This is a genomic window from Methylosinus sp. shoA, from assembly GCF_059718125.1.
The window spans coordinates 4,452,195-4,507,628 of the sequence record NZ_AP046091.1; the positions used below are offsets into that span (position 1 = coordinate 4,452,195).

Annotated in this window: 52 protein-coding genes, 1 tRNA gene and 1 pseudogene (2 of these 54 running past the window's edge); 27 read left to right on the forward strand and 27 right to left on the reverse strand. The window is 67.1% G+C overall.

Annotated elements, in window-relative coordinates:
• Together AC6IW9_RS20950 and AC6IW9_RS20955 are read right to left on the reverse strand one after the other, a co-directional pair.
• A protein-coding gene (locus AC6IW9_RS20950) for a polyhydroxyalkanoate depolymerase (protein ID WP_497766916.1) crosses the window boundary here: on the reverse strand, nt 1-518 show its 5' portion. The gene continues 745 nt to the left of window position 1, outside the view; 518 of the gene's 1,263 nt are visible here — the first part of the coding sequence; the start codon lies at nt 516-518; its stop codon lies off the left edge, out of view.
• Between the two features lie 376 nt (nt 519-894).
• Entirely contained in the window at nt 895-1,440 is a 546-nt protein-coding gene (locus AC6IW9_RS20955) for a YbhB/YbcL family Raf kinase inhibitor-like protein (protein WP_497766918.1), read from the reverse strand.
• 175 nt (nt 1,441-1,615) lie between these two features.
• Here AC6IW9_RS20955 and AC6IW9_RS20960 point away from each other — a divergent pair, with 175 nt between their 5' ends.
• Together AC6IW9_RS20960 and AC6IW9_RS20965 are read left to right on the forward strand one after the other, a co-directional pair.
• Nucleotides 1,616-3,040 carry an MFS transporter gene (locus AC6IW9_RS20960; RefSeq protein WP_497766920.1) on the forward strand — a complete coding sequence of 475 codons (1,425 nt, stop codon included), beginning with the start codon at nt 1,616-1,618 and terminating at the stop codon, nt 3,038-3,040.
• A gap of 74 nt (nt 3,041-3,114) precedes the next feature.
• Nucleotides 3,115-4,509: a M48 family metalloprotease gene (locus AC6IW9_RS20965; protein ID WP_497766923.1), complete on the forward strand. Its 1,395-nt coding sequence runs from the start codon at nt 3,115-3,117 to the stop codon at nt 4,507-4,509.
• Between the two features lie 9 nt (nt 4,510-4,518).
• Here AC6IW9_RS20965 and AC6IW9_RS20970 read toward each other — a convergent pair whose 3' ends face one another.
• The 6 genes from AC6IW9_RS20970 to AC6IW9_RS20995 form a co-directional block, all read right to left on the reverse strand.
• Nucleotides 4,519-4,878: a hypothetical protein gene (locus tag AC6IW9_RS20970; RefSeq protein ID WP_497766925.1), complete on the reverse strand. Its 360-nt coding sequence runs from the start codon at nt 4,876-4,878 to the stop codon at nt 4,519-4,521.
• A gap of 120 nt (nt 4,879-4,998) precedes the next feature.
• Nucleotides 4,999-5,787 carry a succinate dehydrogenase iron-sulfur subunit gene (locus tag AC6IW9_RS20975; RefSeq protein WP_497766927.1) on the reverse strand — a complete coding sequence of 263 codons (789 nt, stop codon included), beginning with the start codon at nt 5,785-5,787 and terminating at the stop codon, nt 4,999-5,001.
• Nucleotides 5,788-6,069: 282 nt separating this feature from the next.
• Complete coding sequence (gene sdhA, locus AC6IW9_RS20980) at nt 6,070-7,902, reverse strand: succinate dehydrogenase flavoprotein subunit (protein ID WP_497766929.1); 1,833 nt, start codon at nt 7,900-7,902, stop codon at nt 6,070-6,072.
• A 32-nt stretch (nt 7,903-7,934) separates the two neighbouring features.
• Nucleotides 7,935-8,315, reverse strand: a complete 381-nt coding sequence (gene sdhD / locus AC6IW9_RS20985) for a succinate dehydrogenase, hydrophobic membrane anchor protein (protein ID WP_497766932.1) — start codon at nt 8,313-8,315, stop codon at nt 7,935-7,937.
• Nucleotides 8,316-8,378: 63 nt separating this feature from the next.
• Nucleotides 8,379-8,789, reverse strand: a complete 411-nt coding sequence (gene sdhC / locus AC6IW9_RS20990) for a succinate dehydrogenase, cytochrome b556 subunit (RefSeq protein ID WP_497766935.1) — start codon at nt 8,787-8,789, stop codon at nt 8,379-8,381.
• A 39-nt stretch (nt 8,790-8,828) separates the two neighbouring features.
• Entirely contained in the window at nt 8,829-8,981 is a 153-nt protein-coding gene (locus AC6IW9_RS20995) for a hypothetical protein (protein ID WP_497766938.1), read from the reverse strand.
• 225 nt (nt 8,982-9,206) lie between these two features.
• Between AC6IW9_RS20995 and AC6IW9_RS21000 the strand changes: the two genes are divergently transcribed.
• The gene (locus tag AC6IW9_RS21000; protein ID WP_497766941.1) at nt 9,207-9,884 is read left to right on the forward strand and encodes a response regulator transcription factor; all 678 of its coding nucleotides are present in this window, start codon (nt 9,207-9,209) and stop codon (nt 9,882-9,884) included.
• Between the two features lie 142 nt (nt 9,885-10,026).
• The gene (gene alr / locus AC6IW9_RS21005; RefSeq protein WP_497766944.1) at nt 10,027-11,136 is read left to right on the forward strand and encodes an alanine racemase; all 1,110 of its coding nucleotides are present in this window, start codon (nt 10,027-10,029) and stop codon (nt 11,134-11,136) included.
• 7 nt (nt 11,137-11,143) lie between these two features.
• On the opposite strand, the gene AC6IW9_RS21010 is transcribed toward alr, so the two are convergent.
• The 4 genes from AC6IW9_RS21010 to infA form a co-directional block, all read right to left on the reverse strand.
• A complete protein-coding gene (locus AC6IW9_RS21010) occupies nt 11,144-11,389 on the reverse strand; it encodes a hypothetical protein (RefSeq protein ID WP_497766945.1) in 246 nt (81 codons plus the stop codon).
• Complete coding sequence (locus AC6IW9_RS21015) at nt 11,376-11,795, reverse strand: cold shock domain-containing protein (protein WP_497766948.1); 420 nt, start codon at nt 11,793-11,795, stop codon at nt 11,376-11,378. Before AC6IW9_RS21015 ends, AC6IW9_RS21010 begins: the two co-directional genes overlap by 14 nt.
• A 61-nt stretch (nt 11,796-11,856) precedes the next feature.
• Nucleotides 11,857-12,495: a Maf family nucleotide pyrophosphatase gene (locus AC6IW9_RS21020; protein WP_497766950.1), complete on the reverse strand. Its 639-nt coding sequence runs from the start codon at nt 12,493-12,495 to the stop codon at nt 11,857-11,859.
• Nucleotides 12,496-12,523: 28 nt separating this feature from the next.
• On the reverse strand, nt 12,524-12,742 hold the full coding sequence (gene infA, locus AC6IW9_RS21025) for a translation initiation factor IF-1 (protein WP_497766953.1): 219 nt from the start codon (nt 12,740-12,742) through the stop codon (nt 12,524-12,526).
• 294 nt (nt 12,743-13,036) lie between these two features.
• Here infA and AC6IW9_RS21030 point away from each other — a divergent pair, with 294 nt between their 5' ends.
• Nucleotides 13,037-15,088, forward strand: a complete 2,052-nt coding sequence (locus tag AC6IW9_RS21030; RefSeq protein WP_497766956.1) for an acyltransferase family protein — start codon at nt 13,037-13,039, stop codon at nt 15,086-15,088.
• 10 nt (nt 15,089-15,098) lie between these two features.
• Here AC6IW9_RS21030 and AC6IW9_RS21035 read toward each other — a convergent pair whose 3' ends face one another.
• The 4 genes from AC6IW9_RS21035 to AC6IW9_RS21050 form a co-directional block, all read right to left on the reverse strand.
• The gene (locus AC6IW9_RS21035) at nt 15,099-15,884 is read right to left on the reverse strand and encodes a sulfite exporter TauE/SafE family protein (RefSeq protein ID WP_497766958.1); all 786 of its coding nucleotides are present in this window, start codon (nt 15,882-15,884) and stop codon (nt 15,099-15,101) included.
• Nucleotides 15,885-15,894: 10 nt separating this feature from the next.
• The gene (locus AC6IW9_RS21040) at nt 15,895-17,559 is read right to left on the reverse strand and encodes a bifunctional protein tyrosine phosphatase family protein/NAD(P)/FAD-dependent oxidoreductase (protein ID WP_497766961.1); all 1,665 of its coding nucleotides are present in this window, start codon (nt 17,557-17,559) and stop codon (nt 15,895-15,897) included.
• 33 nt (nt 17,560-17,592) lie between these two features.
• Nucleotides 17,593-17,796, reverse strand: coding sequence for a YgaP family membrane protein (locus AC6IW9_RS21045; RefSeq protein ID WP_497766964.1), 204 nt, complete (start codon nt 17,794-17,796; stop codon nt 17,593-17,595).
• Between the two features lie 180 nt (nt 17,797-17,976).
• Nucleotides 17,977-18,897 (reverse strand): MBL fold metallo-hydrolase, encoded by a 921-nt coding sequence (locus AC6IW9_RS21050; RefSeq protein ID WP_497766967.1) that lies wholly within the window; start codon nt 18,895-18,897, stop codon nt 17,977-17,979.
• Between the two features lie 89 nt (nt 18,898-18,986).
• On the opposite strand from AC6IW9_RS21050, the gene AC6IW9_RS21055 reads away from it, so the two are divergent.
• The 4 genes from AC6IW9_RS21055 (at nt 18,987) to lysA (ending at nt 21,737) form a co-directional block, all read left to right on the forward strand.
• Nucleotides 18,987-19,640, forward strand: a complete 654-nt coding sequence (locus tag AC6IW9_RS21055) for a peroxiredoxin (RefSeq protein ID WP_497766969.1) — start codon at nt 18,987-18,989, stop codon at nt 19,638-19,640.
• Nucleotides 19,637-20,035 carry an ArsR/SmtB family transcription factor gene (locus AC6IW9_RS21060; protein WP_497766971.1) on the forward strand — a complete coding sequence of 133 codons (399 nt, stop codon included), beginning with the start codon at nt 19,637-19,639 and terminating at the stop codon, nt 20,033-20,035. Before AC6IW9_RS21055 ends, AC6IW9_RS21060 begins: the two co-directional genes overlap by 4 nt.
• A 64-nt stretch (nt 20,036-20,099) precedes the next feature.
• Entirely contained in the window at nt 20,100-20,375 is a 276-nt protein-coding gene (gene lptM, locus AC6IW9_RS21065; protein WP_497766974.1) for an LPS translocon maturation chaperone LptM, read from the forward strand.
• A gap of 72 nt (nt 20,376-20,447) precedes the next feature.
• Nucleotides 20,448-21,737, forward strand: coding sequence for a diaminopimelate decarboxylase (lysA, locus tag AC6IW9_RS21070; protein ID WP_497766977.1), 1,290 nt, complete (start codon nt 20,448-20,450; stop codon nt 21,735-21,737).
• Between the two features lie 138 nt (nt 21,738-21,875).
• Here the strand turns inward: lysA and AC6IW9_RS21075 are convergent, their stop codons facing one another.
• Nucleotides 21,876-22,361, reverse strand: a complete 486-nt coding sequence (locus AC6IW9_RS21075) for a Dps family protein (protein WP_497766980.1) — start codon at nt 22,359-22,361, stop codon at nt 21,876-21,878.
• A gap of 145 nt (nt 22,362-22,506) precedes the next feature.
• On the opposite strand from AC6IW9_RS21075, the gene AC6IW9_RS21080 reads away from it, so the two are divergent.
• Complete coding sequence (locus tag AC6IW9_RS21080) at nt 22,507-22,905, forward strand: carboxymuconolactone decarboxylase family protein (RefSeq protein WP_497766982.1); 399 nt, start codon at nt 22,507-22,509, stop codon at nt 22,903-22,905.
• A gap of 21 nt (nt 22,906-22,926) precedes the next feature.
• Nucleotides 22,927-23,295: a VOC family protein gene (locus AC6IW9_RS21085; RefSeq protein WP_497766985.1), complete on the forward strand. Its 369-nt coding sequence runs from the start codon at nt 22,927-22,929 to the stop codon at nt 23,293-23,295.
• A gap of 23 nt (nt 23,296-23,318) precedes the next feature.
• On the opposite strand, the gene AC6IW9_RS21090 is transcribed toward AC6IW9_RS21085, so the two are convergent.
• Entirely contained in the window at nt 23,319-24,308 is a 990-nt protein-coding gene (locus tag AC6IW9_RS21090; protein WP_497766988.1) for an NAD-dependent epimerase/dehydratase family protein, read from the reverse strand.
• 191 nt (nt 24,309-24,499) lie between these two features.
• On the opposite strand from AC6IW9_RS21090, the gene msrP reads away from it, so the two are divergent.
• The 7 genes from msrP to AC6IW9_RS21125 all read left to right on the forward strand — a co-directional run bounded on the left by msrP (nt 24,500) and on the right by AC6IW9_RS21125 (nt 35,853).
• Nucleotides 24,500-25,441, forward strand: coding sequence for a protein-methionine-sulfoxide reductase catalytic subunit MsrP (gene msrP / locus AC6IW9_RS21095; RefSeq protein ID WP_497766991.1), 942 nt, complete (start codon nt 24,500-24,502; stop codon nt 25,439-25,441).
• Nucleotides 25,441-26,046, forward strand: coding sequence for a protein-methionine-sulfoxide reductase heme-binding subunit MsrQ (gene msrQ / locus AC6IW9_RS21100; protein WP_497766993.1), 606 nt, complete (start codon nt 25,441-25,443; stop codon nt 26,044-26,046). Before msrP ends, msrQ begins: the two co-directional genes overlap by 1 nt.
• A 277-nt stretch (nt 26,047-26,323) precedes the next feature.
• Nucleotides 26,324-26,593 carry a hypothetical protein gene (locus AC6IW9_RS21105; protein ID WP_497766996.1) on the forward strand — a complete coding sequence of 90 codons (270 nt, stop codon included), beginning with the start codon at nt 26,324-26,326 and terminating at the stop codon, nt 26,591-26,593.
• A 97-nt stretch (nt 26,594-26,690) separates the two neighbouring features.
• Nucleotides 26,691-30,779 (forward strand): Pls/PosA family non-ribosomal peptide synthetase, encoded by a 4,089-nt coding sequence (locus AC6IW9_RS21110; protein ID WP_497767000.1) that lies wholly within the window; start codon nt 26,691-26,693, stop codon nt 30,777-30,779.
• 192 nt (nt 30,780-30,971) lie between these two features.
• Nucleotides 30,972-31,601, forward strand: coding sequence for an OmpA family protein (locus AC6IW9_RS21115; protein WP_497767002.1), 630 nt, complete (start codon nt 30,972-30,974; stop codon nt 31,599-31,601).
• Between the two features lie 5 nt (nt 31,602-31,606).
• On the forward strand, nt 31,607-32,653 hold the full coding sequence (locus tag AC6IW9_RS21120) for an efflux RND transporter periplasmic adaptor subunit (protein ID WP_497767005.1): 1,047 nt from the start codon (nt 31,607-31,609) through the stop codon (nt 32,651-32,653).
• Nucleotides 32,654-32,760: 107 nt separating this feature from the next.
• Nucleotides 32,761-35,853 (forward strand): efflux RND transporter permease subunit, encoded by a 3,093-nt coding sequence (locus tag AC6IW9_RS21125; RefSeq protein ID WP_497767008.1) that lies wholly within the window; start codon nt 32,761-32,763, stop codon nt 35,851-35,853.
• Between the two features lie 45 nt (nt 35,854-35,898).
• On the opposite strand, the gene AC6IW9_RS21130 is transcribed toward AC6IW9_RS21125, so the two are convergent.
• Entirely contained in the window at nt 35,899-37,014 is a 1,116-nt protein-coding gene (locus tag AC6IW9_RS21130) for an ISAs1 family transposase (RefSeq protein ID WP_497767011.1), read from the reverse strand.
• 162 nt (nt 37,015-37,176) lie between these two features.
• Here AC6IW9_RS21130 and AC6IW9_RS21135 point away from each other — a divergent pair.
• From AC6IW9_RS21135 to AC6IW9_RS21160, 6 genes and pseudogenes are all read left to right on the forward strand, one after another.
• Nucleotides 37,177-37,252, forward strand: a tRNA-Thr gene (locus AC6IW9_RS21135).
• 187 nt (nt 37,253-37,439) lie between these two features.
• A pseudogene (locus tag AC6IW9_RS21140) lies at nt 37,440-37,964 on the forward strand (tyrosine-type recombinase/integrase); the annotation flags it as partial.
• Between the two features lie 254 nt (nt 37,965-38,218).
• On the forward strand, nt 38,219-38,494 hold the full coding sequence (locus AC6IW9_RS21145; protein ID WP_497772599.1) for a hypothetical protein: 276 nt from the start codon (nt 38,219-38,221) through the stop codon (nt 38,492-38,494).
• Between the two features lie 1,178 nt (nt 38,495-39,672).
• Complete coding sequence (locus tag AC6IW9_RS21150; RefSeq protein ID WP_497767013.1) at nt 39,673-40,251, forward strand: sigma-70 family RNA polymerase sigma factor; 579 nt, start codon at nt 39,673-39,675, stop codon at nt 40,249-40,251.
• Nucleotides 40,252-40,266: 15 nt separating this feature from the next.
• The gene (locus AC6IW9_RS21155; RefSeq protein ID WP_497767016.1) at nt 40,267-41,235 is read left to right on the forward strand and encodes a FecR family protein; all 969 of its coding nucleotides are present in this window, start codon (nt 40,267-40,269) and stop codon (nt 41,233-41,235) included.
• Between the two features lie 122 nt (nt 41,236-41,357).
• Nucleotides 41,358-43,841 (forward strand): TonB-dependent siderophore receptor, encoded by a 2,484-nt coding sequence (locus AC6IW9_RS21160; RefSeq protein WP_497767018.1) that lies wholly within the window; start codon nt 41,358-41,360, stop codon nt 43,839-43,841.
• Between the two features lie 63 nt (nt 43,842-43,904).
• On the opposite strand, the gene AC6IW9_RS21165 is transcribed toward AC6IW9_RS21160, so the two are convergent.
• Nucleotides 43,905-45,503: a L,D-transpeptidase family protein gene (locus tag AC6IW9_RS21165; protein ID WP_497767021.1), complete on the reverse strand. Its 1,599-nt coding sequence runs from the start codon at nt 45,501-45,503 to the stop codon at nt 43,905-43,907.
• A gap of 269 nt (nt 45,504-45,772) precedes the next feature.
• Here AC6IW9_RS21165 and AC6IW9_RS21170 point away from each other — a divergent pair, with 269 nt between their 5' ends.
• Nucleotides 45,773-48,220 carry a TIGR02302 family protein gene (locus tag AC6IW9_RS21170; RefSeq protein ID WP_497767024.1) on the forward strand — a complete coding sequence of 816 codons (2,448 nt, stop codon included), beginning with the start codon at nt 45,773-45,775 and terminating at the stop codon, nt 48,218-48,220.
• A 7-nt stretch (nt 48,221-48,227) separates the two neighbouring features.
• Here the strand turns inward: AC6IW9_RS21170 and fmt are convergent, their stop codons facing one another.
• Both fmt and def read right to left on the reverse strand, forming a co-directional pair.
• Nucleotides 48,228-49,154, reverse strand: coding sequence for a methionyl-tRNA formyltransferase (fmt, locus tag AC6IW9_RS21175; protein ID WP_497767026.1), 927 nt, complete (start codon nt 49,152-49,154; stop codon nt 48,228-48,230).
• A gap of 8 nt (nt 49,155-49,162) precedes the next feature.
• On the reverse strand, nt 49,163-49,708 hold the full coding sequence (def, locus tag AC6IW9_RS21180) for a peptide deformylase (RefSeq protein WP_497767029.1): 546 nt from the start codon (nt 49,706-49,708) through the stop codon (nt 49,163-49,165).
• 343 nt (nt 49,709-50,051) lie between these two features.
• On the opposite strand from def, the gene AC6IW9_RS21185 reads away from it, so the two are divergent.
• Together AC6IW9_RS21185 and rlmB are read left to right on the forward strand one after the other, a co-directional pair.
• Nucleotides 50,052-50,921, forward strand: a complete 870-nt coding sequence (locus tag AC6IW9_RS21185) for a 4-(cytidine 5'-diphospho)-2-C-methyl-D-erythritol kinase (RefSeq protein WP_497767032.1) — start codon at nt 50,052-50,054, stop codon at nt 50,919-50,921.
• Nucleotides 50,918-51,724 carry a 23S rRNA (guanosine(2251)-2'-O)-methyltransferase RlmB gene (gene rlmB / locus AC6IW9_RS21190; RefSeq protein WP_497767035.1) on the forward strand — a complete coding sequence of 269 codons (807 nt, stop codon included), beginning with the start codon at nt 50,918-50,920 and terminating at the stop codon, nt 51,722-51,724. Before AC6IW9_RS21185 ends, rlmB begins: the two co-directional genes overlap by 4 nt.
• A 201-nt stretch (nt 51,725-51,925) precedes the next feature.
• Here rlmB and AC6IW9_RS21195 read toward each other — a convergent pair whose 3' ends face one another.
• The 5 genes in view from AC6IW9_RS21195 to AC6IW9_RS21215 are tightly spaced (at most 3 nt apart) and all read right to left on the reverse strand, a layout consistent with a single transcriptional unit that may run on beyond the window.
• The gene (locus AC6IW9_RS21195) at nt 51,926-52,423 is read right to left on the reverse strand and encodes a hydrogenase maturation protease (RefSeq protein WP_497767038.1); all 498 of its coding nucleotides are present in this window, start codon (nt 52,421-52,423) and stop codon (nt 51,926-51,928) included.
• Complete coding sequence (locus AC6IW9_RS21200; RefSeq protein WP_497767041.1) at nt 52,420-53,709, reverse strand: hypothetical protein; 1,290 nt, start codon at nt 53,707-53,709, stop codon at nt 52,420-52,422. Before AC6IW9_RS21200 ends, AC6IW9_RS21195 begins: the two co-directional genes overlap by 4 nt.
• On the reverse strand, nt 53,706-54,356 hold the full coding sequence (locus AC6IW9_RS21205) for a DUF6084 family protein (protein ID WP_497767044.1): 651 nt from the start codon (nt 54,354-54,356) through the stop codon (nt 53,706-53,708). Before AC6IW9_RS21205 ends, AC6IW9_RS21200 begins: the two co-directional genes overlap by 4 nt.
• Nucleotides 54,349-54,960 (reverse strand): DUF5947 family protein, encoded by a 612-nt coding sequence (locus AC6IW9_RS21210; protein ID WP_497767047.1) that lies wholly within the window; start codon nt 54,958-54,960, stop codon nt 54,349-54,351. Before AC6IW9_RS21210 ends, AC6IW9_RS21205 begins: the two co-directional genes overlap by 8 nt.
• Nucleotides 54,961-54,963: 3 nt before the next feature.
• A protein-coding gene (locus tag AC6IW9_RS21215) for a NifU-related iron-sulfur-binding protein (RefSeq protein WP_497767050.1) crosses the window boundary here: on the reverse strand, nt 54,964-55,434 show its 3' portion. The gene runs 21 nt beyond the window's last position; only the last 471 of its 492 coding nucleotides appear in the window; the start codon falls outside the window, past its right edge; its stop codon occupies nt 54,964-54,966.

Sequence of the window (55,434 nt, forward strand, 5' to 3'; positions counted from 1 at the left end):
CGCTTCGACAGGAAACGCATCATCTCCAGGAGATAATCGACATAGTCGTCGAGCCCGAAGGAGCCGCGCTCGGTCGGAACGACGCGGGCGTTGCACCAATCGGTGATGTAGACGTCGTGGCTCGGCAGGAAGGCTTCGACCGTGCCGCGCAGCAGCGTCGCATAATGGCCGGACATCGGCGCGACGATCAGCAGCTTGGACTGGCGCGGCGCACCCGCCGCGCACTGGCGCCGGAAATGCGTAAGCCTGCAGAACGGGCGCTCCCACAGCACTTCCTCGACGACCGGGACGACGAGTCCGCCGACCGTCGTCTCCTTCAGTCCGAAGGCGGGCTTGCTGTAGCGGCGCGTCATCCGCTCGAACAATTCCGCCGCGGCGGCGACGCTGCGGCCGACGGAGGTATGCGCGAAAGGATTGAACGGGTTGGTGAAGGTCGTGAATGTCGCGTCCGACACCGCGCGCGCCGGCGCGAAGGCCAGATGCATCATCTCATAGAGCTGGTAAGACAGCCGATCCATTGTTCCCCAGACTCCAGCTCTCGCGCCGCGCCGCTCGAGAGAGCGACGTCGCGTCGACCGAAGACGAACTTCTACCATAGCTCAGTTTAGGCGAAATGAAAACTGCCGTCTATTTGTTCCGACCGCATAAGAATCTTCTTTGCTCCGCCTAGAAAGCAGGCAGTGGTGGTGGTCGGGGCGAGACGCGTATCCGGGCGCGATAGGCGGCGACCGCGACGGGCGGCGTCGAGAGAGGGAGGAGTTCGTCCCCCCGGCCTTTGCCCGAAGGGACGCGGAGCGGCTCATGATCCCGAAACCTTCCGCCATCGGCCGAATGGCCTCGCGTCTATATGGCGCCGCTGGAAAGGCTTAACAAGATCCGAACGTTTCCGGCGCCTCACCGTCCATAGAGGCCGGTGAGGCTCGCCTTGGCGAGGACGTTCTGATTGACGAGGAAGCCGACGAGCGAGGCCGTCGCGCCCTCCGGCGCCTCGATCTTCTCGGCGCCGAGCGCATAGAGGGTGAAGACATAGTGATGCGGCGGGTCGCCCACCGGCGGACAGGGTCCGCCCCAGGCGGCGAAGCCGTAATCGGTGCGGATCTGCTTCGCGCCCGCCGGCAGGCCGGCGCCGTCCGGCGTTCCCGCGCCCTGCGGCAGCGCGCGCGCGGAAGCCGGAATATCGACGACGAGCCAATGCCAGAAGCCGGCGCCGCCCGTCGGCGCGTCCGGATCGTGGCAGAAGAGGGCGAAGCTCGCCGTTCCCGCCGGCGGCTCGCTCCAGGCGAAGCCGGGCGAGACATTGCCGCCGCCCCCGCCGAATCCGTCGAAGGCGAATTTCAGATCGATGACGGCGCCGTCCGCGATATCGGGGCTCGTCAGGACGAAGCCGCCGCCTGCGGGCTCGGCGGCGGCGAAGGCGGCGAAGGGAAGACGATTGCGCATGGCTGCGGCCTCCAGTGCGGCTGTGGCGAAGGGGCGCTCCGCCCGGCCCTTTCTCTAGACGATGGCGAGAGCCCTGTCGCCCCTCGCGAAACGAGGGCGCCTTTCCGCTTAACCCGGCGGCCGTCGGGCGGCTATTGTGCGCGCGCCGGATCACGCAGAAAAGGGAAGAGACCGAGTGAACAAGCCGCCGATGGAGCTCGCGCGAAACGCGCCGACGAAGAGCGAGCTGATCCAGATCATGATCGGCCTCGGCCTCGCCATGCTGCTCTCGGCGCTGGACCAGAGCATCGTCGCCACCGCAATGCCCACCATCGGCGCAGATCTCGGCGATTTCGCCCATCTGCCCTGGATCGTCACCGCCTATCTCGTCGCCTCCACGGCGGTGACGCCGCTCTACGGCAAGCTCGCCGACATCCACGGGGCGCGCGCCATGCTGCTGATCGGCGTCGCCACTTTCGTCGCCGGCTCCATCTTCTGCGCCCTCGCGCCGAGCATGGGCCTGCTCGCGCTCGCCCGCGGCGTGCAGGGCATGGGCGGCGGCGGGCTCATCGCTCTGGCCCAGACGGTCATCGCCGATCTCGTGACTCCGCGCGAGCGCGGCCGGGTCATTACCTATTTCTCGGTCGTCTTCATCGCCGCCAGCGTCGGCGGGCCGGCGCTCGGCGGCGTCTTCTCCGAATATCTGCATTGGTCGCTGATCTTCTGGATCAACGTCCCGCTCGGCGTTCTCGCCTTCTGCATGAGCTGGTTTCATCTCGGCCGCCTGCCGGAGCGGCGCCATCCGCACCGGCTCGACATCGCCGGCGCGCTGCTGCTCGTCATCGGCTCGAGCGCGACACAGTTCGCGCTCTCCTGGGGCGGCGAGCGCTATGCCTGGAACTCGGCCCCGACCCTCGCTTTGCTGGCGGCGGCGGGCGCGGCCTGGGCGCTGTTCGCCTGGCGCACCCGCGCGGCCGAGGAGCCGCTGATCCCGCTCGCCGTGCTCGGCGACGCCGTGGTGCGCGACGCGACGCTCTCGGGCGCCTTCGGGCTCGGGACCTTCATCGCGCTGACCATGTTCCTGCCCATTTATTTCGAGGGCGCGCTCGGGCTCGGCGCCGACCAATCCGGCGTCGCGCTCATTCCGCTCACCGTGGCGACGGTGACGGGAGCGACGATCTCCGGCCGTTTGATGAGCCGCTTCCGCCATTACAAGGCTGCGCCGCTCGTCGGCCTCTCGGCCGCGACCGTCGCCATGGCCGCGATGTGGCTCTCGCTCGGCGCCCTGCCTCTGCCCGCGCTCCTCGCGCTGCTCGCGGTGGTCGGGCTCGGCGTCGGGGCCATGCTGCCGGTGACGACCGTATCGGTGCAGAACGCGGTTCCGGCGCACAACCTCGGCACGGCGACGGCGGTGACGCAATTCTCGCGTCAGCTCGGCGGCGTGTTCATCGTGGCGATTTTCGGCGCCATCGTCATCGGCGGCCCCTCCTCCGCCCCCGCCGAGCCGGAGGCGCTGCGCGCCGCCTTCCGCACGGCGCTCGGCGTCGGCGCGCTGTTCATGCTGGCGAGCTTTCTGTTCATCGCGCGGATGGAGGAGAGGAATTTGCGTGGAGAGGGGTAATCGAGGGGGCTCCAGCGAGCGGGGAATTTGAAGCCCCATTTGCATTCCGCCCCTAATTCCCCCACTCTCCCCGCATGCGCAACCGCAGCCGTCTCCGCGCCTTTCTCTCCGGCCTCCTCGCCACCGCGCTCGCGGCGCCCGCCCACGCCGAGGACAGCGGCCCACGCGTGTCGATCATCCGCGACGCCGAGATCGAGCAATTGCTGCGCGATTATACCGCGCCCGTCTTCAAGGCCGCCGGAATCCATACAGGCGCCGCAAAAATCATCCTCGTCGGCGACCGCTCCTTCAACGCCTTCGTCGCCGACGGGCAGAAGATCTTCGTCAATGTCGGCGCGCTCATCGAGGCGAAAACCCCCAACGAGATCATCGGCGTGCTCGCCCATGAGAGCGGCCATATCGCCGGCGGCCATCTCGCCCGCGGCCGCCAGGAGCTCGCCCGCGCCGCCATTCTCTCCGTCGCCGGAATGCTGGCGAGCGCCGGCGCCCTCTACGCCGCCCGCGGCTCCTTCTCCCGCTATAACGGCTCCGTCGGCATGGATTCGGCCGGCGCCGCCGGCATTCTGATGGGCCCGCAGGAGGCGGTGAAACGCTCGCTGCTCGCCTATCAGCGCGGCGAGGAACAGGCCGCCGACCGCATGGCGGTGCGCTTCCTCACCGCGACACGCCAGTCGGCCAAGGGCATGCTGGAAGTCTTCGACCGCTTCGCCAGCGAAACCCTGTTCAAATCGACGACGATCGATCCCTATCTGCAGTCGCATCCCCTCCCCAACGAGCGCATCTCCAATCTGCGCCAAGCGGCGGAGCAATCGCCCTACTTCGAAACGCCCGATCCGCCGGCGCTGCAGGCGCGGCACGATCTGATGCGCGCCAAGCTCATCGGCTTCACCGGCGATGTGGGCGAGGTGGGGCGGCGCTATCCCGTCTCTGACCTGTCGCTGCCGGCGCGCTATGCGCGGGTCATCGCCGACAGTCGCTTCGGCCGGCTCGAGGAGGCGCTCGCCGGCGCCGACGCGCTCGTCGGCTCCCAGCCCAAGAACCCCTATTTTTGGGAGCTGAAGGGGCAGATTTTGCTGGAGGCGGGCCGAGCGACACAGGCGATCGCCCCTCTGCGCAAGGCCGCCGCGCTCGGAGGGCCCAAGGCCACGCCGATCCGCGTGCTGCTCGGCCATGCGCTGGTCGCCTCGGAAAACCCCGCCTTCACCGACGAGGCGATCAAAGTGCTCGCCAACGCCACTCAGGCCGACGAGGATTCGTCCGAGGCCTGGGAGTTTCTCTCCATGGCCTATTTCCGCAAGGGCGATTCCGCCAAGGCGCAGCTCGCCGCGGCCGAAGGGCTGTTCGTCGCCGGCAAATATGTCGAGGCGCGCACTCAGGCGTCGCGCGCCCAGGCGCAATTCAAGGAAGGCTCGCCCGGCTGGCTGAAGGCGGACGATATTCTGACATATCGCCCGGCGGGGTCCGAATGAGCGCGCCCCTCAGAAGGGCATGCCGACTCCCATTCCGCCGCTGGAGTTCATATTGACGGGCGCGCGCCCGTAGCGGGGCGCATCGTCGTCCTTTTCCTTCTTCTTCGGCGGGGATTTTCCGGGCGACCAGCCCTCGAGCTCGCCGAACTGGCGGTTCTCCCCCTTTCCGTTCGCGGCGTCCTTCTCGGGCTTCGCGGCGACATCCGGATTTGCGACGACGCGTCGCGGCTTCGCCTTCTTGACCTTGGCGGGAGCCGAAGAAGCGCCGCGCGCCCCGGTGTCGAGCGTCCACTCCTGCGCCCCCGCGCCGCCGGCGACGGTTGCCAGGGCGAGCACGGCGGCGATCGTGAGATGCGGGCGCAATCGCATGATGGCTTACTCCACGAGCATGTCCACTGGCGAGAGGATGCCCCCTCGAACGCGGAAACACAAGCGGCGCCCGCCCGCGATCGTCTCCGGACCGCTTCGCGAGCGCGACGGCAATGCGGCTCACTCTTTCTTCGTGTTCTGCGCAATGGCGAGATTCTTCAGCTCGGCGATCGCCGTGCCGGGCCGCAGGCCCTTGGGGCAGGCGTTCGAGCAATTGAGAATGGTGTGGCAGCGATAGAGGCGGAAGGCGTCGTCGACATAGGCGACGCGAGTCTCCGTCGCCTCGTCGCGCGAGTCGGCCACCCAGCGCTGCGCCTGCAGCAGCGCCGCCGGGCCGAGGAAACGGTCGGAGTTCCACCAATAGCTGGGACAGGAGGTGGAGCAGCAGGCGCACAGAATACATTCATAGAGCCCGTCGAGCGCGTGGCGCTGTTCCGGCGACTGCAGCCGCTCCTTTTCCGGATCGGGGCTCGCCGCCTGCAGCCAGGGCTCGATGGCCGCGTGCTGGGCGTAGAAATCGCCGAGATCGGGCACGAGATCCTTCACCACCGGCAGATGCGGCAGCGGATAGATTTTGATCACGCCCTCGATCTCGTCCATGCCCTTGGTGCAGGCGAGCGTGTTGAGCCCGTCGATGTTCATCGAGCAGGAGCCGCAGATGCCCTCGCGGCAGGAGCGGCGGAAGGTCAGCGTCGGGTCGACCTTGTTCTTGATCCAGAGAATCGCGTCGAGCACCATCGGCCCGCAATCGTCGAGATCGACGAAATAAGTGTCTATGCGCGGATTCTCGGCGCTGTCCGGGTCGAAGCGGTAGATGCGGAATTCGCGGAGCCGCGTCGCGCCCTCGGGCGCGGGCCAGGTCTTGCCCTCGACGGGACGGGAGTTCTTGGGAAGGACGAATTCGACCATTTCTTCCTCAACGCTTGCGGTCGCGCGCGGAGCGACCCGCCTCATAGCCGAGAAAGTCCATTAATGCGTCCTCCTCGGTGATCTGCAACATTCGGATATCGCGAACCGAGGGCTTGAACCAAGGGAAAAGCGCGTCGTCCGACGATGGAGCGCCGCGAGCTCCTCGATCCGCGCGATCGCCTCGGCGCTCAGGGTTCGGATGGCGATCGCGTTCATGGCGCACCTATTCCTGATTTCGAACGAGGTGGTTGCTTCTCGGCGACGCCGTGCTCGAGACAATGCTCAATACACACGCGCCTTCGGCTCTATATAAGCCACCTCGTTGGACAGCGTGTAGCTGTGCACCGGGCGATAGTCGAGCGCTGCCGTCTTGCCCGCGTCGTCGATCGACGCGAGCGTATGCTTCATCCAATCGGCGTCGTCGCGGTTCGGGAAATCCTCGCGGGCGTGAGCGCCGCGGGATTCGGTGCGGTTCTTCGCCGAATCCATCGTCACCACCGCCTGGGCGATCAGATTGTCGAACTCCAATGTCTCGATGAGGTCGGTGTTCCAGATCAGCGAGCGGTCGGTGATCCTCAGATCGGCGCTCTCGCGCCAGACGGCGTGGATCGCCTGCGAACCTTCCTCCAGCACCTCGCCGGCGCGATAGACGGCGCAATGCGACTGCATCACGCGCTGCATCTTCAGCCGCAGCTCGGCGGTCGGCGTTCCGCCGGAGGCGTAGCGGAATTTGTCGAGCCGCGACAGCGCGAGATCGGCGGAATCGGCCGGCAGTTCCGGCTGCGTCTGCCCCGGCTTCACCACCTCGGCGGCGCGCAGGCCCGCGGCGCGGCCGAAGACGACGAGATCGACGAGCGAATTGGAGCCGAGGCGATTTGCGCCATGCACCGAGACGCAAGCCGCCTCGCCGATCGCCATGAGGCCCGGCACCACGACATCCGGATCGTCGCCCGTCTTGCGCAGGACCTCGCCGTGAAAATTGGTCGGTATGCCGCCCATGTTGTAGTGCACAGTCGGCAACACCGGAATCGGCTCGCGCGTCACGTCGACGCCGGCGAAAATCTTGGCGCTCTCGGAAATGCCCGGCAGGCGCTCGTGCAGGATCGCCGGATCCAGATGCTCGAGATGCAGATGGATGTGGTCGTTGAGCTTGCCGACGCCGCGCCCTTCGCGAATTTCCACCGTCATCGCGCGCGACACCATGTCGCGCGGCGCGAGATCCTTCACCGACGGCGCATAGCGCTCCATGAAGCGCTCGCCTTCGCTGTTCGTCAGATAGCCGCCCTCGCCGCGCGCGCCCTCGGTGATGAGGCAGCCCGCGCCATAAATGCCGGTCGGATGGAATTGCACGAACTCCATGTCCTGCAGGGGCAGGCCGGCGCGCAGCGCCATGCCGCCGCCGTCGCCCGTGCAAGTGTGGGCGGAGGTCGCTGAGAGATAGGCGCGGCCATAGCCGCCGGTGGCGAGAATGGTGAGCGCGGCCCGGAAGCGATGGATGGTCCCGTCGTCGAGTTTGACGCATACGACGCCGCGCGCGGCGCCCGATCGATCCATGATGAGATCGATGGCGAAATATTCGACGAAGAAGCGCGCGTCATAGCGCAGCGCCTGGCCATAGAGCGTGTGCAGCATGGCGTGGCCGGTGCGATCGGCGGCGGCGCAGGTGCGCTGCGCGGGCGGCCCCTTGCCGAAATCCGTGGTCATGCCGCCGAAGGGGCGCTGATAGATGCGCCCGTCCTCGGTGCGCGAGAAGGGCACGCCCCAATGCTCGAGCTCGTAGACCGCCTCCGGCGCGTTGCGGCACAAATATTCGATCGCGTCCTGGTCTCCGAGCCAGTCGGAGCCCTTGACCGTGTCGTACATGTGCCATTTCCAATCGTCCGGCCCCATATTGCCGAGCGCGGCGGCGACGCCGCCCTGCGCCGCGACCGTGTGCGAGCGGGTGGGGAACACCTTGGTGACGCAGGCGACGCTGAGGCCCGCCTTCACGCAGCCGACGACCGCGCGCAGCCCTGCGCCGCCCGCGCCGACCACCACCACATCGAAACTGTGGTCGATGATCGGATAGGCTCTGCCGCCGATATTGGCCGTCGTCGTGTCGCCGTTTGCAGACATCTCGATCCTCGTCGAAAGAAAAGCGCGTCCGCTCAGCGCGGCGCGGCGATGATCATGATCGACAGCGTCCACGTAGCGGCGATGGCGATCGTCAGCCATTTGTTGATGAGCAGAGCCCTTTCCTTCACCGCTTCGTCATGGACGTAATCCTCGACGATGGTCTCCATGCCGAGGCGGGCGTGATAGGCCGCGACGCAGATGAAGACGATCAGCGTGATGGCCGGGAAGGGTCGGCCGAGCTCCGCGCGCGCCACCTCGAACGGCTTGCCGGAAAGTTGGGCGATGAACCAGATCGACAGCAGGCCGAGCGGCGCCAGCGCTTTCGCGCTGTGACGCATGGCGAGCGCATGCAGCGAGCCGGAATGGTCGGACGTGAAGGCGGCTCCTTTGCCGCTGCGCCCGCTGTCGAACATGGCCTTTCCTCCGGTAGGGACCGCGCATAACGGATTTGGAAAATGGGACGAGGACGCGGCTCGTCAGCCGAAGAGGGCGACGCCGCTCCACAGGACGATGGTGAGCGCCACGCTTCCGCCGAGCGTCGCCTTGGCGAGGAGCTCCCGGCCGGGGCCGTCCAGATAGAGGCCGCGATCCCAGATCGCATGGCGCACGCCGCCGAGCAGATGATGAAACAGAGCCCAGCTGAACAGGAAGACGAAAGCGCGGCCGATGACGGAGTCCACGATCCAGGACACGGCCGAGAAGGCCGACGGGCCGAGCGCGAGCCCGAGCAGATAGAGCGCGAGAAGGATCGCCCCCGCATAGAGCGCTCCGCCGCTGATGCGATGGGCGATCGACATCACCATCGTGAAGATGGGCTTGTAGACGGAGAGATGTGGTGAAAGCGGCCGCGCTGCGGCGAGCCTCTCGCTCGAATCGGCTTCGGCCATGCTCGTCCTCTCTTTCCCAAGTCCCCGCTGAGAGATAATTCAATCGCGCTGCGGCTGCAACAACGCATTCGCGAAGGGCGCAAAGGCTTCGTTCAAATGACGTATCTCGTACGTCGGGTCTCCGTTCGCATCGATTTTTTTGCGGCGCCGCATCGCTCTTTGGCCACGCATCGCGCCAAAATGCGTTCCCATTGCCGCTCGATCTGTTAACATGCCAGAGCCGACGTCGCGTAGAGGCCAGCAGGCGCGGTCATTCGGTCGACCCTCGTCGAGATTTTTCGGCGCGTCGATCGCTGTGTGCGAGTTGCGTTTCCGTATTTGTCGAAATGCGTCGGACCGCCGGGCAATTTCTCCCGGCGGAGGGTGGCCTGCCGGTCTCATCATTACTTTTTGGTCCACACATCTCGAGAGCGATCTATGAATTACGGTGAAACCATCCATATCTGCGGCATCGATCCGATCATTCGGACGTCCTTGAAAGCCATATTGGACAAGACCGATTATCGCGTCCGGCTGCACGATGACGCCGGGCGCTTCTTCGAAGCCGTCGAGCCGGAAAGCCGCGGCTGCGTCCTCGCTTATATCGACATGCCCGATCTGATCGGTCTCGACTTCCTCGAGACCGCGAAGACACATCGGATCGAACTGCCCGTTATCGTCATTACCGCGCAGGCGAATGTGCGCGGCGCAATCCAGGTGATGAAGGAAGGCGCCTATGATCTGCTCGAGCTGCCGCTGAACGAGGACAAGCTGCTCGCCGCAATTCAACAGGCGATGACGCAGCGCGTCGACTTCCGCGCCTATCGGGGACGTCCGCGGATGACGCCGGGTCGTCTCAGCACGCTCACCAGCCGCGAGAACGACGTGCTCGCCGGCCTGGTCGAGGGCAAGCTCAACAAGGTCATCGCGCATGAGCTCGGCATCAGCGCGCGGACCGTCGAGACACATCGTTCGCACATCATGACGAAGATGCGGGTGAAGAGCGTCGCCGACCTGGTGCGCATCTCGCTCGGCGCCCCGCGGCACGATCCGAGTCGGATCATGCCGCCGGCCTCGCGCCAGATGACGGCGGAGGCCCCCGACAGCCGCCGCTGATCGCGGCGCCCCGATCGCGAGACGAGGAGGCTCCGGGGCGTGGCCCGCGCAACCGCATGACGCGTGCGATGCGGCCATGCGGACGCCACGCTCCGGCGCTAGAATATCATCTATGCGAATCGATCGATCGGCCCGAGCGCCCATGAACGAGACCGTCCCGGCGCAGGCCGCGACGCTCTGGGTGGATCTCACGGCGCTCGTCGCCAATTGGCGTCTGCTGGCCGCGCAAGCGCCGGGCGCCGATTGCGCGGCCGTGATCAAGGCGGACGCCTACGGGATCGGCGTCGAGCAGGCGGCTCGCGCGCTCGGCGCCGGGGGCTGCCGCACATTCTTCGTCGCCACCGCTGAGGAGGGCGAGCGCGTTCGGGCGGTCGCGCCCCGCGCCATCGTCTATGTGCTCGAGGGCCTGCCCAGAGACGGCGCCTTCATGCTCGCCGCGGCGCGCCTGCGCCCGGTGCTCGCCTCGCTCGAGGAGATCGGCGAATGGGCCGCCTTCGGTCGCTCGATCGGCCGGCGCCTGCCCGCCGCCCTCCAATTCGACACCGGCATGAACCGTCTCGGCCTCGCCTTGCGGGAGGCGGCCGCGGCGGCGGCGGCGGCGCAGGATGTGGATCTGACGCTGGTGATGAGCCATTTCGTCTGCGCGCAATGGGCGGACGATCCGCGCAACGCCCGGCAGATCGCGGATTTCCAGGAGGCTCTGCGGTTTTTCCCGGGGGCGCCGGCCTCGCTGTGCAATTCATCGGGGATTTTTCTCGGGGCGAAGCCGCATTTCGATCTGCTCCGTCCCGGCTATGCGCTCTATGGCGGCAACCCGACCCCTTCGGCGCAAAATCCGATGCGGCCGGTCGTGCGGCTCGAGGCGAGCGTCCTGGCCGTGCGGGAGATCGAGGCCGGCGAGAGCGTCGGCTATGACGGCGTCTGGACGGCGACCCGCCCGACGCGCCTTGCGACGCTCGGGCTCGGCTATGGTGACGGCCTTCCGGCGAGCGCCTCCTCCGGCCCGGGGCGCTCGGGCGCGGAGGCGATCGTCGCCGGCCGTCGCTGCCCGCTGGTCGGCCGCGTGTCGATGGATTTCGTGATGCTCGACGTGACCGACATCCCCGAATCCTCGGTCCATCGCGGCGCGACCGCCGAAATTCTCGGCGCGACGATCGGCGTCGACGAACTGGCCCAGCGCAGCGGGACGATCGGCTATGAGATATTGACCCGGCTCGGCCGGAGATATGAGCGCCGTTATATCGGCGTCTGACGGTCGGTCACCGTCGGTCGCCGGGCGAGGTCGTGTCGCGTCCGAGGATGAGCGGAACACTCGCGTCGATCTGCGTCGGGCGGTGGGCGCTCTTTTCCATCACGGCGACCTCGATCGCCAGATCCTCGATCCTCTGATTCAGCCCGCCTTGCACGGAATTGACGATATTCTGAAGAGATTTGATGTTCTCTATGACTTGCAGGTGCTCGGCGAGCTCTTTCGCCGCCTGTGCGATCTTGTCACGTCCGAGCATCTTTCAGCAGAACTCCGGCTACGGCGCGGCCGATGTAATCGAGATGCGCCTGTGGAGAATCGAGCAGTTCGGCGCATACCAGAGCAAGCGCTCGGGTTTTTATCAGTTCATATTCGGCGCCGGCGAATTCCTCCTCTTCGGAGACGGTCGGCGCCTCGGTGCGAGGCGCAGGCGCATGGGTCGTGAAACAGAAGAACGCATCCTTTCCCTGCTCGCTCGACTGCACGAAGCCGAAGCCCCTGCCCTCGTCGAACCATTTCACCGTTTCGGAGGTCGCTCTCTTCGAGGCGCGGCCTCCCGCGAGGCGCGCAAGAGCCGTCTTGACGACGAACGACATCAGCCCTTCGCCCGCCCGAGACGCCCCGCGGTCATCCTCCTCCTGGTCGGCGACTTTTCCTGTCGACATAAGCTACTCGTCGAAACGGAAATATCCACCGGTTTCGTGAATCGCGCGTTCGGCCCCGCTCTCACGCCCGCTCGAACCAGGGCGTCAGCACCGGATAGCCTTCGCCCCCCAGCAGGGCTGCGGTTTCATAGAGCGGCAGGCCGACCACGGCCGAATAGGAGCCGATGAGCCGCACGGCGAAAGCGCCGGCGAGGCCCTGAATGGCGTAGCCGCCCGCCTTGCCGCGCCATTCGCCGGAGGCGAGATAGGCGTCGATCTCGGTCGAGGACAAGCGCTTGAAGCGCAGCCTCGTCTCGACGAGGCGGCGGCGCTCGGCGCGGCGCGGCGTGAGCAGGGTGACCCCGGTGAACACCCGGTGCTGGCGGCCGGAGAGCAGCCGCAGACAGTCCTCGGCCTGCTCCACATCCTCGCATTTGGGCAGGATGCGGCGGCCGACGGCGACCACGGTGTCGGCGGCCAATATATAGCACCCTTCGAGCTCTGGGCGGTAAGCGATCAGTTTGACGGCGGCGGCGGCCTTCTCGCCGGAAAGACGCTGCGCGAGGCTGCGCGGCAGCTCGTTGCGCTGCGGAGTCTCGTCTATGGCGGTCGGCAGCAAGGCGTCGGCGTCGAGGCCGATCTGCTGCAGAAGCGCGAGCCGCCGCGGCGAGGCGGAAGCGAGGGCCAGAAGCGGCCGCGCGGCGGTCTGAGGGGACGTCACGGCGAACGGCTCCGCGCCCTTGTGGCAATCATTTGAAACGATAGGTGATCCGCCCTTTGGTCAGATCATAGGGCGTCATCGCGACCAGCACCTTGTCGCCGGTGAGCACACGGATGCGATTCTTGCGCATCTTGCCGGCGGTATGGGCGATGATCTCGTGATCGTTCTCGAGCTTGACCCGAAACGTCGCGCTCGGCAGCAGCTCGGTGACGATTCCGGGAAATTCCAGCAGTTCTTCCTTGGCCATGTGGTTCCTTCTTGCCGGGCTCGCGCGCGTCGCGCGGCCCTCCATAGCGAAAGGCCCGCTGATCGCGGGCGCAGCTCGAATATGGGATCGGAATCGGGACGCGCAAATCCGCGCCGGACCCTAGCCGAGAACGGATGACTTGTGAACCGGGGCGCGAATTCGCCGGGACGGAATCCGGCCGCCGGCGCGCGCGGCCGCACTCTCGCCACGCCCCTGCTGTCGGTATAAGGAGAGCCGCAGGGCGCCTTCGACGCGCGCCATGGCGTCGTGAAGAGAAAAGGAAGGCCCTTCCGCGTGAAAAAGGAAGAATATCGCTACATCGCCGGATTGCGCGCCGTTTCGATCGTCGCCGTCGTCGCTTTCCACCTCGCGCCGCAGACGATGCCGAGCGGCTATGCCGGCGTGGACGCCTTCTTCGTGATATCCGGTTTCATCGTCTCGGGGTCCTTGCACAAATACAGCTTCGCGAGCGTTCGCGAGTTCCTCCAGTTCTTCTACGCGCGCCGCTTTCGGCGCATCGTCCCCGCCCTGGCCGTCATGCTGCTGACGACCTTCTTCCTGGCGGTCCTGTTCATTCCGAACATGATCTTCGGCAGCAATATGCGCGAGGTCGCGACTGCCGCCTGCTTCGGCTTTTCGAACATCGTGCTCGGCCGGGGAACCGACTATTTCGGGACGGACGGCGCCTTCAACGCCTTCACCCACACGTGGTCGCTCGGCGTGGAGGAACAGTTCTATCTGATCTTCCCGGCGCTTTTCTTCCTGATGCGATGGCGCGCCGACGCCTCGCGCCTGCTGCTCGCTCTCGTCCTCTTGTCGCTCGCCTCCGGCTTCGACTGGCGCAAAGGGACCTTCGACGCCGGGTTCTACTCCAGCCTCGCGCGCTTCTGGGAGATCGGCGCGGGCGTCCTCGCCTATCGAATGCTGGCGAAGAGAGGTCTCTTCGAGCCCGACGCCGACGCCGGCAGGGAACTGACGCCGCTCACCCTGGCGGGGACCGCGCTGCTGGCCTTCGCCTTCTTCTTCTCGAAGGCGGAAACCTTCCCGACGCCGGGCGCGCTGGCTCCGGTTCTGGGAGCGCTCTGCCTCATCGGCGCGCTCCATGCCCGCCGGCCGACGAGCCTCATCGGCAAGACGCTCGTCTGTGGTCCCGCCATGTGGCTCGGCGCGCTCTCCTATTCGCTCTATCTCTGGCACTGGCCCATCATCGTCCTGTTCAAATGGACGATCGGCATACAGACGCCCGTATTGAAGGCCGCGGCCCTCGCCGTGAGCGTCGCCGCGGCGCTCGCCTCCTATGAATTCATCGAGAAACCTTATCGCTACGGGCCGTGGCTGCGTTCCCAGAGGCGCGCCATCGCCGTGTCGCTCGCGGCGCTGGTCGCGACCTGGGGCGGCATTACTCTGCTGCGTGCGCTGGCGCCGCAGCTGTCGGCGAGCGTCGTGGTGCACAATGCGCCGGACTGGCTTCCGCATCTCAATCCGATCACCTCGGAAGGGGCGTGCACGGTGACGACCGAGAGACAGGTCGAAAGACAGGTCGACGGAGAGGAGATCGCCGAACGCATGACCCGCGTCGGATGCGGGCAGACGGGCGCGCGGACGCTCCATATGGCGGGGGACAGCCACGTCTGGGCCTATCGGACATTCGCCCAGCTCTATGCATTGCGTACGGGAACGCGCGTTTCGGTGCGCTATTTCCCCGGCTGCGCCATGCTCCATACGCTTCCCGTCTCCACGGAATGCGTCCAGCGTCTGCGGCGCTGGACCGCCGAGATCGCCGCCGAGATCGCGCCGGGAGACGCGATCTTCCTGCCCGGGCTGCGCACGATCCGATACAGAAACAGCTATGTCGACCAGCTCGAGCCGCTGACGCCGGATCTTTCGAGCCGCATGCGCGAGGCGAACGCGCTCGAAGACGCACGCGCGATTTTGCGCGCGCTCGACAAGCCCGGCGTTCATATTCTGGTCGAAGCGCCGAAGCCGATGTACAAGACCGCGCTCTTCAGATGCGTCGACTGGTTCGACCGGAACAATCCGGTCTGCGCCGAAGGCGATCGCCGGCCGCGTGCCGAGGAGGAGGAGCATCGCCGGCCGGTGATGGAGATGCTCGCGACGCTGAAGGCCGAATTCCCGCGGATCGAAATCTTCGATCCGCTGCCCTTCCTCTGCGGCCCCGAAGAATGCTCGGCCTATCTGGACGGCAAGCCGCTCTATCTCGACAGCGATCACGTTTCCGGCTTCGCCAATCACGTGATGCTGCCGCCGATCGCCGAGGCGCTCGCGCGCTTCGGATTTCCCCGGCCGACCGTCGCCGATGCCCGCGAAAGCGACGCTTCGCGATGAAGGACGAACGTCAGCCGAAGGGGAACCGCGATTTTGCCAGCATATAGGCCGCGACGGCGAAGACGACGATGGCGAAGGCGATGGTGAGCCGTCCCGTCTTCTTCGACAGGCGTCGCGCCGCGGCGACGCCGAACATTGTTCCAACGGCGCCGCTGCCGATGAGCACCGCCGCGAGCAGCCAATCGACGAGATCCGAAACGGAATAATTGAAGGCCGTCGTCAGGCCGAAGACGGCGACGGCGACGAGCGACGTGCCGACGGCGTTGATCAGCGGCATTCCGGTGGAGCCGACGAGGCCCGGCACGACCAAGACGCCGCCGCCGATGCCGAAGAAGCCCGAGAACAGGCCGGTCACGAAGCCATAGGCGCCGACCTTCGGCGCGCGATCGAACGTGCATTCGACCGCGGCGTCCCCCGATCTGCCGCGGCCGCGCAGCATCAGCACGCCGGTCATGATCATCACGAAGGCGAAGAGCAACAAGAGTTTTTGGCCATTGAAGCTCTTGCCGAGCGTCGAGCCGACCGCCGCGCCGACAGTTCCCGCCGCCGCATATATGCCGCCGCAGCGCCATTTCACCGAGCCGGCGCGCGCGTGATTGAACAGGCTGAAAGCGGCGTTGACGGCGACCGCGAAGGCGCTCGTCCCGATCGCGACGTGCGGATCCTCGACGCCGACCACATAGACGAGCAGCGGCGCCGCCAGCACCGAGCCGCCGCCGCCGATGAGGCCCAGCGTGAAGCCGACGCCGACGCCGCAGGCGGCGGCGATCACATATTGGACGAGCTCCAGGGCCACGCTTCCCTCGTCATTCGGCGGGTTGCGCGGATATCTCGATCATATGCGGCTCGCACAGCCATTCCTGGCCCTCGAGCATCATGTTCCAATAGATCGGCGGCAGCAGCCGCTCCTTGAGGAACCACGCGACGCGCGACGGCCTCGTCCCGTCGATCAGCCATTTCGGAAAGCTCGGCAGCAGCTTGCCGCCATAGCCGAACTCGGCGAGCACGATCTTGCCGCGCTCCACGGTGAGCGGGCAGGAGCCATAGCCGTCATAGCCGACATGCGGCTGCTTCTCGTCGAGAACCGACAGCACGTTGACGGCGACCACCGGCGCCTGCTTGCGCGCCGCCGCCGCGGTTTTCGCATTGGTCGTGGCGATTGCGTCGCCGAGCGCGAAAACGTTTCCGTAGCGCGTGTGGCGCAAGGTCTGGGGATCGACGGCGATGAATCCCGTCTCGCCGGCGAGCGGACTCGTCGCGACGAAATGGGGCGCTTTCTGCGGCGGCACGGCGTGCAGCATGGCGAATTCGCGCTCGACGCGAACGATATTTCCGCCGACGTCCTTTTCCTCGAAGGTCGCGGCATTCGAAGCGCCGTCGACGGCGACGAGCTTCGATTCGAAGCACAGATGAATGCCGTAGCGCTCCACATATGCCATCAGCGCCGGCACATAGGCGGGCACGCCGAAGAGGATCGCGCCGGCGTTGTGGAACTCGACCTCCATTTCTTTCAGCACGCCCGCGCGGCGCCACGCATCGCAGGAGAGATACATGGCCTTCTGCGGCGCGCCGGCGCATTTGATCGGCAGGGGCGGCTGCGTGAACAGCGCGCGGCCCTTGCGCAGCGAACTCGCCAGCCGATGCGTGTAGGGCGCGAGATCGGCGCGGTAATTGGAGGTGACGCCATTCTCGCCGAGCGTCTCCACGAGGCCCGGGATCGCGTCCCAATCGAGCTCGAGACCCGGCGAAGCGACGAGCGCGCGATAGCGCAGGCGCGAGCCGTCGTCGAGAACGACCTCGTTCGACTCCGGCGCGAATTCGGCGACGGCCTGCCTGATCCATTCGGCCTCGTCCGGAATCACAGAGGCCATCGGCCGCTTCGTCGTCTCCGGCGAGAACACGCCGGCGCCGACGAGCGTGAAGCCGGGTTGATAATAATGCACGTCCGCCGGCTCGACGATCGCGATCGAGAGCGAAGAACGGCGCTTCAGCAGGCTCGCAGCCGCCGCTATGCCGCCGCTGCCGCCGCCGACGATCACGACGTCATAGTCTTTGCGCCCACGATCGCCGCGCGCGAGGATGCCCGTCTTCGGCGGCTCGATATCCACGCCGGCGCCTTTCGCCGCAGAGGCGCCGGACGTCTTCGCTCGGGAGAGCGCCCAGAGCGCGCTCGCACGGCGGCCCGACTTGCAATAGCCGAGAACTCTTCCATCCGCCTTCGCCAGCGCTGCGTCGAATTTTTCGATCGCGTCATCGTCGAGATCGGCCATCGTCACCGGAACATGCGCCGCCGCGAGGCCATGCGCGGCGGCCCAGCCGGCGACATCGGCGAAGCTCGGCTGGCCTTGCTCCTCATTGTCGGGCCGACAATCGACGATCAGTCGAAATCCGTCGCGCGCGGCGCGAGCGACATCGTCCTGCGAGAGTTGCGGCGAAATGGAAAAATCGGGAGTGAGAGCGACGAAGCTCATGATGATGTCACCTTCTCGGATCGCGGCGATGCGTCAGCGACGCGCGCAGGTGGAGACGCCCAGCAGCCCATAGGCGGGACAGAAGGAGAAGAGACTGGTGAGAAGCGTGGCGAGCGCGACGGCGCCGAGCACGATGGCGATCGTTCCGCTCAGATGGCCGAGCCCATAGGCGACGGCGATGGCGGCGACGACGAGCAGTCGAAGGAGGCGATCGACCATTCCGACATTCTTGGACATGATGTCACTCTTTCCGTTGGACGAGGTTTCGGCGACTGCGAATGCGTTGCAGAAACATTCCGAGCGTCATTGCGGCGACGAAGGGCGCGGGACGGGGCGAGGGCGAGATCGGCGAGCGCAGGTCGGATCGAATGCGCCGAACAGATCGCGAAAGCCGCAAGACGAACGGCGCGAGCGGCGTCAGAACACGTCCAGAGGCAGCTTCAGGTAGCGGGTTCCGTTGTCCTCGGCCGGCGGCAGCCGTCCGCCGCGCACATTCACCTGCACCGAGGGCAGGATCAGATGCGGCAGGTCGAGCGTCTTGTCGCGCGCGGTTCGCATCGAGACGAAGGCGTCTTCCTCGATCCCGTCATGGACATGGACATTCTTCGTCCGCTCGTCGCCGACCGTCGTCTCCCAGAGGAAATGATCGCGGCCGGGCGCCTTGTAGTCGTGGCAGAGGAAGAGGCGCGTATCGGCCGGCAGCGACAGCAGGCGTCGGATGGAGCGATAGAGCGCGCGGGCGTCGCCGCCGGGGAAATCGGCGCGCGCCGTGCCATAGTCCGGCATGAACAGAGTGTCGCCGATGAAGGCGACGTCGCCGATCACGAAGGCGACGTCGGCCGGCGTGTGGCCGGGCGCATGCAGCGCGATCGCCGGAATTTCGCCGACCGCGAATGTGTCGCCGTCGCCGAACAGCCGGTCGAACTGCGAGCCGTCACGGGCGAACTCGGTTCCGAAGTTGAACAGCTTGCCGAAGACGTTCTGGACGATGGCGATCTCGCGGCCGATGGCGAGTTTTCCGCCGAGCTTCTGCTGGAGATAGGGCGCGGCGGAGAGGTGATCGGCATGGGCGTGGGTCTCGAGCAGCCAGTCGATTTTCAATCTTTCATGATTTACGTAATCGATGACCTCATCCGCGCCCTTGGTGGAGGTGCGGCCGGAGGCGGCGTCGAAATTCAGGACGCTGTCGACAATGGCGCCGCGACGCGTCGCGGGGTCGAAGGCGACATGCGTAGCGGTAAAGGTCGGCTCGTCGAAGAAGGTGACGACCTGGATCGAAGGTCGCGTCCCGGCGGCGAGGACCTGCTCGGTGGCGCGCCGCAGCGCTGCGTCGGTCATTGGCGAATCCTCTTAATATTCATTATTACATTAATTATGTAATCGTATAAGAGGTTGTGTCAAGCGCCGAAAGGGGGCACAGAGAACCCATGGAAAAAGAACCGATTCCAGCTCCGGCGGGGGGCTGCGGGGGGTTGCGCATCGGCGATGCCGCGCCGGTCTTCCGCGCGCGCTCGACCAAGGGCGAGGTGCGACTCGACCAGTTCCGCGGCCGCTGGCTGATTTTTTTCTCGCATCCGGCGGATTTCACCCCGGTCTGCACCAGCGAATTCGTCGCCCTCGCCCGCGCCGCGCCGCGCTTCGAGGCGATCGGCTGCGCCCTTCTCGGCCTGTCGGTCGACAGCCTCTATTCGCATCTCGCCTGGGTGCGGGCGATCCGCGACATCTTCGGCGTGGTCGTGCCGTTTCCGATCGTCGAGGACCCGTCCATGGCGATCGGCCGCGCCTATGGGATGCTGGACGAAACCGCCCAGGATTCTTCGGCGATGCGAGCCACTTATTACATCGACCCGCTCGGGATCGTGCGGGCGCTGACCTGGTATCCGCTCACCGTCGGACGCTCGGTCGAGGAGATGGCGCGATTGGCGACGGCTTTGCAGAGGACCGCTTCGGGCGAGGTGATGACGCCGGAGGGGTGGACGCCCGGCGGCGATCTGCTGCTGCCGCCCGCGACCGGCGTCGCCGAAGCGCTCGCGCCAGGCGCGCCCGATGATTGGTTCTACCGGACCTGCAAAGACAAATGACCGCGATCCACCAGTCCCGCGAGCGCGCCAACGAGGCGGCCGAACGGCTGAAAATCTACGCTCAGCCGCAGCGGCTGATGATTCTCTCCTTTCTGCTCGCCGGCGAGCGCACGGTCGGCGAGATCGAGGCGGCGACCACGATCGTCCAGCCTGCGCTGAGCCAGCAGCTCGCCGAGCTGCGCCGCGCCGCTCTGGTCGAGACGCGGCGCGCGGCCAAGCAGGTCTATTACAAGCTGGCGGATGCGCGCGTCGCGCTCTGCGTCCGCTGCGTCGAGGCCATATTCGAGGGGGCCGATCCCGAGGGCGCATTGGCCGAGGCGCTGCGGAGCCCGAGCCCGCAGAGGGAGGCGCACAGCCACGCCGGCGCCGCGGGCTTCGCCGAGATCATTCCGTGACGCTCGTCATCTCCCCGCTTTCGTCTATAGTGCCGCGCAAATCGCATCCGAAGGACGCTCGTCCATGCTTCATCTCGCTCGGCCGCGCAGCAGGGCGGCGCTGATTCTCGCGCTCGCGCTCGCCGGCCTCTCCGGCTGCGGGCGGCGCGGCGCGCTCGACCTTCCGCCGGAGGTTGCGGCGCGGCCGAGGGAGGCGGTTGTGCAGAAGACCACGGTCACGCCCGAAGGATCCGAGAAGCCGGTGGCGGAAGACGTGAAGGCGGTGGAGTATATCCCCGGCACGACCGGCTTCCGGCCGCCCGAGCGCTATCCCTTCATCCTCGATCCGCTGCTCGACTAGGGACGCGCGTCGGTCTATCGGAAGCACAAAGGCCGCCTCCCGGCGTTCGGCGCAGGCGGGTAGGATCCATCGATGCATCATTTCGACTATCGCGCCGGCGTCCTCCACGCCGAGGACGTGGCGCTGCCCGAGATCGCCGAGACGGTCGGCTCGCCTTTCTATTGCTACTCCGCGGCGACGATTCGGCGGCATTTCACCGTCTTTTCCGCCGCTTTCGCGGGGCTGGACGCGCTCGTCTGCTATGCGGTGAAGGCCAATTCCAACCAGGCCGTCCTCACTCTGCTCGCCGGCCTCGGCGCCGGCATGGACGTCGTCTCGGGCGGCGAGTTGCGCCGCGCCCGCGCCGCCGGCGTCCCTGGCGGGAAGATCACTTTCTCCGGCGTCGGCAAGACGGCGCAGGAGATTGCGCTCGCCATCGACGAAGACATTTTCTGCTTCAATGTCGAATCGGAGCCCGAGCTCGCGGCGATCTCGCAGATCGCCGCCGTGAAGGGCGCTCGCGCGCGCATTTCCCTGCGCGTCAATCCGGACGTCGACGCCAAGACCCACGCCAAGATTTCCACTGGGCTCGCCGAGAACAAATTCGGCGCGCCATTGTCGCGCGCGCGCGACATCTATGCGCAGGCGGCGCGCCTGCCCGGCCTCGAGGTCGTCGGCGTCGACATGCATATCGGCTCGCAGATCACCGATCTGCGTCCCTTCGACGAAGCCTTCTTACTGCTCGCCGAGCTCGTCGTCGCCCTGCGCGCCGACGGACATGCGATCTCCCATGTCGATCTCGGCGGCGGACTCGGCATTCCCTATCACGCGGGCGAGGACCCGGCGTCCTATCATCCCGACCGCTACGCCGAGATCGTGCGCCGCCATATGGGGGCGCTCGGCTGCAAGCTCGTGTTCGAGCCGGGGCGGCTCGTCGTCGGCAATTCCGGCGTGCTCGTGACGCGCGTCCTCTATGTGAAGCAGGGCGAGGCCAAGACCTTCGTCATCGTGGACGCGGGCATGAACGATCTGGTGCGTCCGACGCTCTATGACGCCTGGCACGAGATCATCCCCGTGGCGCAGCCCGCGCCGCATGGACGCGAAATCCTCGCCGACATCGTGGGCCCGGTCTGCGAGACGGGCGATTACATCGCGCTCGGCCGCGCCATTCCGGAACCCGCGCCGGGCGATCTGCTCGCCGTCCTCACGGCCGGCGCCTATGGCGCCGTGCAGGCGGGAACCTATAATACGCGCCCGCTGGTTCCGGAAGTTCTGGTCGACGGCGCGCGCTGGGCGATCGTGCGCGAGCGGCAGAGCGTCGAAGATCTGATCGCGCTCGATTCGGTTCCCCGTTGGCTGCGCGATCCGTCGAAGGGGCCGTGAGCGAGCCTCGAGGCCGCGCCGCGACGATCGAACCGCCGTCGCTCCATCGTCGTCGCGAGCGAGGCGAAGCGATCCAGAGTCGTCGGGCGGCCTCTGGATTGCTTCGTCGCTTCGCTCCTCCAATGACGGCCCGCCGGATCAGTCCTCGAGGAGGCTGCGCAGCATCCAGGCGGTCTTCTCATGGACATTGAGCCGCTGCGTCAGCAGATCGGCGGTCGGCTGATCATTGGCTTCCTCGATCAGCGGAAAGAGACCGCGCGCCGTACGGGCGGCGGCCTCCTGGGCGCCGACGAGCAGGCGGACCATCTCCAGCGCCTTGGGCGCGCCGTCGACCTCCTCGATGGAGGAGAGCTTCGCATAGGCCCGATAGGAGCCGGGCGCCGGAAAGCCCAGCGAGCGGATGCGCTCGGCGATGAGGTCGAGCGCGGCCCATTGCTCGGTGTATTGCTGCATGAACATCAGATGCAGCGTATTGAACATCGGACCGGTCACGTTCCAGTGGAAATTATGCGTCATCAGGTACAGTGTGTAGGAGTCGGCGAGGAAGCACGACAGGCCGTCGGCGATCCTCGCCCGCGTCTCTACAGGAATGCCGATATCGATCGGAGTTGAATTCTGCCCCATGTGATTGCCTCCGCAATTTTCGGACGCGTCGCGCGCCTTGGCCGCGACGGCCGAGCGTCTGCTCGATGTGGGCGCGGCGCCGAGGAATTGGAAGAGGTCGCAGAGCTTTCCGAAAGTTTTCCGCCGAATGGGAGGGAGATACGACATGTCGACTGTCGGACTATTGCGCGACGACGAGCTCTCGGAGGAGGCGAGCGCCGTCTTCGCGGACATTCGCGCGACGCGAAAGAGCGATTTCGTCAATAATTTCTGGCGCGCGCTCGCGCATGATCCGCCCACGCTGAGGCGCACATGGGAGAGCCTGAAGGAGGTGATGGGTCCGGGCGTCCTGGACCCGAAGGTCAAGGAGATGATCTATATCGCCGTCTCGGTCGCCCATGGCTGTCCCTATTGCATCCATTCGCATACGGCGAGCGCGCGCGCCAAAGGCATGACCGAGGACGAATATCGGGAACTGCTGGCGATCATCGGCATGGCGTCGGAAACCAATCGGCTGGTGACCGCTCTCGGCGTGCCGATCGACGACGCCTATGACGTTCGCTGAAGACATCCGGGGAGACTAAGCATGACGATCCGGATGGTGTCGATCGCGCTCACGACCGTGGATATTTCTCGATCGGTGAGCTTTTATGTCGAGCAGCTCGGCTTCACATGCGTGGTTCGGTCGGAAGGCTTCGCCCGGGTGAGGTCGGGCGAAGCCGACATCATGCTCGCTCTGCCCAATGCGCATGAAGCCTGGTCGGGACCGCGCTTTACCGGGGCGGTCTATCTCGACGTCGACAATGTCGACGAGCTCTGGGAACGTCTGAAAGACCGCGCCCGCGTCGTCTACCCGATCGAAACTATGGAATACGGCCTGCGCGAATTCGGTCTGCTGGACGACAACGGCTATCAGCTATCCTTTGGCCAGTGCGGCGGCGGCGGCGGCGCATGAGGCCGGCGGCTGGAACAGTCTCGTCACCCGTAATAGCTTCGATGCCATTCGACCAGCGCCGCGACGCCCTCCGCGACGGAGGTCTGCGGGCGATAGCCCGTCAGCCGCTCGAGCAGCGCCGAATCGGCATAGGTCCGCCGCATGTCGCCTTGCTGCATGTCGAGATAGTTGCGGATCGCCGTCTTGCCCGTCGCGCGCTCGATCGCCGCGATGAAATCCATCAGATTGATCGGCTCTCCGCGCCCGATGTTGACGACGCGCCAGGGCGCGGCCGGCGACACGGAGGGATCGTCGGCGTCGATGCGCGGTACGCAGTCGACGAGCCGCACGATCGCCTCCACGAGGTCGTCGACATAAGTGAAGTCCCGCTCCATGTCTCCGTGATTATAGACGTCGATCGGCTTGCCCTTCTCGATCGCCTCGACGAATTTATGGGGCGCCATGTCCGGCCTGCCCCAGGGCCCGTAGATGGTGAAGAAGCGAAACAGGGTCGTCGGGATCGACCAGAGATGCGCATAGGAATGCGCCATCGCCTCATTGGCCTTCTTCGTCGCCGCATAGAGCGACAGCGGATGGTCGGCGCGCTCGCTCTCGAGGAAAGGCACATGCGCGTTCGCGCCATAGACGGAGCTCGTCGAAGCCATCAGCAGATGACGCGGCTTCGCGATGCGCGCGAGCTCCAGAATGTCGAAGGAGCCCACGATATTGGAATCGACATAGGCGCGCGGATCCTCGATGCTGTAGCGTACGCCCGCTTGCGCGGCGAGATGGACGATGATGTCCGGCTCGGCGGCTTCGGCCGCGCGCGTCAGACTCTTCATGTCCTCGAGCTGCGCGACCGAAGCGTGAAAATGCTCGCTGCGCCTCAGGATCGCGTGGCGCGCCTCTTTCAGCCGCACGTCGTAATAGCTCGTCATGCCGTCATAGCCCGCGACCCGATGGCCGAGCTCGAGCAGGCGCCGCGCGAGATGAAAACCGATGAAGCCGGCAGTGCCGGTCACGAAGAAACGCATGAGCCCGATCCGATCGCGAGGCGCGGCGGCCTCGCGTTCGCTGTCGCGGAAAAGGCGGGGGCTGTCAACTCGGGGAGGCTGCGCCGGTTCGGGCGGGCGCCGGCGGCGACAATCGCCCTTCGCGACGCGAATTCGGCAGAGCGAGCGCCGCCCGGCGCTCGTCGCAGGTTCCCGAAGACGAGGCTTCCGCTATGCTGATCGCCCGTTCGCCGAAGATTCCCGCTTCCGAGATCACGCCGCGCTCGACCTATCTGCGCCGGCGCGCATTTCTCGCGGGCGCCGCCGGCCTCGGCCTCGGAACTCTGCTCGGCCCCTCCGCCGCGGCGCCGCTCGCGGGCGCGAAGAGCCCCTTCTCGACGGACGAGAGGCCGACGCCGCGCGCCGATGTCGTTTCCTACAATAATTTCTATGAATTCGGGGGGAGCAAGAGCGATCCCGCCGCGCGCGCCGAATCGCTCACGACCTCGCCTTGGACGGTCGAGATCGGCGGCCTGGTGGCGAAGCCGGCGAAATACCGGCTGGAGGATCTGATCCGCCCGTCCGAGCTCGAGGAGCGGGTCTATCGCATGCGCTGCGTCGAGGGCTGGTCGATGGTCATCCCCTGGCTCGGCGTGCCGCTCGCCTCCGTTCTCGCCCGCGCCGAGCCGCTCGGCTCCGCGAAATATGTGGCCTTCGAATCTCTGGTGCGGCCGGAGGAGATGCCGGGCCAGAAGGGTCTGCTCCAGCTCCTGCCCTGGCCCTATGTCGAGGGGCTGCGGCTCGACGAGGCCCTGCACCCGCTCGCCCTTCTCGCGGTCGGCCTCTATGGGGAAACCCTGCTCAATCAGAACGGCGCGCCATTGCGGCTGGTCGTCCCCTGGAAATATGGATTCAAGGGAGCGAAGTCGATCGTGCGAATCCAGCTCACCGAGACCGAGCCCAAAACCTCCTGGAACAAGCAGAACCCGCGCGAATACGGCTTTTATTCCAATGTGAACCCGCAGGTCGACCATCCGCGCTGGAGCCAGGCGACCGAGCGCCGCATCGGCGAGGGCGGGCTGTTCGCCAAGCGGCGGCCGACGCTGATGTTCAACGGCTATGCCGACGAGGTCGCCGGCCTCTACGCCGGCATGGACCTCGGGAGGTACTTCTGATGCGCGCCCGCTCGGCCGTCCCGCGGCTCGCCGTCTATATCGTCGGCCTCGCGCCGGGCGCCTGGCTGTTCTGGCAGGGCCTCGAGGACCGGCTGGGGCCGGAGCCGATCAAGGCTCTGGAGCAAGGGCTCGGCCTCTGGGCGCTGCGCTTCCTGCTCGCCTGCCTCGCGGTGACGCCGCTGCGGCGCTTTGCGGGGGTCGATCTGCTGCGCTATCGGCGCGCGCTGGGCCTGCTCGCCTTCTCCTATGCCGTTCTTCATCTTGCCGCCTATGTCGCGCTCGACTTCGGCTTCGACTGGGGGGCCGTCTGGGCCGATATCGTCAAGCGCCCCTATGTGACGATGGGCATGGCGAGCTTCGCCGGTCTGCTCCCGCTCGCGCTCACCTCCAATGCCGCGGCGATCCGCCGCATGGGCGGAAAGGCCTGGGCCAAGCTCCACCGGCTGGTCTATCTGTCGGCCCTCGCCGCGGCGGCGCATTTTCTGCTGATCGTGAAGTCCTGGCCGGCCGAGCCGCTGATCTATGCGGGGCTGACGGCGACGCTGCTGCTCGTGAGGCTCGCGCCCGCGCCGGAGAAAAGCCGGCGGGCCGCAGCCTCGGCCTGAGAGCAATGAGACGCGGCTACGGCCTCGGCGCGGAGTTATTCGCGGAGTTATTAAAGAGTCGCCCTTCGCCGCGCATGGTCGAGGCGCAGCCCTTGAAACCTCGAGGGGGAGGATGGCGGAGTCGACGGCTACCTCTATTTCAAGCCGGACGGAAAGATCACGGAAAAGGCCGTGGTCTCGGTGAAAGGCGGCGGCAAATGTCGACCTCATCGCCACGGTCGAGCGCGACCGCGCAAAGATCGGCGTCTTCCTCGCCCTCGAGGATCCGACGACCATCATGCGCCGCGACGCGACCGCCGCCGGCTTCTACGAGAGTCCTCTTCTGCATGGCAAATTCCGGAACATCCAACTCCTCGCTGTCGAGGAGCTGTCCGGCGGCCAAAAGCCGCATCTTCCCAGGACCGGCCCGAGCGTCTTCGAGAAGGCGAAACGGGGAAGATCGGACATCGAGGCGATCTGGATTTGTAACCGCTTCGACACGATGGGCGCGCAAAAAGCCCGGTCGCGCCGGGGGTCGGCCTTCCCGGCAACAAGATCCTCCCCATAGATGGATTCATCCCGCGTTCAGCGGATGCGGGATATGACCATTCCCGGCCGCCACGCCGTGAGCAGCGGGACGAGCCGTGCGCGGAAATATGATGCAAATGAATGAGTTGAACCCGTATTTCCGGCAAGCCTCGCCGCTCGCGGCGGGCGAGCCGCACGCCGAGCCCGGCCTCGCCGGGCGACGCGCCGTGCTGCGCGGCGCCGCCATGCCGCATCTGCTGCGCGACGAGCTGCTCTGCGAGATTTTCGCCGCCCGCGTCGCCGCCAGCCCCCATGCGCTGGCGATGTCGACCCTGGAGCGGCGCTTCACTTATCGGGAGGTCGACGCGCAGGCGAACGCCATCGCCCATGGCCTCATCGCGCGCGGGGTCGGCCCGGGCCAGATCGTCGGCCTGTGGATGTCGCGCGGTCCGGAGCTGTTGATCGCCCAGATCGCCATCGCCAAGACCGGCGCCGCCTGGCTGCCTTTCGACGCCGACGCGCCGGTCGAGCGCATCGCCGTCTGCCTCGCCGACGCCGACGCCGTCGGACTCCTCGCCTCGCCTCTCTTCGCCATCAAAGCCGCGGGCGCGGTCGGCGTCGAGATTCTGGTCGATGCGGAGGTCGCCTCACGCGGGGACGACCCGGCGCCCGACCCGCGCCTCGCGGGCGCGGGCGCGGAGGATCCGGCCTATCTGATCTACACCTCGGGCTCGACCGGCACGCCCAAGGGCATCGTCGTCACCCAGCGCAACATCTGCCATTATCTGCGCTCGGCCAACGAGATCTACGGCATCTCATCGGCCGACGTCGTGTTCCAGGGCGCCTCGGTCGCTTTCGACCTCTCGATGGAGGAGATCTGGATTCCCTATCTCGCCGGCGCCTCGCTGTTCGTGGCGACGCCGCAGATCATGGGCGAGACGGAGGCGCTTCCCGATCTTCTCGAGGAGGCGGGCGTCACCGTGCTCGATACGGTGCCGACGCTGCTCGCCGCCCTGCCGCGCGACGTGAAGACGCTGCGCAAGATCGTGCTCGGCGGCGAAGCCTGCCCCCCATCCGTCGCCGAGCGCTGGGCGCGCGCGGGCCGCACCATCTTCAACAGCTACGGCCCGACCGAGGCGACCGTCGTCGCGACCGTCTCGGAGGTGTGGCCGAACGAGACGGTGACGATCGGCAAGCCGATCCCGAACTACAGCTGCTATGTCGTCGGCGAGAATCTCGAGCTGCTGCCGCATGGCGTCGAGGGCGAGCTACTGATCGGCGGGCCCGGCGTCGCACGCGGCTATCTGAAGCGCGAAGAGCTGACGGCGGAAAAATTCATCGCCAATCCCTTTTCCGACGACGGCTCCGATCCGATCCTCTATCGCTCCGGCGACGCGGTCGTGCTGGACGAGAACGGCAATCTCGCCTTTCGCGGCCGTATCGACGATCAAGTCAAGATTCGCGGTTTCCGGGTGGAGCTCGGCGAGATCGAGGCGGCGCTGTCCGCGCTCGCCCATATCCGCCAGGCGGCGGTGGTGCTGCGCAGCCAGGACGGACTCGACGAGCTCGTCGCCTTCCTCGTCGGCGCGGCGGCGGTCGTGCCCGATCCGCGCGAGCTGCGCGCGAAGCTCCGCGAGTTCCTGCCCTCTTATATGGTCCCGGCGCGTTTCGAGGTGGTCACGTCGCTGCCGACGCTCGCCTCCGGCAAGGTCGACCGCAAGGCGCTGAAGCGCGCGCCGCTGACCGCCCCGCTCCTCGACGCCGAAGCGCAGGAGGAGCCGCGCGGCGAGACCGAGGCCAAGCTCCTCGACGCCGCGCGACGTGTGCTGCCGCCGGGCGCCATTCCCTTCGACGCCGATTTCTTCACCGATCTCGGCGGCCACTCTCTACTCGCCGCGCGTTTCGTCTCCGTGGTGCGCGAGACCGAACGGCTCTCCTCGATCACGCTGCAGGATCTCTATGCGCAGCGCACGCTCCGCACGCTCGCGCGCCATCTCGACGGCGCGGCGGCGGTCTCGGCCGCGCCACGCGATCTCTCCTTCACGCCGCCGCCGCTGCTGCGGCGTTTCCTGTGCGGCCTCGCCCAGGCGGCGGCGCTGCCCTTCATCCTCGCCTTCGTCACCGCGCAATGGCTCGGCGTCTTCGTCTCCTACATGCTGCTCACCTCGGCGGACGCGAACATAGTGGAGGAGGCGATCGCCCTGCTCGGCGTCTATATGTGCGTCAACATCGCCACCGTAGCGGTGTCGATCCTCGGCAAATGGCTGACGATCGGCCGCACGAAACCGGGGCGCTATCCGCTGTGGGGCGTCTATTACTACCGATGGTGGCTCTCGCAGCGGCTCATCGGCCTCACCCACGCCAAATGGTTCCAGGCCTCTCCCTTGATGCGCCTCTATCTGCGCGCGCTCGGCGCTGAGATCGGCGAGGACGCGCTCATCGGCGAGGTGGAGTTCGGCGCAATCGATCTCGTGACCATCGGCGACGGGGCGAGCCTCGGCGGCAAGCTGAAGCTCGCCAACGCCCGCGTCGTCGGGAACGAGCTCGTCATCGGAACGATCGACATCGGCGCCGACGCCTATGTCGGAACCTCCTGCGTCATAGAGGAGAATGTCGTCCTCGAGGACGGGGCGGCGCTCGAGGATCTGAGCTCGGCCCCCTCGGGCGCGCGCATCGGCGCCCGTGAGATCTGGGACGGCTCGCCGGCTCGCTACAAGGGGCGGGTCGACGTCGAGACGCTCGATCCGCCGTCTGCCGTCGCGGCGCCCCGGCGCGTCGTCATGAGCATATTGTTCGGCATGGTCGCGCTCGCCCTGCCGCCGCTCGGCCTGCTGCCGATCTTCCCCGCCTTCTGGGTGTTCGACAAGTTCGACGCCGGGCTCGGCCTCGCCGACGGCGAGCACGCCTATTATCTCGCCGCCATTCCTCTGTTCGCCTGGCCGACCGCCTTCGTGCTGGTGCTCATCACCGTCGCCTTCATCGTCGCCTTCCGCTGGACCGTGCTGCCGCGCGTCTGCGAGGGGACCTATTCCGTCTGGTCCGGATTCTATTTGCGCAAATGGGCGGTCGGGCTCGCGACCGAGGTCACCCTCGAGACGCTGTCCTCGCTCTTCGCGACGCTCTACATGCGCAGCTGGTATCGGATGATGGGCGCGAAGATCGGCAAGGATTCGGAAATCTCCACCAATCTCTCCGGCCGCTACGACCTCGTCGAGATCGGCGAGAAATGCTTCATCGCCGACGAGGTGGTGCTCGGCGACGAGGACATGCGCCGCGGCTGGATGTATTTGAAGAAGGTGAAGACCGGCTCCCGCGTCTTCATCGGCAATGACGCCGTGGTTCCGCCCGGCTCGGAAATTCCGAACGGCGCTCTGATCGGCATCAAATCGAAGCCGCCGGCCAACAGCGAGTTGTCCGAGGGCGACACCTGGTTCGGCTCGCCGCCGATCAAACTCCCGGTGCGCCAGACCTTCGACGGCGGCGGCTCCGCATGGACCTACCAGCCGCCCTTCTGGAAGAAGGCCGCCCGCGCCGCCTATGAGGCGGTCAACGTCTCCCTGCCGACCATGCTGTTCATCACTTTCGGCACCTGGGCGGTCGAGAGCTTCGGACAGAAGCTGATCGACGGCGAATATGGGACGGTGTTCTGGATGTTCGTCCTCTGCTCGACGCTGATCTCGCTCGGCATGACGCTGGTCGTCGTCGCGGTGAAATGGCTCACCATGGGCCGCTACGAGCCGCAGGTGAAGCCCATGTGGTCCTTCTGGGCCATGCGCACGGAGGCCTGCGCCGTGCTCTATTGGGGCCTCGCCGGCAAGATCCTGCTCGAGCATCTGCGCGGCACGCCCTTCCTCCCCTGGGTCCTGCGGCTGTTCGGCTCGAAGCTCGGCAAAGGCGTCTTCATGGACATGACCGACATCACCGAATTCGATTGCGTCCGCGTCGGCGATTACGCCGCCCTCAACATGGTGGCGGCGCTGCAGACGCATCTCTACGAGGACCGGGTGATGAAGGTGGGGCGCGTCGAGGTCGGCCGCGGCGTGACGGTGGGCGCCGGCTCCACGGTGCTCTACGACACGCATGTGGGCGAATTCGCCCGGCTCGGGCCGCTCACCGTGGTGATGAAGGGCGAGACGATCCCGGCCCATTCCGAATGGGTGGGCGCCCCGGCCGAGCCGGCGCGGAACGGGCAGGCTCCCGCCCTGCGACAGGCGAAGGCCGCCTGACCAAAAAGCCCTGCGCGCTCGCCCGGAAGCGCGCGATGTGCGCGAGCGCACATTCGGCCCCCCCGGAACCCTGCTACTGTGCGCAGCGACAAAGGCGATAGGCTCGCGGAGCCGAAATCTCTCGCCTTGGTTGATCTTCGAGGCGAGCTCGAAGATACTCGTCGAAACCATATGCGCATTGGGGAGGGTTTCATGTCGAAATCGGAGCCGCGCCTCGGCCGCAGCGCGATGTTGGCGGCCGCCATCATATTTTCCGTCCAGGGTCTCGCCACGGCGCAGGAGCTGAGCGCCGCGGCCATCGTCAAGGCGCTCTCGCAGCCGGTGACGCGCGGATTGACCACGGGTCCGTCGGTCACGCCGGAGCATATCGCCGAGGAGCAGTTCGTCAACGGACTGCGCGGGCGCACGCGTTCGCTGTCGATCTCGGAAGTGTCCAAGCTCGACGCCATCGTGGCGACGCGCCGGGACGTCGATTTCGAGATGCGCTTCGGGCTCAATTCGGCCGAGCTGCGCGGCAAGGATCGCGAGATCGTCGCCAAGCTCGGCGAGGCGCTCGCCAGCTCGGACTTCAGGAACAGCACCTTCCTGATCATGGGCCACACCGACGCCCGCGGCTCGGCCAAGTCCAATCAGAAACTGTCGGAGCGGCGCGCGGACTCCGTGAAGCGGGCGCTCGTCACCGAATATGGCGTCGCGCCGGAGCGTCTCGTCACGGTCGGCTATGGCCAGACGCATCTCAAGAATGCGAGCAACCCGTACGCCTCGGAGAATCGGCGCGTTCAGGTCGTGAACATCATGGCCTTCAAGGCGGCGGAAAATTGATCCGGATGAAGAGATCGGGCCTCGTGCGGCGAAATCTGCGCCGCGAGCGAACGAGCGAGCGCGCGCGGAAACGCTGCGCGCTCGCGGCGTTGTCGGGTCTCGTGGCGATGGGCGCCGCCGCCGAGCCGACGCCTCCCGCCGCCAAGAGCGTCGGCCAGGTGACGGTCGCCACCGTGCGCGCGAAGGAGGCCTGCGTCAAAGTCGACGCGCGGGTGACCGGCTTCGCCATTGCGCGCGAGGAGACCGGGGCCAATGTGCCGCCCGGCTATCGCGTCACTGAAATTCTGGTCGGCGAGGGCGATCGTGTCGCAGCGGGCCAGGAGCTGCTGCGCGCCGTGCGCGAAGGAGCCGAGGCGGCCGCCGCAGCCCCTCCTCCCGCGGCGGCGCGAGGCGCCGCCGCGCCGGCCGCCGCTTCGGCCGGGGGGCTCGGCTCGACGGTCGTGCGCGCGCCGATCGCCGGCATGATCGTGCGGGTCAATATCCGCGTCGGCGACATTTCCGGCGCGCCGCAGGCGGCGGCGGCGACCGCAATGGCGGCGCAAGGCGCTCCACCCGACCCGCCTTTTGTCATTTCGGCCGGCTCCAACGTCGATCTCGTCGTCGACATTCCGAGCCTCTATGTCGGCCAGATCCGCAAGGGCGCCGTCGCCAAGGTGACGAGCGACGAGGGCGTCCTGGCCAAGGGCGTCGTGCAGTCGCCGGCGAGCGAGGTCGATCCCGCGACCCAGCTCGGCCGCGCGCGGCTCTCGATCGAGCCGGCCTCGGCCATCCGTCCGGGACAATTCGCCAGCGCCGTCGTCGAGACGGCGCGCGACTGCGGCGTCGTCGTTCCCACTTCGGCCGTCAGCTATCGCAATGGCGAGGCGTCGGTGCAGCTGGTGAGCGGAGCCTCGGTGCAAGTGCGCCCCGTGCGCGTCGGGCTTTCCGACGGCGGCAAGGTCCGCATTCGCGAGGGGCTCGCGGTCGGCGAGGAGATCGTCGCGCATACGGGCGCCGCTCTGCACGCCGGTGACCGCGTCAATGCGGTTCTGATCGAGGGAGCGGGCAAATAGTCACGCCGCCCCGAAGCCGCGTCCCACGGCGGCCTCTCGCGAGCGGCCCGTCCGTTCCGTGTCTCGGACCCGAGACCGAATGTTTCGCAGATAGGGGCGCCTAGCCGATGTCCTTCAATGTCTCCGCGCTGGCCATCAAGCGGCCGCTGCCGTCGATCGTCTTCTCCATCATTCTCCTGTTTCTCGGCTGGACGAGCTTTCTGCAGCTGCCGATCACCCGCCTGCCCAACGCCGACATTCCGATGATCTCGGTCGTCGTCTCGCAATTCGGCGCGGCGCCCGCCGAGATCGAGGCGCAGGTGACGAAGACGATCGAGGACGGCGTCTCCGGCGTCGAGGGCGTGCGCCACATCTCCTCCTCCATCACCGACGGATTGTCGGTGACGACCATCATCTTCCGGCTCGAGACCAACACCGACAAGGCGCTCAACGATGTGAAGGACGCGGTGACGCGCGTGCGCTTCAACCTGCCGCGCAACATAGAGGAGCCGCTGGTCCAGCGCGTCGACGTCGTCGGCCTGCCGATCGTGACCTACGCCGCCTCGGCGCCGGGCAAGAGCCCTGAAGAGCTCTCCTGGTTCATGGAGAACACGGTCAAACGCTCGCTGCAGGACGTGAAGGGCGTCGCGCAGATCGAGATCATCGGCGGCGTCTCGCGCGAGATTCTCGTCTCGCTCGACGCCGACCGTCTGCAGGCTTTCGGGCTTTCCGCCTTCGACGTGAGCCGGCGCCTGCGCGGCACCAATGTAACCGTCACCGGCGGCCGCGCCGAGATCGGCGGCCGCGATCAGGCGATTCGCACCATCGCCTCGGCCAGGACGCTCGAGGAGTTTTCGGGGCTGATGATCGCTCTGCCGACCGGCGGCGAGGTGCGCCTGCAGGATCTCGGCACGATCACCGACACCATCGCCGAGCGCCGCACTTTCGCGCGTCTCGACGGGCGGCCGGTCGTCGCCGTCGGCGTCAAGCGCGCCAATGGCGCGAGCGACGTCGACGTCGCCTCCGCCGTCGAGAAGCGCGTCGAGGCGCTGCGCGCGAAATATCCCGACTATGATCTGAAGCTCATCGACACGTCGGTCGAGGTGACGCGCGGCAACTACGACGCGGCGATCCACACTCTGTTCGAGGGCGCTTTCCTCGCCGTCGTCATCGTGCTTTTGTTCCTGCGCGACCTGCGCGCGACGGTGATCGTCGCCATCTCGCTGCCGCTGTCCATCTTCCCGGCCTTCTGGGTCATGGACTTTCTGGGCTTCTCGCTCAATCTGGTGAGCTTTCTCGCCATCACGCTCAGCACCGGCATTCTGGTCGACGATTCGATCGTCGAGATCGAGAATATCGTGCGCCATATCCGCATGGGAAAATCGGCGTTGCAGGCGGCCTCCGACGCGGCCGACGAGATCGGCCTCGCGGTGATCGCGATCAGCCTCACCATCGTCGCGATCTTCGCGCCGGCGAGCTTCATGCCGGGCATAGCGGGACAGTTCTTCAAGCAGTTCGGCGTCACCGTCGCAGTGCAGGTGCTGTTCTCTCTGCTCGCGGCGCGTCTCGTGACGCCGATGCTCGCCGCCTATCTGCTGAAGCCGCATCAGGAGGAGGAGAAGCCGCCGGGCGCGATCCTGCGCGCCTATGAGCGGCTGGTCGCCTTCTCCGTGCGCCATTACAAGGCGACCGTGCTGGTCGGCCTTCTGTTCTTCGCCGCCTCCATCACCAGCATCAGCCTCTTGTCCAAGGGCTTCCTGCCCGCGCAGGATTCCTCGCGCTCGGTGATGATGGTCGAGCTGCCGCCGGGCTCGCAAATTTCCGACACGGAGAAGACGACCGAGGACATCGCCGCCGTCATTCACGAGTTGCCGGAAGTACAGAACGTCTTCGTCGACGGCGGCCGCGTGTCCAACGGGCCGATGGAGGCGCGGCGCGCGACGCTGATCGTCAACTACACGCCGAAGTCGGATCGCAAGATCACCCAGCGCGATCTCGAGCAGGAGATCGGCCGCCGCCTGCGCAAGGTTCCCGACATCCGCTATTATTTCGTCGACGAGAACGGCCTGCGCGCGATCTCTCTGGTCGCGCACGGCTCCGAGCCGCGCAGGGTCGCGACGGTGGCGAACGAGCTGGCGCGCCAGATGCGCCGTCTGCCCGGCATCGACAATGTGATCGCCGACACGACCCTCGACCGTCCCGAGTTGCTCATCCGTCCGCATCTCGATCTCGCGACGCGCCTCGGCGTGACGCCCGAGACGCTGGCCGAGACGATCCGCGTCGCGACGATCGGCGACGTCGGCCCGGCGCTGGCCAAATTCGTCGACGGCGACCGGCTCATTCCCGTGCGCGTGCAATTGGAGGATCGCGCGCGCTCCAACAAGAATGTGCTCGGCCAGCTGCGCGTGCCCATGGGCCTTTCGGGAAGCGTGCCGCTCTCGGCGGTCGCCGATCTGCAGTTCACGCAAGGGCCGACCAACATCACCCGCTACGACCGCAATCGCCAGGCGACGGTGGAGGCCGATCTCGTCGGCTCCGCGGCGCTCGGAGACGTGCTGGAGGCGATCGAGCAATTGCCGGTGAAGAAGTCGCTGCCGCCGGGCGTGACGGTGGGCGAATCGGGCGACGCCGAGAGCCTCAACGAATTGTCGGACGGCTTCGCCCAGGTGCTCGGCGCGGGACTGTTGATGGTCTATGCGGTGCTGGTGCTGCTGTTCAGCAGCTTCCTGCAGCCGATCACCATCCTCTTCTCACTGCCGCTCTCGATCGGCGGCGCCGTGTTCGGCCTGATGCTGGTCGGCAAGCAGCTCACCGTTCCGGTGTGGATCGGCATTCTGATGCTGATGGGCATCGTGACCAAGAATGCGATCATGCTGGTCGATTTCGCGCTGGAGGCGGTCTGGCGCGGCGAGCCGAAGGATCTCGCGATCATCGACGCCGGCCGCAAGCGCGCGCGGCCGATCGTGATGACGACGATCGCGATGATCGCCGGCATGACGCCGAGCGCGCTGGCCTTCGGCATCGGCGGCGAGTTCCGCTCGCCGATGGCGATCGCGGTGATCGGCGGCCTCGTCTTCTCGACGCTGCTGTCGCTGATCTTCGTGCCGGCGGTGTTCATGATGGTCTCGACCTTCGGCGAGAAGCTGCGCAATTTCGGCCCTGGGAGGGCGCGGCTCGCTGCGCCCGCGAGCGCCGACCCGTCGGCGACGCCCTCGGAATGACGACCGGCCGTTGAAAGAAACCGGACCAGGGGAATCGCTTGAAACTCATCGCCACGGCTGGGTTATGGCTCGGAAGAGGTAATCATCGTTCCAGGCGGCTGTTTTCTTTTTGATTTTGAGGCTGGCCTTATCGGGGATGTCCTTGATGAGGTTGAGAGCGGCATGCCTGATCGTCGCCATGTTGGCGGGCCCGTTCTCGGTGCGAAGACGCATCAGGTCGTCATGGAACACGACGTCGAGCACCCAGTGGAGACCGTTCTCTACACTCCAGTGGGCCCGGGCCGCGTGGGCGAACTGCTCGGCGGACAATAGCGCCGAGGAGAGATAGTAACGGCGCGCCACGCTCGTCTTTCCATCCCGCTCCACCGTCGCCTCGATCATGCCGATCATGGCGAGCGCCGGAAAGCGCGGCTCGCCGGGAAAGCGGCGGTCGGTCGAGAGCCAGTCGACCGTGTGAGACACATAATGACGGCGAACCTCGATGCGCCCATGATCGCCGTCGGTCGTCTCGTGAATGTCGCAGGCTTCCCGCTCGCGCTCGAAATAGAAGCGCACGTCCTCGGCGAGCGTCGGCCAATTGTCCTTCAGGGCGAGCAGATAGTCGGCTCCCTCGGCGCGGATTTTCTCGGCGATCTCGCGCTGACATCCCATGGCGTCGATAGTGACGAGCGCGCCCTTCGGTTCCAGGCGGTCGAGCAGCAGCGGAATGGCGACGATCTCGTTGCTCTTCTTGTCGACCGCCTCTTGACCGAGCACGAGGCGCTGGCGCGAGGCCCAGGCGGAGACCAGATGCAGCGGCGAGCCGTCCTTGCCATGCGCGCGGCGCGAGGTCTTGCCGTCGATCGCCACAATGTCGGGCTCCTTCTCGCGCAGGCTCTCGACCCGATTGGTGAAGCATTCGGCAAAGAGCGAGGCCGGCAGGGCGTTCATCACGTCGTTGAGCGCGTCATGGGAGGGGACGCCCTTCGCGAAGGGCAGGAGACGCCGCAGAAAGTCGAGCTTTTGCCTGGCCCAGCGCTCGATCTCGCAGAAATCCTCGGCCCCGGCCATCGTCCCGCACAGGACGATCAGCAGGATTTCCGGCAACGGGTAGACGACCTTCCACGCTTGGCGCGGGTCCTCGAGGGCGGAAAAATGGTCGAGAAGACTGGTCTTGGACATCGAAGGCCTCAGTGAGTCGAGGCCCTCTATGAATCACGGCAATTCCCGCGCCGAAACTCCCCTCCAGTTCGAGCGATTGCCCTGCGGGCGTGGACAGCGGCTTGAAATCGATCGTCGGCGCGGCTAAGAGAAGCGCCGCTAGGATCGGCCCGAGGCTATCCTGCCGCAATAGCTCAGCTGGTAGAGCACATCATTCGTAATGATGGGGTCGGGGGTTCGAATCCCTCTTGCGGCACCACTACCCTTCTTTCGAAGAGTTCCGAAGTAGCCCGAGGCAGTCCAGCCCGGGCTACTTTGCTATTGAAACATCAGCATCTTAATCATGCTACTCGGAAGCCTTCGGTTCCGGCAAGGTCCGGTTGAAGCCGAAACATTTGGGGGTAAAATCAGGGGTATTCGCCGATACCCCTTTAAGAGATACCCCCGTGTCCCTGACCGACTCCAGTGTCAAGAACAGCAAGCCGCAGCAACGCCCCTACAAGCTGGCGGACGGCCAGGGCTTGCATTTGCTCGTCAATCCGAACGGCTCCCGTCTCTGGCGTCTCAAATACCGCGTCGGGGGTAAGGAGAAGCTGCTTTCGATTGGGTGATACCCCGAGGTCTCAATCAAGATGGCGCGCGAGGCCCGCGACGACGCGAGGGGGCTTCTCGCCGCCGGAGTCGACCCTTCGCAGGTGAAGCAGCAAGCCAAGCGCGCGGCCGTCGAAGCCGTTCGCGACACCTTCGCCCTGGTCGCCGATGAATACGTTGCCAAGCTGAAGCGCGAAAGCCGAGCGCCGACCACGCTCGGCAAGGTCGAGTGGCTTCTCGGCCTCGCCAAGGACGCGATCGGCGAGCGGCCGATTCGCGAGATTACCGCCGCCGAGGTTTTAACCGTCCTGAGAAAGGCCGAGGCCCGCGGCGTCCACGAGACGGCGAATCGGCTGCGATCGACCATCGGCGCGGTGTTCCGCTACGCCATCGCCTCGGCTCGGGCCGAGAACGACCCCACGGGAGCGCTGAAGGGCGCTCTCACCCGCCCCATGGTGACCGCTCGGCCCGCCATAACCGATCGGAAGGCGCTTGGCGGACTTCTGCGGGCCGTGGACGGCTTCGACGGCCAGCCGACCACCAGAGAGGCGCTGAAGCTCTTGGCGCTCCTGGCGCCCCGCCCTGGCGAGCTGCGGCTCGCCCGCTGGACGGAATTCGACCTCGAGGCGGCCGTGTGGACGATTCCGGCCGAGCGGACGAAGATGCGCCGCGAGCATCGCGCTCCCCTGCCTCGGCAGGCCGTCGAAATCCTGCGGCGGCTCCCCACGACAACAATATCGATATGTATGATTGGATTGCCGGGATTTGCGCCGTCTGTGAAGAAACGGACGGTTCCGACGAAGGGCGCGAACTCGCGCATGATTGGTCGGAAGCATGGATCGGCGGCTACGACTATGACGAGAACCGTGTTCGACGGCCGACAAAAGCGTTGTGCGGAACCGATATCTGACATTCGTCCGCGACATGCGAGTCGGCCATCCTCTGGCAGACGCCGGGCTTGGGAATTGGCTCGTCAACAATCTGGGATTCATATCGAAGCGACGACGGGCGGGCGGGAGATTGGAATATTGCTACGCGCTTCCCACGCTGGCGTGTTGCGCTCGCCCTCCCGCCCGTCGAGCCTGTCGACCGGCCGAGGCGCTTGCCGATCGCCGCGAGCCCCGCGCATGGTTCGCCCCAGTGGCGCGGCCGAGCCTGTTGTTGCCGATCGAACGCCATCAGGCCGAACCGCCGCCGGTATGATACGCTTCGCGCGCGCGACGATCGAATGAGGGCGAATCGGGAGCGACGCCGAAACGGAAGCCGAAGTGCTGCGACTGCTGCGCCGGATTGAGCGCGGCCGAACAGCCCGACGATGATCGGCCGAGCCGGCAAGCGTCACCCCGCTGGAAGCGTCGGGACGGCCGAGAGGGGCAGCGCTGCGATTTGGGGGTATTTCTGGGGGTGGCAAAAAAGCCGTCTTTCAGAAAAGCGTAGATCGAACAACACCTTAGATTGTTATTTCGACGCCCTCTTGCGCACCAATAAAATCAAATATTTACCATAGGCGATGACGGAACGGAGGCGTGGCGTCGGCTTCGGAGTCGCCACGGGGACGAAAATCCGCGCGGTGTGACGGCGTTCGGCCTCTCGGCGAGAACACGATACGTCTGCGCGACTTCCCGCAACGAGGGTGAGCTCGAGCTTAGAATGAATACAAACTAATTGATTTGCGTGTAAAATTTTAGGGCGATAACAATTGCGGAGGATGATCTGCCTCTTCGTCGGCTCTTGTTCACGCGCAACAACTCCGAGTTGAACGAGGCGCGCCCTTGGAGGAACCTCGTCGGCCGCCACGTCACGAGAGCCCGAACAGGCTCGGGCCGTCGCGCATGACTTGCAGCGTGTGGAGGAACGAGATCGATTTTTCGACGTCTCTCGCCAATGCAAGGGGGCAGTCGTCGAACGCCCGAAGAATGACAAGACCGCCTCACAGACGCCGTCCGACCTCCTTCCCCGGAAACGGCCCCTCGTCGAGCAGGAACGGTTGCTCATCTTCGAAGAAATGCTCCTCGGCCTCCATGAGCGCGCCAGGACGGCGCTGCTCGGTCGTGTCGAAGAGCCGCTCTTTTCGGTATGGCGGTTCCCATGTCCACGATCGCTCGACTTCTCGCGGAGCTGTTTCGTCTTCACCATGGCGAGCTCGTGCGCTTCGTGACCCGTCTCGTCGGCAGCCGAGACAATGGCGAAGACATCGCCCAGGACGCCTATATGCGTTTCGCCGGCCGGAGCGCACAGGCCGGAGCGATCGACGATCCCAAGGCCTATCTCTTCACGGCCGCGCGCAATGCGGCGATCGATTTCGCCGTGCGGCAGCGAACGGAATGGTCCTATCGCGTCGACGTCGAGGATTTGTCGGATGTCGCCTCCGGCGACGATCCGCTCGCGAATCTCGAGCGACGGCGGCGCCTGGCGCGCATCGCCATCGCCTTGAACGAGCTTCCGCCGAGTTGCCGATCGACTTTCGTCATGAACAAAGTCGAGGGACGACGACATTCGGAGATCGCCGCGCGGCTCGGAATTTCGGTGAGCATGGTCGAGAAGCACATGATGCGCGCGCTCAGGCATTGCCGGGATCGGCTCCGGGAGGACGATTCTTTCCCGGCCGATCGAGGATCGCATGTGCGCATCGAGTCGAGAGGAGAGAGGCGCGATCCCGCTCCGTGACCATCGAGGACGATCGTGAACGAGAACCCGTCCCGTCCCCGGCCGCCGGCCGAGATTTCCGACCAAGCCCTGCTCTGGCTCGTGAAGCTCTACTCCGGCGAGGCAACCTCGTCCGTCCGCCGGAATTTCGAGGCCTGGCGCGCAACGAGTCCCGACCACGAGGCGGCCGCGCGCGAAGCCGAGGCGCTGTGGGCGGACTCGTCGAACCTTCATTTCGATGACGAGTCGGGCGTGGTGAAGCCGGGGCCAGGCGAGCCCGATCCGACCCGGCGCGCCGTGATCGCCGGCGCGATCGGCCTCGCCGCCGCGGGGAGCGGCCTATGGGCTACTCGTGAAGAGCCCGCGGATCATGCGACCGGCCTCGGCGAGACGCGGACCGTCGCGCTCGCCGACGGATCGCATGTGACATTGAACGCCCGATCGGCCATCGGCGTCGACTTCACGCGGACGGCGCGGCGCATCCGTCTGCTGAGAGGCGAGGCGTTCTTCGAGGTCTCGCCCGACCGGGCGCGGCCCTTCGAGGTCGAGACGCGCAACGCCACGGTGAAGGCGCTCGGGACCGCCTTCGACATCGACTCCAGCCTCGCATCGGACGGCGTCGCCGTCGCCGTCGCGGAGCATGCCGTTCTGGTCGCGTCCCGCATCGCGTCTGCGCCGGCGCCTGTCGAGCTCGGCGAGGGCCAGATGATCGTCATCGACCGGGAGGGCGGCGTCGGCGCAGTCCGGCCGATCGACGCCTCGGCCGTCACGGCCTGGCGTTCGGGGCTCTATATCGCCGAGGACGAACGGCTCGAGGACGTCGTCGCGGCGTTCAGAGCCTATCACGCCGGCTGGATCGTCGTTCGCGGACGCGGCGTCGCCGCCCTGCGCGTCAACGCCGTGCTCGATCTGAGAACGCCGGCTGCGTCACTCGACGCGCTCGCGGCGGGACTTCCCGTGACGATCCGCCGCTTCTCCCCCTATCTGACCGTGATCTCCGAATAAATTTTGCAGATTTCCGTCGAGATCGATTGAGGAGTTTTCGCTGCGGCCGGTCTAACTCTCCGAGGGACGGAAACGCGGCTCGCCCGGCTCCCTCGGCAACGCATCCGACCGGGAGCAAATCCATGCGAATTTTCGAGCAGGCCCGCCCTTTGGGGCTGCTATTCGCAACGACCGCGATCGCCTCGGTCCTGTCGCCGGCGGCAGGCGCATATGCACAAGACGTCCCGGCGCCGGGAGAACGGCTCGACGTCGTCCGCTTCGATATTCCACAGCAGCCGCTCGCATCGGCGCTCGCCGCCTTCGCCCGGCAGAGCGGATCGAAGCTCGCCTATGGAGCGGCGCTGTCGCAGGGCCGCATCGCGCCGCCTCTTCGAGGCTCGTTCACCCTCCCGCAGGCGCTGGACCGGCTGCTGGCCGGAACCGGCCTCGCCTACCGCTTCAGCAGTGCGAAGACGCTGACGATCGAACGTCTTCCGCAAGCGACGATTCCCGCCGGTCCGGACGGCGCCGAAGCATTGCCGGTCATCGATATCGGCGGCAGCGCCGGCGGCGGCCTCTATGCGCCGAACTACGGCTTTGTGGAGAAGCGAACGCTCACGGGGTCCAAGACCGACACGCCGCTGGCGGAAGTCCCGCAATCCATTTCGATCATCACCCGCGGAGAACTCGATGCGCGCAAGGCGGTGACGGATTCGATGGCGTTGCTCTACTCGCCCGGCGTCTTCGCCCAGCCCTTCGGCGCCAATCTCGATCAGTGGAATCCTTTCTACATGATCCGCGGGTTCACGAGCGCGTTCGGCGGCAGCTATGTCGACAATCTGGTCAGTCCGGTGAACTATCGTTACGAGCCTTACGGCTTCGATCGCTACGATGTTCTGCGCGGACCGAACTCGGCGCTCTACGGCCAGAGCGACCCCGGCGGCCTCGTCAATCGCATCACCAAGCGGCCGCAGGCGCAGAGCGCCGGCGAACTGGAGTTCCAATATGGAACTTACGACCGCAAGAACATTGCGGGCGACATCACGGGACCGCTCGACGATCAGGGGACGCTGCTCTATCGTCTCACTTTCCTCTATCGCAATGCGAACGCCGCCGTCGACTATTCGTCCGGGCCGAGCATCCCCGACAATCGTCTCTATGTCGCACCGGCGATCACCTGGAACATCACGCCGGAGACGTCCCTCACCATTCTCGGCAGCGCGCTCGCCGACGACGCCGGCCAAGCCGCGGTCTATGTGACGCCCGAGCGCTTCGCCACCCGCATCCGTCTCGATCGCCCAGGGGCGGACGATTACAGCTACAAGCAGCATTTCATCGGCTACGCCTTCGAGCACAAGTTCGATTCGAGCCTGACCTTCCGCCAGAGATTCCGCTATTCCTTCATGGATTATGATTACAAGTCGCTGGCGCAATCCGACATGGCCGCGCCGCCGATCGACGGACTCACCTATGTCTACCCTTTCGGCTTCAGCGAGGAGCGCAATGATTTCGTGCTCGACAACAATCTGCAGAAGCAGCTGACCACGGGTCCGGCGGAGCACATGATCCTGCTCGGATTCGATTATCAGCGCCTCAGGGATCGCGTCCGGTTCCTGTCGAATTTCGACGACGCGATCCCGTTCTTCATCTTCGCGCCCGACTACAGCCGTTACAATCCCGCATTGAATGTCGACGCCGACACCACATCCATCAGCCACAATTATGGTCTCTATTTGCAGGACCAGATGAAGATCGACGAGCGCTGGGTCTTGACGCTCGGCGGCCGGTTCGACTGGGCCGCGAGCCGGCTCACGGGCTTCTCCTATGGCGAGGACGCGAGCGACAAGACGCGCGACAGCGCCTTCTCCTGGCGCTCGGGGCTGACCTATCTCGCCGACAATGGGCTCGCCCCTTATTTCAGCTACGCCAAGTCCTTTCTTCCGAGCAGCGGCCGCGACTCCGTGACCGGCGAGCTCTTCAAGCCGACGATCGGCGAGCAATATGAGGCCGGCGTCAAATTTCAGCCGGTCGGCGAGAGGACCCTGCTCGCCTTCGCGGCTTACGACCTGACCAAGCGCAATGTCGCCACCACCGGCCAGCTGCAGGGAGGCGAGGTCTACTCGACCCAGAGAGGCGCGATCAAAGTGCGCGGCCTCGAATTCGAGGCCAATGCTCATCTCACCGACAGCATCAAACTGCACGGCGCCTATACCTACACCGTCGCAAAGATCATCGAGGCGCTGGACGGCAGCGCCGGCGAGACGCCGGCTCAGGTTCCGAGGCATATGGGGTCGCTCTGGGTCGACTATGATCTTCCAGGCGACACGGTCTTCGGCGGAGTGAGCGTCGGGGGCGGCGTCCGCCATATCGGCTCGAACTATGCATGGAACACCAACGCAATTTACTTTCCCGACGAGGGGCCGCGCTTCGAGAACAGAGCCTACACGCTGTTCGACGCCGCCATACGGTACGATCTGGGCCGTCTATCGCCGGAGCTCGCAGGCGTTTCCTTCACGGTGAATGCGGCCAATATCTTCGATCGCCGGTATCAGGCCTGCTTCACGCGCTTCACCTGCGAGCTCGGCGTGCCGATGACCGTCATCGGCTCGGTGCGCTACCGATGGTGACGCGGGCGATGCGCATCGGCGCGGCTGCCGGCGTCCTCGGCGGCGAATGGATTGTCGGCGCCGCTAGCGCAGCTTCACCGTGAGATCCGTACCGACGGCGCCCGTCTCGACGCTCGGCGGCTGATCGGAGACGATCAGCGAGCCGCCGAGCCACAGGCGCTCCGCGATGCGGTCGCGGACGTCCTGGGAGATCTCTACGCGATCCAGCGCCTCGGCCGGGCCCGAGGCCGGGCCGCGCGACACGGAACGCTCTTCGACCAGCCCCTTCTTGCGCCGCTCGCCGCGCGCTTCGGCATAACGCGCCGGCAGCGACACCACCGACCACTCGAGGTCCTTGCCGTCGTTTTTCGCCGCGGTGGCGATGAAGAGATGCGAGCCGAGCGGCATCTCCGGATCGCGAATGGTCGCCGGCGCGTCGAATAGGGGCGTCAGACCCTGGCGCACATAGATCTTGCGGTCCTTCTTGCTGACGAGAACCGAGATCGGCGCGGCGCGCAGCCGCGCGTCCTTCTCCGCCTTGGCCGCGGCGGAGAGGGCCAGAGTCGCCTCCTTGGCGCGCTGCACCGCGTCGGCGAATTCCGCGGCTTTCAGGGTCGAGGCGGCCTTGGCCGCGTCGAGCTTCGCCGTCGCGTCGGCGAGCGCGGCCTCCGCGGCGTTCGCGGCGGCGGCGGCCGCCGCCTCGGCGGCCTCGGCCTTGCCGTCGCTCACCGGCGCGGCCTCGGGGCTCGCGGCTGCGACCGCGGGCCGCTCGGCCGCGACACGCGCCGCCTCGAAGCTCTTGGCCGCCGCCTCGGCCTTGGCCTTCGCCGCGGCGCGCGCCGTTTCCGCGGCCTTCAGATCCGCCGCCGCGCGCGCGGTCTCCTGCCGCGCAGCAGCGATGGCGGCGTCGGCGTCCCTGGCGGCTTTGGCGGCGGCGGCGGACTCGGCGGCGGCCTTGGCGATGAGCTTGTCGGCGAATTTGCGCGGATCGAGCAATGCGGGTTCGGCGGCGTCGGAGGCCGGCTTCTCCGCCTCGGCTTCGATCTGCATCTTCGGCGAGGGCAGCGCCGGATGAGAGATTTCGGTCGGTCTCACCTCGTGCGGCGAGATGACGACGCGCTCGCCGATGCGCGTCAGGCCCCAGAGCTTCGCCGCAAAGCCTGCGGGCAGGCGGATGCAGCCGTGCGAAGCCGGATGTCCGGGCACGACGCCCAGATGCATCGCGACCCCCGACCAGGTGACGCGCTGCATGAAGGGCATGGGCGCGCCGGCGTAGAGATTCGAACGATGGAAGCGCTCGCGGCCGATGATGGTGAAGACGCCTTCGGGCGTCGGATGGCCCGGCACGCCGGTCGAAACCATGGAGCGCTCGACGAGACCTCGGTGATTGTAGATCGAGATGCTCTGATTGCCGATCGAGATGACCGCGAAGAGCGGACGATCCGGGTTGGGCGCCTCGATGCGCTTCGATTCATGGGCGGGCTTGGCCGCGCGCCGGCGCGCCTTTCGCGGAGCCGCCGCAGGCGGAGGCTGAACAGCCTCCAGCGCCGAATATTCGCCGAACGCCAGCGCCGGCCCCGTCGTCTCGAGACAGGCGGCCGACGCGGCCAAGGCCGCGGCGAGACCAGACAGAACGCAAGCGCCCACCCTGCGATGACGCACCACGGCACACACTCTCGACATGATCCGAAGTCTCCGAAAGCCAGACTTTCGGCTTAACGCTCGAACTCGCTCCGCCGCAGGCGCGAACGATCGAGGCATCGCATGTCTTGGTTAAAGATTTCGAAGCGAATTCCGCTGGAAGGGCGTGATGCCGTTCCGTTTCGAGACCAACGCCCGCGAATTTCGCGAATTCGTCGAATGGGCGTAGAGTCGCCGACGACCTGCGCGCCGCTGCGCGATGCGCTAGATGTGCTCCCCGGGCCGCGCCCTATAGAGCGAAGGACGAACTCATGGTGTTTCGCCGTGGAGCCCAACCCCGCGGGCAGGAGGCGCAGTCCGCCTCGCCGGCGCTGGAGCGCCTGGTCCGACGGTCGCTCGCCGCCATCGCGGCCGAACGGGCCGCACGCGTCGCAGCGGCCAGCCTCACCCTACTGCTCTTCTTCCTGGCTCTGTCCTTTTCCGGGCTGTGGCTGGAGCTCGGCCCATATCCGCGCATGGCCGGCGTCGCCGCCTTCATCGCGGCGGCGCTGTGGATCCTTCTGCGCGAGGCGGCGCTCGGCCCCCCATGGCGCTCGCAGGCGCTGGCCCGGTTGGACGCCTCCCCCGGCGCCGAGCATCGGCTCGCCTCCTCGCTCGAGGACAGCCTCGCCGACGAGCGCTGCGACGCCGCGACGCGCGCGCTCTGGGACCTGCATCGCCGGCGCCTCGAGCAGAAGCTCGCCGCGCTCCCGGTCGCCCGGCCGGACCCCGGCCTCGCGCGAATCGATCCGCTGGCGCTGCGCGCCGCGGCCCTGGTCGCCGCCATCGCCGCCGCCGTCGCCGCCGGCCCGGATCGGACGGCGCGCCTCCTCGCGGCCTTCGACTGGGATGCGGCCGGCGCCGGCGCGAACGGCGCCAGGGTCGACGCCTGGCTCGATCCGCCCGCCTATACGGGCCGGTCGCCCGTCGTGCTGCCGCGCAGCGCCGACGCGCGCATCGCCGCGCCGATCAATTCCACGCTCGTCGTGCGCAGTTTCGGCGGCCGTGGGGTCGACTCGGCGAGCGCCGGCCTTTCGCCCCTGCCGCAGACGGCGGCGCGGCCGGGCTCGGGCGAACGCGAGGAAACGTTCAAGCTGGTCGGCGACGCCAGCCTGTCGCTGCGCGGCGGCGGCCCCGTCGAAATCGCCGTCATCCCCGACCGGCCGCCGACCATCGCGCTCATCGATCCCCCGCGCGGCTCGTCGCGCGGCTCCCTGACGCTCTCCTACCGCACGGATGACGATTACGGCGTCGTCTCCGCCGAGGCGACCGCCGCGCTTCCGCCCGCCGCCGGGCGACAGCCCCGCTCCCTCTATCCGCCGCCACGTCTGCCGCTGGCTCTGCCGCCCTCCCCCGCCGGCCTCGGCGAGGCGAAGGCGACGGTGGACGTCTCGGATCATCCTTGGGCCGGCGCCCGCGTCCTACTCCGCCTCGTCGCTCATGACGAAGGCGGGAATGAAGGCGTCTCGGCGCCGGTCGAGACTGTGCTGCCGCAGCGCCGCTTCACGCGGCCGCTCGCGCGCGCGCTCGCCGAGCAGCGGCGCAATATCGCACTCGACCCGGATCACGCCTCGCGCGCGCTCGTCGCGCTCGACGCGCTGAAGCTCGGCGCCGCTCTGTTCGAAACGCCCTCTTCCGTCTATCTGGGCCTCGACGCCGCCAAGAGCGGGCTCGAGCGCGCCCATGACGACGACGCTCTGCGCGAAGTCGCCGATCTTCTGTGGGCGATGGCGCTGAGCCTCGAGGAGGGCGACGCCGGCGAGGCCGAACGCGAGCTGCGCGCGGCGCAGCAGGAGCTGCGCGAGGCGCTGGCGCGCGGCGCCGGCGAGGAGGAGATCGCCCGCCTCACCGAGCGGCTGCGCAGCGCCATGCAGGCGTTTCTGAACGGACTTCAAAAGAACGCCGAAGGCGCGCCGCCGCAGGCCATGGACCAGGACGCGCAGTCCGCTCGCGCGATCGGCCAGGACGAGCTGCAATCCATGCTGAACGAGATCGAGAAAGCGGAGCGGGCGGGCGACCTCGCCGAGGCGCAGCGGCTGCTCGACGAGTTGCAGGATGTGCTCGAAAATCTGCAGCCGGCGCAGGCCGGGCGTCCCGATCCGCGCGCGCAGGCGATGAGCCGCGCCCTCGACGAGATCGACAAACTGACGCGCGAGCAGCAGCAATTGCGCGACGACACGAGCCGCGGCGCGGAGCGCAGGGGCGGCAAGGGGCGGCCCTCGGCCGACGGCGAGGCGCGCAGCCGGCAGCGCGCATTGCGCGAGCGGCTGGAGCGCGAGCAGGAGCGGCTGCGGCGCTCGGGCGAGCCGGCGCCGCAGGATTTTTCGGACGCCGAACATGCGATGAAGGAGGCCGAGCAGGCGCTCGGCGCGCCCGGGGACGGCCAGGGCCGCGCCGTCGACGCGCAGGGCCGGGCGCTGCAGGCGCTGCGGCGCGGCGCCGATCAGCTCGCGGCGCGAATGCAGGGCGAGGGGGAGGACGGAGAGAGCGGCCCGTCGCGCGGTCGCCGCGCCGGGCTCGGCCAGGGCGAGGATTCGGACCCGCTCGGCCGCCCGAGCGGGCGCCGCCGCGCCCAGGATTCGCGCGCCCGGCTCGATCCGCTCGGCCTGCCGCCCGCCGTGCGCGCCCGCCGCGTGCAGGAGGAGCTGCGCCGCCGCCTCGGCCAGCCCGAGCGTCCCTCCGAGGAGCTCGATTATTTCGAGCGGCTGCTGAAGCGCTGAGGCTCCTCTATGCGAGCGCTTTTCCCCGAGGCAGCGGGCGCCCGCGCAAAAATTCCTCGATCGGCATGGGCGCCTTGCCGCCGCGCTGCGCCTCGACGAGCCGCAGCGCGCCCTCGCCGCAGGCGATGAGGCCGCGATCGTCGAGCGCTTCGCCGGGCGCGCCCTCCCCGTCCTCGATCTTCGTGCGCGAGACTCTCACGCGCTCGACGCCATGGCCGAGATCGGCCTCGAAGAAAGCGCCGGGAAAAGGGGAAAGGCCCCGGACGAGGTCGTGAAGCGCACGGGCCGGCCGGCGCCAATCGATCCGCCCCTCGCTCTTGTCGATCTTCTGGGCGTAGACGACGCCCTCCTCCGCCTGCGGCGTGAAGCGCAGCTCGCCGCGCTCCAGCGCGCGCAGCGCCTTTGTCATCAGCTCGGCGCCGGCGGCGGAGAGCGTGTCATGCAGCTCGCCGCTCGTCGTCTCGGGACCGATCGGCACGCGCGCCGTCGCCGCGACGGGGCCGGTGTCGAGCCCGGCCTCCATTTTCATCACCATCACGCCGGTCTCGGCGTCGCCCGCCATCACCGCGCGCTGAATAGGCGCCGCGCCGCGCCAGCGCGGCAGCAGCGAGCCGTGCAGATTGAGACAGCCGAAGCGCGGCGCGTCGAGCGCGAACTGCGGCAGGATGAGCCCATAGGCCGCCACCACCGCGACATCGGCGTCATGGGCGGCGAAGGCGCGCAGCGTCTCCTCGTCGCGAAAGCTCTTCGGCGTGAAGACGGGGAGCGAGAGGCGCTCCGCGAGCCGGTGGACCGGCGAGGGCTTCAGCGCCATGCCGCGCCCGGCCGGCGCCGGCGCGCGCGTGTAGACGGCGGCGACCTCGTGCCCGTCGGCGACGATTTTCTTGAGCAATGGCGCGGCGAAATCGGGCGTGCCCATGAAGACAACGCGCATGACGCGGATTACGCCTCGACCTTGTCCGCGACCGGCGGATGCGCGCGCTCCCGCGCCGCGGCCTTGGCGAATTTCTTGACGACGCGCTCGCGCTTCAGCCGCGAGAGATGGTCGATGAAGAGGCCGCCCTCGAGATGGTCGATCTCATGCTGCAGCACGGTGGCGAGCAGACCGTCGGCCTCGATCTCGCACGTCTCGCCCGCGCGGTCGAGGAAGCGCACGCGCACGCGCGCCGGACGCTCGACATCCTCGAAATATTCGGGAACCGAGAGGCAGCCCTCCTGATAGACGCTCAGCTCCGCCGACGTCCAGACGATCTGAGGATTGATGAAGAACATCGGACTTTTCGGCTCGTCGCCGCGCGAGGCGTCGGCGACGACGACGCGCTTGGCGACCGCGACCTGGATCGCCGCCAGACCGACGCCCGGCGCGTCGTACATGGTCTCCAGCATATCGTCGAGGAGCTGCTGGATCTCCGCGTCGACCTCCGTCACCGGCTCGGAGACGAGCCGCAGGCGCGGATCGGGCAGTGTGATGATGGGACGAATGGCCATTTCTTCGCCTGATCGGTTGGCGTCTGCCGTCGAGATAGGATTGCGCGCGCGCTTCGTCAAACGACGCGGGGCTGGGCGAGAGCATATTCCCATTCCGCGGGCGATGGTAGCGGGCCGTGGGCTTCACCGCAGGATCTTTCCGAGCTTCGATCGCGCTGGAATCCAATGCAGAATGTCCGCCGCACGACGGCGGCGGCTCGCCGGGACATTCTCGGAAAGAGCGATTGTCGCGCCCGCGCAAAGCGCCTAACATGCCCCGAGCGACGGCGCGCAACTATTTGTTTGCCAATAACAAAGGTGCGAAATCGTCCGCCCCGCCGAAAAAGGATGGACAGCCGCTCCGATGCTGGCGACGCGCGCCCCTGCGAAGATCAATCTCACGCTTCACATTCTCGGCCGCCGGACCGACGGCTATCACGAGCTCGAGAGCCTCGTCGCCTTCTCCGGCGGCGGCGACGTCCTGCGCCTCGCGCCGGGGCCGGGGCTCACGCTCGAAGTCGGCGGGCCGACAGCCGCCGCCGCGGGCGACGGAGCGGATAATCTCGTGCTGCGCGCGGCGCGACGGCTCGCCGAGCGCGTCCCCGACCTCGGGCTCGGCGCCTTTCGGCTCACCAAATATCTGCCGGTCGCGGCGGGGATCGGCGGCGGCTCCTCGGACGCCGCCGCGGCGCTGCGCCTGCTCGCCGCGGCCAACGGCCTTTCCGGCGACGATCCACGCGTCAGAGAGGCGGCGCGCGCTGCCGGCTCCGATGTGCCCGTCTGCCTCGTCCCCCGCGCGCGCTTCATGCGCGGCGCCGGCGAGGCCGTCGGCGAGACGCTCCGCCTCCCGCCATTGCCGGCGGTTCTGCTCAATCCCGGCGCGCCGGTGGCGACGGCGGCCGTTTTCAAGCGCCTCGGCCTCGCGCCCGGCGAGCGGACCGGCGGCGCCGGGGCGCATCCCGCTATCGCGCCCGGCCTCGACGCCGACGCGCTGCTCGCCGCCCTGCGCAAAGGCCGCAACGACATGGAGGACGCCGCCTGCGTCGAGGCGCCGGTGATCGTCCATGCGCTCGCCGTGCTCTCGGCCGCGCGCGGCTGCCGGCTCGCGCGCATGTCGGGCTCCGGCGCGACCTGCTTCGCGATCTTCTCGACGCGCTATGCGGCGGCCTGCGCCGCCGCGACGATCGCCCGCCAGAATCCCTCCTGGTGGGTGAAGACGGCGCTCCTGCGATGAAGCACGCCGGCGGCGGCGCTCCGCATAAGGGCGCGAGACAAGAGCGTCGCGGGCCGCGCGACGCGCCGGCGGAACCCTTCCGCCGTCCCTCGCCCGACGTCGTCGTTCTCTACGGCGCCCATGCCGTGCGCGAAGCCTTGCGCGCGCGGCGGCGCAAATTGCTGACCCTCTATGCGACGCCCGCCGCCGGGGAGCGCATCGCGTCGCTCGCCGCCGAGGCGGGCCTCGAGCCGCAGATCGTCGAGCCGCGCGCGCTCGCGAGCCGGCTCGGCGACGAGAGCGTGCATCAGGGACTGTTGCTCGAGGCGCGGCCGCTGCCCGAGGCCGAGATCGCCGACATCGAATCGAACAGCGGACTCGTCCTCGTCCTCGATCAGGTGACCGATCCGCACAATGTCGGCGCCATTCTGCGCACGGCCGCCGCCTTCGCCGTCGACGCGCTGATCGTCACCGAACGCCACAGCCCCGACTTGACCGGCGTGCTCGCCAAGGCGGCGTCGGGGGCGCTCGAACATGTGACGATCGTCTCCGTCGTCAATCTCGCGCGCGCGCTGCAGGAGCTGTCGCAGAGCGGCTATTTCGTCGTCGGCCTCGATTCCGAGGCGCCGGCGCCGCTCGACGAGACTGCTGTGCAAAAGCCTCTCGCGCTCGTGCTCGGCGCCGAGGGCAAGGGACTGCGCCGGCTGACGCGCGAACGCTGCGACGCGCTCGCGCGGCTCGACATGCCGGGGGCGATCAAGAGCCTCAATGTCTCGAACGCCTGCGCGGTCGCGCTCACGACGCTGCATCTGCGCCTGCGCTGAGCGCCGCTGTCATTGCGAACGAAACAGCCCCAGAGCCGCGGAGCGACTCATGGATCGCTTTGTCGCTGCGCTCCTCGCGATGACGCCGGGCGTCTCGTCACATCATCGTCATTTTGATGTAGCGCCAGAGGTCCCTGATGTTCGTCGCGATCAGCAGCAGGACGAGGCCGAGGACGACGAGTCCGAAGATGCTTCCTCCGCTCATTGGATGCTCCTTTCCGTGCAATCGGTCTCGCGCAGCGAAGCGACGAGACATTCGACGAGGCGCGCCGCCGGCTCCACCGCCGCCGCGACAGGATCGCTGAGCGCCATCGCGCCGTCCTCTCCGCCGAGCGTCAGCGGCTCGCAGGCGACGAGCAGAATGCGCGGAGCGCGTCCGCCCATTCGCGCGACGCTCCGCAGCACGGCGGCCGGATCGAGATCATGCGCCGAAGCGATGGAGTCATCATCCTCGTCGATTTGCGGCTCGACGACGGACAAGGTCCCCGGCTCCTCGCCGCGCGGCGCCGCGTCGACGAGGATCGCTATGTCGTAGCCGTCGGTCAGCGCGAAGGCGAGATCGACGCCGCGAATGCCGAAGTCGACGACATCCGCCCCGAGCGTGAGATCGCTGCGCGTGAGCGTGCGCGCGACCTCCACGCCGAAACCGTCGTCGCCGCGAAATATGTTGCCGATTCCGGCGACGAGAATGCGCGTCACGGCGCGCCTCCCTCGAGCGGCTCCAGCTCCTGCGGCGAGAAGAAGAAGCGATGGCCGGGAAAGCCCGATGCGCCGAGATCGGCGCCGGGATCGTCGACGAGCGTCACGGCGACATGGGCTCGCCCTTCGAGATCGCGCTCGATCGCTTCGATCACCGCGACCTTGCCGCGCAGCGCGATGTCCATGATGTCGCCGCCCGCCTTCGGCGCGATGCGCACGCGCTCGCCGACGGCAAAGGGCGAAAAAAGACCGGCGCCCGGCTCGCCCAGCGGCCGAAAGGCGCCGTGCAGCGCGTCGAGATCGTCCTGCGTCATGGTCTCGCATCGCTGCAAGATCTCGCGCGTGCGCGGATCGGCGGCGGCCATCTCGCGCTTCTCGTCCTCCGAGAGCGTGCGCACGCGCAGCGTCAGCAATTCGTCGATCTCCGCGCCGTCGAAGAAAGAGTTACGGCTCTCGGGCGCGATCTGCGGATAATCATAGAGGATGATCGGCGAGGCGAGCATCGCGTCTCTGCGGCCGGCCTCGCCGACGAGCGTCGGCCACAGCCCGCGATTGACGCAGCCGTCCGCCGCGGCGCGAAAGCGCGCCGGTGGATCGAGCAGCGACACGAAAGCGCCGCCGCGCACGCCGAAGATCATGTGCGTGGAGAGGAACGCATGCGCTCGCGCGTCCTCGCGCGCATCTGCGCCCGGCAGCGCCGACAGATTCTCGATCTCGACGCTCGCGCAGACGAGATCGCCGTCGAGCTTTGCGGCGGACAGGGTGATCTCGCCTGCCACCGCCTCGCTGCTGCGCGCGATCACCGCGACGATCTCGCCGGAGCGCGAACGAATGGGCTCGAGCTCGCGCTCCGCCGGAAAGGAAAAGCGCAGGCGCCGCGCTTGTCCGAGAAGCTCCGCGAGCGCCGCATTTTCGATGTCGACGCGCCGCTCGACCGCTTCCTCGTAGGAGACGAACCGTTCGCCATCCACGAGGAGCGAATCCGTCGGACGATAATGCGCGATCGCGTCGAGCTCGGCGGCGGGGGCGGCGAGCTCGCCGACGTCCCGCCAGCGGTTTTGAAGAAACCGCAACGCAATGTCGATCTCGGCCGCCGCGCCGCCTTCGATCAGCACTTCCGCGCGCATGGACGAGGCTTCGCCGCCATGGCGGAGCGCCTCCTTGGGATGCAGCTCGCCGAACATCCAGCGTCGGCGATTCTTCGTCGCCGACGGACGATAGGGATAGAGGATGTAGCCTTCATAGAGAACGGCGTCGGCGATCGGCTTCACGCGGTCGATATTCATGGCGCGGCCTCCGTCGTCACCTCGTCGAGAAGGCGCGCGACGGCGTCCTCCTCGCCGAGCAATCCCGCGCGCCGCTGATAGTGGCGCAGCCGCTCGAGCGTCGCGGCGCCGAGACGAATCCAGTCGCCCTCGCCGTAATGCGCCGCCATCAGCCGCTGCAGGGTCGCGACCGGCAGGTCGAACGACTCCTCCTTCGACCAAGGGATCTGCGCGATCTGCAAGGCGCCGCTCTCCTCCGCATAGAACACCGAACCGCTGAACAGAAAGGCGAGCGGCGCCGCGCCCTCGGCGAGCGCGCCGAAATATCTGGCGCTCGCCACGGCGATGTCGCGCGTGCAGGCGATCGGGAGCCGCACAGTCGTCTCCTCGGCGAAGGCGGGAACGGCGACGCTCGCATGGGCGAAGACGAAGCTGCGCAGCGATCGCGCCCATTGCTCCGGCGCGCCGAACAAATCGACGAGGCGCTCCTTCTCCCGGGCCAAGTAGGCGCGGCGCGTCGGTTCGATTCGGATCTGGCAGCTCAGCAGCACATTGCGAATGCGCGCGCGCGGCGTCGCGTTGGCCAGGCGCAGACGGAAGATCAGCAGCGGAGAGATCGAGAAAGGCTCCGCCTCGACGCCGCTCACCTCGAAGGAGAGGTCAACCATGGGCGAATGTCCCCTGCTCCGGCGCTTCGCTCAGCGAAACGACGAAGCGCTCGACCTCGTCCCACAGCGCGGCGCCGCCCGAGAGACCGTCCCAACGCGCGCGCACGAGGCCGATCAGCGCATAGCAGCGATCGATGGAGACGCGAAAATAGCGGCGTGCGTCGCGGCGATCGACGAGCAGCGCCTCGACGTCGGGCGTCATGTCGAACAGGACCGGATTGGCCGCGGCGAGCGCCGACCAGGCGTCCTCGCCCAGCACGGATTCTATTCCACCCACGGGACTCGGATAGACGGCGAGCGGACGCCGATGCTCGCCGCTCTCGAGCAAAAAGGCGAGGCCGATCGGAATCTGCAGCCGCGCCCAGAGATCGTCGGAAAGCGTGAAATCCGTGAGCGCGACCGTCGTGGGAACGATGACGCGAAGCGGACCTCCGGCCGCCGCGGCGCGAATGCAGGATTCGCAAGCGCAGAGAATGCGGCGAGTGGATAGATCCATCACATGCCGGTGAACGGGGTCGAGCGCCGCCGCGCAGAGCTCGCAGCGTTCGGTGCGGCCGTCGTCGGCGATAAAGCGGCGCATTCTGGATGCCCAGCCGTTGCTCATGGCTCACTCCGCGAGGCTCGGCGCGGCGCTCGCGCGATCCTCGATGACGATATTGTCGAGATCGGGAGCGGCCTCGGTCAGCGCCCGCTCGATCTCTCGACGCGCCTCGGCGCGATCCACATTCTCTTCGCTCAGTCTCACGCGGACACGGGCGAGTGCGGGTGAGACGTCCAGCAGCTCGATTTGGGCGCCCCACGTCTCGCTCAGGCTCGCGATCGCGCGCCGCAAGCGCGTCTCCGGCTCGTCTGGATGCAGCCCGTGCAACAGCAGCGCGGCCGCGACATATTCGTCGGCCGTGAACTCCGCGAGCAGCCGTCCGCCTTCGGCGCCGCTCGACGCAATGGTCAGCATGCGCGCCAGCGCGAGCCCGTGCAGATCGAGGCAGGCGTCGAGCAGCGTGCGCGCGAGCGTGCGGGCGCGCTCGTCGCGCATCTCTTCCAAGGCCTCGATCAGGCGCTCCATCCGGCTCAGGCA

What these genes read in the sequence shown, in the direction of transcription:
- AC6IW9_RS20955 (WP_497766918.1), bottom strand. Translation starts at nt 1,440, where the DNA reads ATGCGCAATCGTCTTCCCTTCGCCGCCTTCGCCGCCGCCGAGCCCGCA.
- AC6IW9_RS20965 (WP_497766923.1), top strand. Translation starts at nt 3,115, where the DNA reads ATGCGCAACCGCAGCCGTCTCCGCGCCTTTCTCTCCGGCCTCCTCGCC.
- AC6IW9_RS20970 (WP_497766925.1), bottom strand. Translation starts at nt 4,878, where the DNA reads ATGCGATTGCGCCCGCATCTCACGATCGCCGCCGTGCTCGCCCTGGCA.
- AC6IW9_RS20975 (WP_497766927.1), bottom strand. Translation starts at nt 5,787, where the DNA reads ATGGTCGAATTCGTCCTTCCCAAGAACTCCCGTCCCGTCGAGGGCAAG.
- sdhA (WP_497766929.1), bottom strand. Translation starts at nt 7,902, where the DNA reads ATGTCTGCAAACGGCGACACGACGACGGCCAATATCGGCGGCAGAGCC.
- sdhD (WP_497766932.1), bottom strand. Translation starts at nt 8,315, where the DNA reads ATGTTCGACAGCGGGCGCAGCGGCAAAGGAGCCGCCTTCACGTCCGAC.
- sdhC (WP_497766935.1), bottom strand. Translation starts at nt 8,789, where the DNA reads ATGGCCGAAGCCGATTCGAGCGAGAGGCTCGCCGCAGCGCGGCCGCTT.
- AC6IW9_RS20995 (WP_497766938.1), bottom strand. Translation starts at nt 8,981, where the DNA reads ATGGGAACGCATTTTGGCGCGATGCGTGGCCAAAGAGCGATGCGGCGC.
- AC6IW9_RS21000 (WP_497766941.1), top strand. Translation starts at nt 9,207, where the DNA reads ATGAATTACGGTGAAACCATCCATATCTGCGGCATCGATCCGATCATT.
- alr (WP_497766944.1), top strand. Translation starts at nt 10,027, where the DNA reads ATGAACGAGACCGTCCCGGCGCAGGCCGCGACGCTCTGGGTGGATCTC.
- AC6IW9_RS21010 (WP_497766945.1), bottom strand. Translation starts at nt 11,389, where the DNA reads ATGCTCGGACGTGACAAGATCGCACAGGCGGCGAAAGAGCTCGCCGAG.
- AC6IW9_RS21015 (WP_497766948.1), bottom strand. Translation starts at nt 11,795, where the DNA reads ATGTCGACAGGAAAAGTCGCCGACCAGGAGGAGGATGACCGCGGGGCG.
- infA (WP_497766953.1), bottom strand. Translation starts at nt 12,742, where the DNA reads ATGGCCAAGGAAGAACTGCTGGAATTTCCCGGAATCGTCACCGAGCTG.
- AC6IW9_RS21040 (WP_497766961.1), bottom strand. Translation starts at nt 17,559, where the DNA reads ATGAGCTTCGTCGCTCTCACTCCCGATTTTTCCATTTCGCCGCAACTC.
- AC6IW9_RS21045 (WP_497766964.1), bottom strand. Translation starts at nt 17,796, where the DNA reads ATGTCCAAGAATGTCGGAATGGTCGATCGCCTCCTTCGACTGCTCGTC.
- AC6IW9_RS21050 (WP_497766967.1), bottom strand. Translation starts at nt 18,897, where the DNA reads ATGACCGACGCAGCGCTGCGGCGCGCCACCGAGCAGGTCCTCGCCGCC.
- AC6IW9_RS21055 (WP_497766969.1), top strand. Translation starts at nt 18,987, where the DNA reads ATGGAAAAAGAACCGATTCCAGCTCCGGCGGGGGGCTGCGGGGGGTTG.
- AC6IW9_RS21060 (WP_497766971.1), top strand. Translation starts at nt 19,637, where the DNA reads ATGACCGCGATCCACCAGTCCCGCGAGCGCGCCAACGAGGCGGCCGAA.
- lptM (WP_497766974.1), top strand. Translation starts at nt 20,100, where the DNA reads ATGCTTCATCTCGCTCGGCCGCGCAGCAGGGCGGCGCTGATTCTCGCG.
- lysA (WP_497766977.1), top strand. Translation starts at nt 20,448, where the DNA reads ATGCATCATTTCGACTATCGCGCCGGCGTCCTCCACGCCGAGGACGTG.
- AC6IW9_RS21075 (WP_497766980.1), bottom strand. Translation starts at nt 22,361, where the DNA reads ATGGGGCAGAATTCAACTCCGATCGATATCGGCATTCCTGTAGAGACG.
- AC6IW9_RS21080 (WP_497766982.1), top strand. Translation starts at nt 22,507, where the DNA reads ATGTCGACTGTCGGACTATTGCGCGACGACGAGCTCTCGGAGGAGGCG.
- AC6IW9_RS21085 (WP_497766985.1), top strand. Translation starts at nt 22,927, where the DNA reads ATGACGATCCGGATGGTGTCGATCGCGCTCACGACCGTGGATATTTCT.
- AC6IW9_RS21090 (WP_497766988.1), bottom strand. Translation starts at nt 24,308, where the DNA reads ATGCGTTTCTTCGTGACCGGCACTGCCGGCTTCATCGGTTTTCATCTC.
- msrP (WP_497766991.1), top strand. Translation starts at nt 24,500, where the DNA reads ATGCTGATCGCCCGTTCGCCGAAGATTCCCGCTTCCGAGATCACGCCG.
- msrQ (WP_497766993.1), top strand. Translation starts at nt 25,441, where the DNA reads ATGCGCGCCCGCTCGGCCGTCCCGCGGCTCGCCGTCTATATCGTCGGC.
- AC6IW9_RS21105 (WP_497766996.1), top strand. Translation starts at nt 26,324, where the DNA reads ATGCGCCGCGACGCGACCGCCGCCGGCTTCTACGAGAGTCCTCTTCTG.
- AC6IW9_RS21110 (WP_497767000.1), top strand. Translation starts at nt 26,691, where the DNA reads ATGAATGAGTTGAACCCGTATTTCCGGCAAGCCTCGCCGCTCGCGGCG.
- AC6IW9_RS21115 (WP_497767002.1), top strand. Translation starts at nt 30,972, where the DNA reads ATGTCGAAATCGGAGCCGCGCCTCGGCCGCAGCGCGATGTTGGCGGCC.
- AC6IW9_RS21120 (WP_497767005.1), top strand. Translation starts at nt 31,607, where the DNA reads ATGAAGAGATCGGGCCTCGTGCGGCGAAATCTGCGCCGCGAGCGAACG.
- AC6IW9_RS21125 (WP_497767008.1), top strand. Translation starts at nt 32,761, where the DNA reads ATGTCCTTCAATGTCTCCGCGCTGGCCATCAAGCGGCCGCTGCCGTCG.
- AC6IW9_RS21130 (WP_497767011.1), bottom strand. Translation starts at nt 37,014, where the DNA reads ATGTCCAAGACCAGTCTTCTCGACCATTTTTCCGCCCTCGAGGACCCG.
- AC6IW9_RS21150 (WP_497767013.1), top strand. Translation starts at nt 39,673, where the DNA reads ATGTCCACGATCGCTCGACTTCTCGCGGAGCTGTTTCGTCTTCACCAT.
- AC6IW9_RS21160 (WP_497767018.1), top strand. Translation starts at nt 41,358, where the DNA reads ATGCGAATTTTCGAGCAGGCCCGCCCTTTGGGGCTGCTATTCGCAACG.
- AC6IW9_RS21165 (WP_497767021.1), bottom strand. Translation starts at nt 45,503, where the DNA reads ATGTCGAGAGTGTGTGCCGTGGTGCGTCATCGCAGGGTGGGCGCTTGC.
- AC6IW9_RS21170 (WP_497767024.1), top strand. Translation starts at nt 45,773, where the DNA reads ATGGTGTTTCGCCGTGGAGCCCAACCCCGCGGGCAGGAGGCGCAGTCC.
- fmt (WP_497767026.1), bottom strand. Translation starts at nt 49,154, where the DNA reads ATGCGCGTTGTCTTCATGGGCACGCCCGATTTCGCCGCGCCATTGCTC.
- def (WP_497767029.1), bottom strand. Translation starts at nt 49,708, where the DNA reads ATGGCCATTCGTCCCATCATCACACTGCCCGATCCGCGCCTGCGGCTC.
- AC6IW9_RS21185 (WP_497767032.1), top strand. Translation starts at nt 50,052, where the DNA reads ATGCTGGCGACGCGCGCCCCTGCGAAGATCAATCTCACGCTTCACATT.
- rlmB (WP_497767035.1), top strand. Translation starts at nt 50,918, where the DNA reads ATGAAGCACGCCGGCGGCGGCGCTCCGCATAAGGGCGCGAGACAAGAG.
- AC6IW9_RS21200 (WP_497767041.1), bottom strand. Translation starts at nt 53,709, where the DNA reads ATGAATATCGACCGCGTGAAGCCGATCGCCGACGCCGTTCTCTATGAA.
- AC6IW9_RS21205 (WP_497767044.1), bottom strand. Translation starts at nt 54,356, where the DNA reads ATGGTTGACCTCTCCTTCGAGGTGAGCGGCGTCGAGGCGGAGCCTTTC.
- AC6IW9_RS21210 (WP_497767047.1), bottom strand. Translation starts at nt 54,960, where the DNA reads ATGAGCAACGGCTGGGCATCCAGAATGCGCCGCTTTATCGCCGACGAC.